This is a genomic window from Pseudoalteromonas aurantia 208 (genome assembly GCF_014858725.1).
GTDB lineage: Bacteria > Pseudomonadota > Gammaproteobacteria > Enterobacterales > Alteromonadaceae > Pseudoalteromonas > Pseudoalteromonas aurantia.
In genome coordinates this window covers 1,672,212-1,729,882 of sequence record NZ_AQGV01000012.1, presented here as the reverse complement: position 1 = coordinate 1,729,882, position 57,671 = coordinate 1,672,212, and the positions used below count along the sequence as shown (strand labels likewise).

Annotated in this window: 36 protein-coding genes and 1 pseudogene (2 of these 37 cut by a window edge); 21 read left to right on the top strand and 16 right to left on the bottom strand. The window is 38.4% G+C overall.

Annotated elements, in window-relative coordinates; translation table 11 throughout:
* Positions 1-788 carry the 5' portion of a TIGR02285 family protein gene (locus PAUR_RS11240; RefSeq protein WP_225738340.1) on the bottom strand. 79 nt of this gene lie to the left of the window's left edge, so 788 of the gene's 867 nt are visible here — the first part of the coding sequence; it begins with the start codon at positions 786-788; the stop codon falls past the left edge of the window.
* Between the two features lie 274 nt (positions 789-1,062).
* Here PAUR_RS11240 and PAUR_RS11235 point away from each other — a divergent pair, with 274 nt between their 5' ends.
* From PAUR_RS11235 to PAUR_RS11215, 5 genes are all read left to right on the top strand, one after another.
* On the top strand, positions 1,063-1,659 hold the full coding sequence (locus PAUR_RS11235) for a hypothetical protein (RefSeq protein ID WP_192507845.1): 597 nt from the start codon (positions 1,063-1,065) through the stop codon (positions 1,657-1,659).
* 23 nt (positions 1,660-1,682) lie between these two features.
* The gene (locus PAUR_RS11230) at positions 1,683-2,642 is read left to right on the top strand and encodes an acetoacetate decarboxylase (RefSeq protein ID WP_192507844.1); all 960 of its coding nucleotides are present in this window, start codon (positions 1,683-1,685) and stop codon (positions 2,640-2,642) included.
* A gap of 34 nt (positions 2,643-2,676) precedes the next feature.
* Positions 2,677-4,920: an NAD(P)-binding protein gene (locus tag PAUR_RS11225; protein ID WP_192507843.1), complete on the top strand. Its 2,244-nt coding sequence runs from the start codon at positions 2,677-2,679 to the stop codon at positions 4,918-4,920.
* Positions 4,921-5,165: 245 nt separating this feature from the next.
* Positions 5,166-7,406 carry a TonB-dependent receptor gene (locus PAUR_RS11220; RefSeq protein ID WP_225738339.1) on the top strand — a complete coding sequence of 747 codons (2,241 nt, stop codon included), beginning with the start codon at positions 5,166-5,168 and terminating at the stop codon, positions 7,404-7,406.
* Between the two features lie 89 nt (positions 7,407-7,495).
* The gene (locus PAUR_RS11215; RefSeq protein ID WP_192507841.1) at positions 7,496-10,168 is read left to right on the top strand and encodes an ATP-binding protein; all 2,673 of its coding nucleotides are present in this window, start codon (positions 7,496-7,498) and stop codon (positions 10,166-10,168) included.
* Positions 10,169-10,496: 328 nt separating this feature from the next.
* On the opposite strand, the gene PAUR_RS11210 is transcribed toward PAUR_RS11215, so the two are convergent.
* The 3 genes from PAUR_RS11210 to PAUR_RS11200 all read right to left on the bottom strand — a co-directional run bounded on the left by PAUR_RS11210 (position 10,497) and on the right by PAUR_RS11200 (position 14,700).
* Positions 10,497-12,845: a hypothetical protein gene (locus tag PAUR_RS11210; RefSeq protein WP_192507840.1), complete on the bottom strand. Its 2,349-nt coding sequence runs from the start codon at positions 12,843-12,845 to the stop codon at positions 10,497-10,499.
* Positions 12,846-13,014: 169 nt separating this feature from the next.
* A complete protein-coding gene (gene astB, locus PAUR_RS11205) occupies positions 13,015-14,364 on the bottom strand; it encodes an N-succinylarginine dihydrolase (RefSeq protein WP_192507839.1) in 1,350 nt (449 codons plus the stop codon).
* A gap of 153 nt (positions 14,365-14,517) precedes the next feature.
* A complete protein-coding gene (locus PAUR_RS11200) occupies positions 14,518-14,700 on the bottom strand; it encodes a hypothetical protein (RefSeq protein ID WP_192507838.1) in 183 nt (60 codons plus the stop codon).
* A 177-nt stretch (positions 14,701-14,877) separates the two neighbouring features.
* Here PAUR_RS11200 and PAUR_RS11195 point away from each other — a divergent pair, with 177 nt between their 5' ends.
* From PAUR_RS11195 to arsJ, 3 genes are read left to right on the top strand one after another with little or no spacing between them, the layout of a single operon-like run.
* A complete protein-coding gene (locus PAUR_RS11195) occupies positions 14,878-15,243 on the top strand; it encodes a metalloregulator ArsR/SmtB family transcription factor (RefSeq protein ID WP_192507837.1) in 366 nt (121 codons plus the stop codon).
* Between the two features lies 1 nt (position 15,244).
* Entirely contained in the window at positions 15,245-16,252 is a 1,008-nt protein-coding gene (locus tag PAUR_RS11190; RefSeq protein WP_192507836.1) for an ArsJ-associated glyceraldehyde-3-phosphate dehydrogenase, read from the top strand.
* A gap of 8 nt (positions 16,253-16,260) precedes the next feature.
* Entirely contained in the window at positions 16,261-17,469 is a 1,209-nt protein-coding gene (arsJ, locus tag PAUR_RS11185; RefSeq protein ID WP_192507835.1) for an organoarsenical effux MFS transporter ArsJ, read from the top strand.
* Between the two features lie 88 nt (positions 17,470-17,557).
* Here the strand turns inward: arsJ and PAUR_RS11180 are convergent, their stop codons facing one another.
* Both PAUR_RS11180 and PAUR_RS11175 read right to left on the bottom strand, forming a co-directional pair.
* Complete coding sequence (locus tag PAUR_RS11180) at positions 17,558-19,540, bottom strand: methyl-accepting chemotaxis protein (protein ID WP_192507834.1); 1,983 nt, start codon at positions 19,538-19,540, stop codon at positions 17,558-17,560.
* A gap of 515 nt (positions 19,541-20,055) precedes the next feature.
* Entirely contained in the window at positions 20,056-20,580 is a 525-nt protein-coding gene (locus PAUR_RS11175) for an NADPH-dependent FMN reductase (protein ID WP_192507833.1), read from the bottom strand.
* Between the two features lie 156 nt (positions 20,581-20,736).
* Between PAUR_RS11175 and PAUR_RS11170 the strand changes: the two genes are divergently transcribed.
* Both PAUR_RS11170 and PAUR_RS11165 read left to right on the top strand, forming a co-directional pair.
* Complete coding sequence (locus tag PAUR_RS11170; RefSeq protein ID WP_192507832.1) at positions 20,737-21,636, top strand: LysR family transcriptional regulator; 900 nt, start codon at positions 20,737-20,739, stop codon at positions 21,634-21,636.
* Positions 21,637-21,962: 326 nt separating this feature from the next.
* Positions 21,963-22,817 (top strand): hypothetical protein, encoded by an 855-nt coding sequence (locus PAUR_RS11165; RefSeq protein WP_192507831.1) that lies wholly within the window; start codon positions 21,963-21,965, stop codon positions 22,815-22,817.
* 658 nt (positions 22,818-23,475) lie between these two features.
* On the opposite strand, the gene PAUR_RS11160 is transcribed toward PAUR_RS11165, so the two are convergent.
* Positions 23,476-23,811 (bottom strand): hypothetical protein, encoded by a 336-nt coding sequence (locus PAUR_RS11160; protein ID WP_192507830.1) that lies wholly within the window; start codon positions 23,809-23,811, stop codon positions 23,476-23,478.
* Positions 23,812-24,001: 190 nt separating this feature from the next.
* Between PAUR_RS11160 and PAUR_RS11155 the strand changes: the two genes are divergently transcribed.
* The 4 genes from PAUR_RS11155 (at position 24,002) to PAUR_RS11140 (ending at position 32,731) form a co-directional block, all read left to right on the top strand.
* Positions 24,002-24,400, top strand: coding sequence for a hypothetical protein (locus tag PAUR_RS11155; RefSeq protein WP_192507829.1), 399 nt, complete (start codon positions 24,002-24,004; stop codon positions 24,398-24,400).
* 72 nt (positions 24,401-24,472) lie between these two features.
* On the top strand, positions 24,473-26,746 hold the full coding sequence (locus PAUR_RS11150; protein WP_192507828.1) for a fibronectin type III domain-containing protein: 2,274 nt from the start codon (positions 24,473-24,475) through the stop codon (positions 26,744-26,746).
* A gap of 373 nt (positions 26,747-27,119) precedes the next feature.
* Positions 27,120-32,213 (top strand): RHS repeat domain-containing protein, encoded by a 5,094-nt coding sequence (locus PAUR_RS11145; protein ID WP_192507827.1) that lies wholly within the window; start codon positions 27,120-27,122, stop codon positions 32,211-32,213.
* Entirely contained in the window at positions 32,213-32,731 is a 519-nt protein-coding gene (locus tag PAUR_RS11140) for a hypothetical protein (RefSeq protein WP_192507826.1), read from the top strand. The genes PAUR_RS11145 and PAUR_RS11140 overlap by 1 nt, the downstream gene beginning before the upstream one ends.
* Positions 32,732-32,843: 112 nt before the next feature.
* On the opposite strand, the pseudogene PAUR_RS23980 reads toward PAUR_RS11140, so the two are convergent.
* Positions 32,844-32,930 (bottom strand): annotated as a pseudogene (locus PAUR_RS23980) (Mobile element protein); the annotation flags it as partial.
* Positions 32,931-33,183: 253 nt separating this feature from the next.
* Between PAUR_RS23980 and PAUR_RS11135 the strand changes: the two are divergent.
* Entirely contained in the window at positions 33,184-33,957 is a 774-nt protein-coding gene (locus PAUR_RS11135; RefSeq protein ID WP_192507825.1) for a hypothetical protein, read from the top strand.
* Between the two features lie 785 nt (positions 33,958-34,742).
* Entirely contained in the window at positions 34,743-35,321 is a 579-nt protein-coding gene (locus tag PAUR_RS11130; RefSeq protein ID WP_192507824.1) for a hypothetical protein, read from the top strand.
* Positions 35,322-35,716: 395 nt separating this feature from the next.
* Here PAUR_RS11130 and PAUR_RS11125 read toward each other — a convergent pair whose 3' ends face one another.
* Positions 35,717-35,914, bottom strand: coding sequence for a hypothetical protein (locus PAUR_RS11125; protein WP_192507823.1), 198 nt, complete (start codon positions 35,912-35,914; stop codon positions 35,717-35,719).
* A 1,208-nt stretch (positions 35,915-37,122) separates the two neighbouring features.
* Here PAUR_RS11125 and PAUR_RS11120 point away from each other — a divergent pair.
* From PAUR_RS11120 to PAUR_RS11105, 4 genes are all read left to right on the top strand, one after another.
* Complete coding sequence (locus tag PAUR_RS11120) at positions 37,123-39,150, top strand: hypothetical protein (RefSeq protein ID WP_192507822.1); 2,028 nt, start codon at positions 37,123-37,125, stop codon at positions 39,148-39,150.
* Between the two features lie 64 nt (positions 39,151-39,214).
* A complete protein-coding gene (locus tag PAUR_RS11115; protein WP_192507821.1) occupies positions 39,215-40,153 on the top strand; it encodes an ADP-ribosyltransferase in 939 nt (312 codons plus the stop codon).
* Between the two features lie 384 nt (positions 40,154-40,537).
* The gene (locus PAUR_RS11110) at positions 40,538-41,380 is read left to right on the top strand and encodes a hypothetical protein (RefSeq protein ID WP_192507820.1); all 843 of its coding nucleotides are present in this window, start codon (positions 40,538-40,540) and stop codon (positions 41,378-41,380) included.
* Positions 41,381-41,791: 411 nt separating this feature from the next.
* Positions 41,792-42,247 (top strand): hypothetical protein, encoded by a 456-nt coding sequence (locus PAUR_RS11105; RefSeq protein WP_192507819.1) that lies wholly within the window; start codon positions 41,792-41,794, stop codon positions 42,245-42,247.
* Positions 42,248-42,417: 170 nt separating this feature from the next.
* On the opposite strand, the gene PAUR_RS11100 is transcribed toward PAUR_RS11105, so the two are convergent.
* The gene (locus tag PAUR_RS11100) at positions 42,418-43,107 is read right to left on the bottom strand and encodes a hypothetical protein (RefSeq protein WP_192507818.1); all 690 of its coding nucleotides are present in this window, start codon (positions 43,105-43,107) and stop codon (positions 42,418-42,420) included.
* Between the two features lie 678 nt (positions 43,108-43,785).
* Between PAUR_RS11100 and PAUR_RS11095 the strand changes: the two genes are divergently transcribed.
* Entirely contained in the window at positions 43,786-45,276 is a 1,491-nt protein-coding gene (locus PAUR_RS11095; protein WP_192507817.1) for a hypothetical protein, read from the top strand.
* Positions 45,277-45,355: 79 nt separating this feature from the next.
* Here the strand turns inward: PAUR_RS11095 and PAUR_RS11090 are convergent, their stop codons facing one another.
* From PAUR_RS11090 to PAUR_RS11065, 6 genes are all read right to left on the bottom strand, one after another.
* Positions 45,356-46,906, bottom strand: coding sequence for an NAD(P)-binding domain-containing protein (locus PAUR_RS11090; RefSeq protein ID WP_192507816.1), 1,551 nt, complete (start codon positions 46,904-46,906; stop codon positions 45,356-45,358).
* A 174-nt stretch (positions 46,907-47,080) separates the two neighbouring features.
* The gene (locus PAUR_RS11085) at positions 47,081-48,091 is read right to left on the bottom strand and encodes a tetratricopeptide repeat protein (RefSeq protein ID WP_192507815.1); all 1,011 of its coding nucleotides are present in this window, start codon (positions 48,089-48,091) and stop codon (positions 47,081-47,083) included.
* A gap of 511 nt (positions 48,092-48,602) precedes the next feature.
* A complete protein-coding gene (locus tag PAUR_RS11080) occupies positions 48,603-49,202 on the bottom strand; it encodes a hypothetical protein (RefSeq protein WP_192507814.1) in 600 nt (199 codons plus the stop codon).
* A 75-nt stretch (positions 49,203-49,277) separates the two neighbouring features.
* Positions 49,278-51,878, bottom strand: a complete 2,601-nt coding sequence (locus PAUR_RS11075; protein WP_192507813.1) for a GEVED domain-containing protein — start codon at positions 51,876-51,878, stop codon at positions 49,278-49,280.
* A 542-nt stretch (positions 51,879-52,420) separates the two neighbouring features.
* Entirely contained in the window at positions 52,421-54,553 is a 2,133-nt protein-coding gene (locus PAUR_RS11070; RefSeq protein ID WP_192507812.1) for a winged helix-turn-helix domain-containing protein, read from the bottom strand.
* A 440-nt stretch (positions 54,554-54,993) separates the two neighbouring features.
* Positions 54,994-57,671, bottom strand: partial view of a TonB-dependent receptor domain-containing protein gene (locus tag PAUR_RS11065; protein ID WP_192507811.1) — the 3' portion only. Its footprint extends 178 nt past the window's final position; 2,678 of the gene's 2,856 nt are visible here — the last part of the coding sequence; its start codon lies off the right edge, out of view; its stop codon occupies positions 54,994-54,996.

Here is a 57,671-nt window from a genome sequence, read left to right as displayed (position 1 = left end):
GCATAGAGGTGTTTCAACGCAATGTTGAGGTGTGATACTAACTGTGCGCCGGCGCTGTTTTTTGTACAACCAACATAGCCATGTGTAATCGCATTGGTTTCTGCAATGATAAGCTGTGCTAACTGATCTTTATCTTTAAGTGTTGTTTGTAAATGGTAGTGTTCACTTGGATATCCAATAATGATATCTAGCCTTTGTTTTAGAAGCATATAAGTTAAGCTTTTTAACGGGTCTTTACCAGGGCGCAAAAGCAATTGTTCGCTCGGCAACTCAGATAAAATAGTATCAATTTTCTTGCCAAAAGATCGATTTAAGGCAACGCCTACTGTGAGCTTATGTTCTTTTAATAAATCAATAAGTGACACTTTTTGACCTGGTTTTAAGTTGAGGGCTTTAATAGTATCTTTTCTGAGTGACATTGATGGTGAGAGGCCAATGGTTGAGTAATGGTCTGTAAATTGGATGAATTGTTGTCTTTTTTTCGTTTTATATAATGACACTATACAACGCGTTTTACTTGGATTTGAAAGCTCGTGAATTGCTCTGCTGGCTGGTAAAACGTCCGATACAAATTGGTAATTTGGCATCGCAGTTTGTAATAAGCTAATAATTTGCTCATCTCGCCCGGCGCCTTGTAGTTCACCGTTAAGTATATAATATGGGGCAAAATCAAGTTTTATCCAGTTGATTGTGTTGGCATTTGTAGTGCATACCCAGCAAAGTATTATAATAGCAATTGTTCGCAATGCTTCATCACTAAACTGTTTGACATAAAATAAGTGTAGCAAAAACAAATTTTTGAATATGAGTAATTTTGTAAACTTGCTGTAATAAAAACCTGGAAAGAAATTTACAAACAAAAAACCACTGCTAAGATTAACTATACCAACCTAATTATATTACGCTGAAAGCACACTTATATGTTTGGTTTTAATGGATTGATAATGATTAACCGTTTATAAGTTTAGTGTGTCAGTTGCTTTGAAGTTATATTTTTCGATAAAATCGGAGGTTGGCGTAACAGATTCTAAATATAAACTCACAAAAAATAGAGTACATAATATGGTTACGCTTATTGTAAGTGACATTTTTGGTCACACCCCAAATCTTAATGCGTTCGCTGAAGAGCTTGATTCTAAAGTTATCATTTGTTCCCCCTATACGAATTTTCAAACCTCAGTTGGTCAGACAGAAAAGCAGGCCTATGATTTATTTATAGCGACAATGGGCCACGATGGCTATGCGTCGAAAGTGAAGGAAGTACTGATCCATGAACAACCAGATTTTATTATTGGATTCAGTGCCGGTGCGGTTGCTGCATGGCGTGCGTTAGCGGCGACCCCATTGAAACGGGTTCAGAAAATGATAGGGTTTTACCCTGGGCAAATTCGGAACTACACAAATTTACGACCTCGATGCCATGTCGATTTGTATTTTCCACATAAAGAAACACATTTTGATATTTCACCAGTGATCTCACAACTCAAAACAGTTTCAGGTGTCCAGTGTATACGAACAAGATACAGTCATGGATTTATGAATGCACTTTCACAAAACTTCAACAAATACGCTTATCTTCACTATACTAATTTGTGCGACCAAGAAGTAGTTGTCGTTCAAGACTCACTTGCAAATCATCAAGTGGAAGTTACATTATAACGAGAGAAAAAGGACATCAGGCAATGACTGAATCACTGTATGGGCGTTATCAACACTTTCCTGGGAACCCGATAGCGAAACCCCCTTGTAGAATGCTAAACGCGATGATGTACGGCTTTTTTATTGAAGGGTCATACGGAAAAATTAATGAGTTCATTAATACAACATTAAATAGTGTCCCTTCCAGTGAATTTTATTTTAAAGCCCTTTCTTCATACTGTTTGCTTACGTTTACTGATATTGAAAATATCGCCTCTAAGGTTGCTCCGTTTAGTAATTACGGTTGGATGCAAGAAACGGATATTATTGTGTGGTTACCTGTTGCACAAGTCACAAAAAACAATCAAAAAGTAACGCATATTTACTGGTACCCAGCCTTTATTGCGGTCAATAATATTAATGCATTGGTTAATGGCAGAGAAACTTGGGGGTACAATAAATATCAATGCCGTTATGAAATGCCAAGCAGCCATCAGCAAGCCAACTATTTCTCAATTAGCCTTGATACATTCCATCCATTTACCCCAGAAACACAAATGGGTTGGCATGAGCTGCTCACTGTTAAACGGGTTGCTGATGATGACACATGGTTTGAGGAATTGGTTGAAATTGGCCATGAAATATCCCAATTATTACATTCTAGTTGTGAAGACGTAAGTATCAGCGCTGATTTGATAAAGCAGTTTTTATCTGGTTTTAAAAACCCACAAATGGATCAGGTTTTATTTAAACAGTTTCCAGATGGGTTCGCGAATGAAGCTGTTTACAAGGCCGTTGTTCACTCACCATCAGCCGTAAAAAAAATTCATAAAGTCGGTTTTTTAAAGGATGAGTATCAAGTAACGATTAATCGTTTAGATGCATTTCCGTTTGACGAAATGTTTGGTATTGCACTTGGAGCGCAACAGGCGATGTTGCCTTATTACGTGTGTATGGATTTTGATCAAGATGGTGCTTATGAAATTGTAACGTCTCGCCAATAAACATTTCAATTACTGCTTACAAGGAAACCTGATTATGACTCAGCAAAAAGTTGCGATTTTGGGTGGAGGGGTGGCTGCCATGACTGCAGCTGTTTATCTAACTGAAAAAGACAATTGGCAAGATAATTATGATATTACGGTATATCAATTAGGATGGCGTTTAGGGGGAAAAGGCGCAAGTGGTAGAAACGCTGATATAGCAGAACGCATTGAAGAACATGGATTACATGTTTGGTTTGGTGCTTATGTAAACTCATTTAAGACCATTGAAACGGTTTACAATAAGCTAAATCGGCCCCCTGAAGTTCCATTAAGCTCTTGGCAAGACGCATTTAAGCCGCATAGTTTTGTCGTGTTACAAGAGTACATAGAGAATGAATGGCAAACTTGGCCTGTGGACTTCCCCGTCATAGATGGCAATCCGGCTGACGGTACCTTAGACCTACACTTTTGGCAATTAGTTGAAATGTTAGTCGCTTGGCTACGTAAGTTTATTGACACTATCGAATTTGAAGTAAAGCAGGCAAATAAGCAAACAAAACTGCAAACAACCAAGCGTCGAGATAGAGGACTCTTACAGCATTTAGCATCACAAATACGTGATGCGTATGATGATGTCGAAGAGGAAGTTGAAGAGTTTTTTGAAAGTGCTCATGATGAATTAAAAGAGATTTGGTCAACCCCTGCAATTTTAGGCCAACAGCTACAGCGATTATTGACATTACGTGCAAATGATAAAGAGTTAGGTGAACCAAAAGACAGGTTAGTTGTGTGGTACTTGGTACGGAAGCTGAAGCGTTGGCTCAATAGTGAAGCAGTTGAAATGTTGGATGACAATGAAAATATTAGACGTGCTTACATTTGTGCAGATCTAGGTATTGCTATGGTAACTGGACTGATTAAAGATAAGGTATTTTCAAAGGGCTTTGGCTCAATAAATCATTTAGATTTTAAACAGTGGCTTAAACAAAATGGTGCGAATGAAAAGTACAGTGTTGAGTCGGCACCTGTTAGAGGGTTTTATGATTTGGTATTTGGCTATGTTGATGGTGATTTTGATAATGGGAATGTAGAAGCTGGCGTAGCATCTTTGGCGATGTTGCGTATCATATTATGCTATCACGGTGGGGTAATGTGGAAAATGCAAGCGGGCATGGGAGATGTCATTTTCTCCCCTATATATGAACTGTTAAAACAGCGAGGGGTGAAGTTTGAATTTTTCAATCAGGTCGCAGCATTGGTACCAGAAACTGACCCAAATGGCAGCCAGTATATTGATGAAATACAAGTAAGTCAGCAAGTCGAGCTGGTCAATGGGCGTTATGAACCATTGGTCGATGTAAAGGGACTACCTTGCTGGCCTTCACAGCCACAATTACATCAAGTAGTACCAGAACAGGCAGCATTAATACGCGAGCATAATATTAACTTGGAATCATTCTGGACCAATTGGCCGCAAATATATGAAGCTGAATTTGGCCACCCAATTCCGACAAAAACCCTGAAACGTGGTATTGACTTTGATCAAGTGGTGTTTGGTATATCTGTAGGGTCGTTAGTGCATTTATGTCCAGAGTTACTGCAACGGGATAGAAAATTAGCTGCTCAAGCTCAGCACGTTAAAACGGTTGCAACGCAGGCCTTTCAAGTTTGGATGAATAAAACGGATGAGCAATTAGGCTTTAATTATACTCCACCAAGTGAAGAACGACCTATTTTGAGTGCCTTTTCACAACCGTTTGATACATGGGCTGCAATGTCGAACTTATTGACGAAAGAAGATTGGCCTGAACCTGGCCCGGTAAATATTGCGTATTTTTGTAGTGCATTTAGCTGTGATACTTATCCACCATCAACGGATCATGAGTTTGATGCGATACAAAAAACACGAGTGAAGCAAAATGCATTAAATAAACTGAAAGAAGAAATGCAGCCTTTATGGCCTAATGCATATATTAATGATGAATTTGATTGGTCTGTATTGTACTCACAAGGCCAGCAGTTAGATGAAGCGAGGTTTGATAGCCAATACTGGCGTGTTAATGTTGACCCTTCAGAGCGGTATGTATTGTCTGTAAGTGGAAGTAGTGAGTATCGACTTGCGACGGATGATACCCTGTTTAAGAATTTGTTTATTACTGGAGATTGGATAAAAACAGGGGTAAATGCAGGTTGTGTTGAGGCTGCTGTCATGGCAGGGATGTTGACAGCAAGAGCGATATCAGGTTATCCAGAGACGATCTCTGGTGAGTTTGGTTTTGAGCCAGATGGTACCTAAATTAGCAATGTTATTGCACAGTTTAGTGTCGCTACACATAGAAAGTTTGTGATTAAGTTAGCCTGTACTTTTATGTTTTTTGAGGAAAGTTAACATGAAAGTACAGGTTTGTACGTTTAACGCACTGCTAACTATATATCAGTAAATTATTATGCTCTGTACCTGTTGATATTTTTGGGATGGTATCACATTTGAACTATACTCATGACCAGCAACCTAATGATTTGCAATATAAGAGTATGGAAATGACTAAATCTCTCGCCTTCAATTTTATCTTTTCTTCAGTCATCGTTGGGATTTATAGCCCAGAAAGTCTTGGCAGTGATGACCGAATAGAAACCATCGAAATTTATGCACAAAAAAGGGCACAAACTATTGATGAAGTTAGTATTGCAGTGTCTCATGTTACAGGTCAAGAAATCACAATACGAGGCGTTAAAGATGCGACTGAATTAGGTCACTTTGTCGCGAACATGAAGATTAGTCAAAATGCAGCAGAAGGAACGCCTCCGGCTGTTAATATACGAGGTGTTGGTTTAATTGATTATAATACGGCCAACACGTCCCCTGTCGCGATGTATATTGATGGCGCATCGGTCGGTTCTGCAAACAACCAGTTAGTCGATCTCTTTGATATTGAGCAAATTGAAGTGCTTAAAGGGCCACAAGGAACGCTATTTGGGCGTAATAGTACTGGAGGCGCAATATTAATTCGCTCGGCTAGGCCAGATGCTGGTAGTTATGGATATATAACTGGCGGCGTAGGAACAGATGATTGGCAAAAGCTGCAAGGTATGTATAACCATGCAGTGGATGAAGAATCAGCAATACGCTTGGCATTTAGCCATACAAAGTACGAGTATACGAGTTATAACTTATTTGAACCATCACCAGAGGCTGGCTTAGAGCAAAACAATGCACGTTTAAGTTATTTAGGGGAGTGGGACTCAGTCAGCGTTTACCTGAAGGCACATTATAGTCATTGGAATGGCATAGTGCAGCCAGTGGGGAGTATTGGTATTTATAGTGATCCAGTGAATCAGGTAAAGTGCTCGGCAAGTTTAGCGAGTCAAGGAAAGTGTGTTGATAGTTTTGGCTTTAATGATGGCAGTGATGACTTTTGGGCGGTAAGCGTTAATAATGATTCTCCTCACAATAGCATCGGTAAAGGGTGGACAGCGGAAGTTGACTGGCAAGTTACAGATACAGCTCAATTAGTATGGGTCAACGCATTTAGTCGACTAGATAGAGAACATGCATTTAATTGCGATGGCTCGCCGGCGAAGCTGTGTGAAGGGAATATGGGTTTAAAGGCTGAGTTGCTAAACAATGAGTTGAGGTATCAAGTACAACTTGATGAAGACTACTTAACCACAGGCTTATTTTTGTTAGAAGAGCGCCTATATCAGGATAACAATAATGATTTAGGAAGAGATTTACGCGGCACTCCCTTTGGTGCTAATTCTGCAAAGTTTTATTATGACAATGATATTAAGTCTAAAGTAACGGCATTGTTTGCACAATACGAGTGGCAATGGTTACCCTCAACTAGGGTCACGGCGGGGTTACGTTACAGTGATGAATCAGTCGAGTACGACTCGGTGTCAAACATTAACGTGGTAGTTGATCAAACAATGACGGAAGGTGTGTTGTTACCATTTTATCATGTTGTTGGTAAAAATGATGATGATGGATTTTCGGGTAAAGTTGCCATTAATTATCAATTAGCTGCCAACAAAATGCTCTATTACAGTTTTGCTAATGGAAACAAAAGTGGGGGGTACAACGGCGGGTATTTATCAAGTCCTGAGCAGGCAAAAGAAGCTGACTATGGCCCAGAGTCATTAAACGCGCATGAGCTAGGTGCTAAAGTCACGTTGCCTGACGTTAACCTTAAACTCAATGGCGCCATTTTTTATTATGATTATCAAGATCAACAAGTTTTTATGAATCAGCCCGCTACTGCACCAGGCGCACCGCCTATTCAGTTACTTGAAAATGTCGCTGCGTCTACTATTTATGGCGCAGAACTAGACCTGGAGTATGATATTAGTAATACCATGGTGATCAAAGTTGGCGTAGGGTACATCCCACACGCAGAGTTTGAAAACTATACAGATCCCCTTGGTGTTACATTGTCAGACAAACGCCTTCCGTTTACGTCGGAAATAAATATCAATGCACAACTAAGTTATGAATATACGATTGGTCATAGTGTATTGACTAGCTCATTAGGTGTTGATTATCAATCAGAGTATTATTTTGACCAAAATCAGAGCGAGTATGCTATGCAGTCAGGTTACGCTCTTTGGCATTTTAACACCTTATATCGATATGAAGATTGGCAAGCTAACTTATGGGCGAAAAACCTCTTTGATCAGGAATACAGCCATTTGAAGTTCGACTTGAGCCAATTTTTAGGCATGTTAGAGGATTTTAAGGGAGAAGGTCGCCGAATTGGGGTGGATTTTACTTATCGATTTTAACGACCTAAGTTGATTTTTAATGAAACTATCATATTTAAAGAAGCGTCTGAGGCCGCTTGTTTATCTTGTTGAGTGAATCAAGGCATAGTATGCACGTATTGATCAAATTGTTTGTGGTACTGAGTTTTATATTATCCTTGCCAAGTTTTGGTGAGTCCTTTTCTTATGACAAACAAAAACAAGATGTAAACTTACATGATCATGCTATGTTATTGTCTTCAAAAGATAATACACGTTTTCCGGATTCATTCGACTCGATTGCAAATTGGTCAAGTGAACTTGAGGCCTTACCATCAACAACTTTGTTTTCAGGGCGTTACTGGTTACTCGTAAAGCTGACGAACAACACAGAGCAAGAAGAGTTAGTGCTTTATCCTTATAATACGGTGGTGTCGAGTATTGAAACTCGTATTTATAATAAAAATGGTGAAGTACAACGTTATTATACTGGCGGGAAAAACCCAAATGAGTTTGCTTTCCATTATGGAAATACCATCCGTTTAAAGCCTGGTGAAACTTACTACCTAGTTACCATGTTTGAAAGTGATTTTTTTTATACCCCGACCAAGTTGGTAATTAAACCTGTCGCTGAGTTTAAACAATTGGTTGTGCAAGAAAACTTAATCATGATCTTGTGCTTTGGTGTTGGCATTGTATTGGGGCTCTATAATTTACTTATTTATATTGGCTCTAAGGACGCCACGCACTTGTATTATGCAATTTTTACGGGTGTCTGGGTATTTGCTTGGAGTCACTTCTTTCACATATCTGATCAGTTATTTGGTTTTTATTCTGCCCACTTACACTGGCTTGGTTTTGCGTTAGCACCTATTGCAAATGTATTGTTTTATAATAATTTACTAAAACTCAAGGAAACTCACCCTAACTTATCGACACTGTCCATTTGGGTTGGCGTTATTTCTGCCATTGGATTGCCATTTTGTATTTTATTTCCGGGTTTTGGCTTCTTATGGGCAACGGTGATGACAGGTACTGCTTTATGTTTAGGCATGTACGCTGGTATTCGATGTGTGTTAGATGGCTTCATTCCAGCACGGTACTTTGTGCTTGCATATATTGCCATGATGGTGCCAAACATGATTGGTAATTTGGGTGTTTTGCCGCCATCAACGTTGAATTTGTATTTGTTAGGTCTTACAGGAATAGCATTAGATGCTATGTTGCTGGCATTTGCAGTGGCAGATAAGTTTAGGTTAACCAGTGAAGAGAACATTGAGTTAAATAAAAATTTAGAGTCAAAAGTCTTAAAGCGTACTTATGAGTTAGAACAACTGGCATCTGAATTACGTGACGCCAGTGAAGCAAAAAGTCGATTTTTGGCAAATATGAGTCATGAGATCCGTACACCCATGACATCCATAATTGGTTATGCTGATGGGATCATGTTAGGCGATATAAAGCCTCATGAGCGAAACCATGCTATTAGTGTTATTTTACAAAACTCGCGACATGTATTGGGCTTAATTAATGACATTCTCGATATGTCGAAGATAGAAGCGAATCGTTTAGAAATTGAATTGATAGAAGCGAACTTATTCCACTCTATAGCACATGTTGAGTCTTTATTAGGTAAGCAAATACGCGATAAAGGGCTAGAGTTTGAGCTTAACTACCACTTTCCTCTTCCGGATTTTGTAGTTATTGACCCGACTAGGTTGAGACAAATATTACTTAATCTGACATCGAATGCGTTAAAGTTCACCACGGTTGGAAAAATTTCAATAGACGTAAGGTGTGAAAACGAGCGGTTACTTATTTGCGTTAAAGACACCGGTATTGGCATGGCGAAAGATGAGCAAAAAGAGCTATTTAGTGCATTTTACCAAGCTGATTCATCAACATCACGTAAATATGGTGGCACAGGGTTAGGGCTCAATATTTCAAAGAGCTTAGCACGCAAACTGGATGGTGACATTGATGTAGAAAGTGAAGTAGGGTCTGGTACTGCATTTACATTGCGATTGGGCTTATTTACGACTGAAAAAACGCAGTGGGTTGATAGCTTTGAACAAGTTAATCAAAGTCGAATTGATATTGAGCAACCATTTCACACGCAAGATGAATTAAATGGAGATGTGTTACTTGCTGAAGATCACGGTGATAATAGTCGGCTTATTAAGCGTATTTTAGAGCGAATGGGTTTAAATGTTACCACTGTTGAAAATGGTCAATTAGCGGTACAAGCAGTTTTAGATGGGGAGTTTGATTTGATTTTAATGGATATTCAAATGCCCGTAATGGATGGAGAGCAAGCACTTAACTTTATTCAAGCAACAGGATGTAGTACGCCAGTGATAGCTCTGACAGCGAATACCATGCGTCATGAAATTGAGCGCTACATGAAACTTGGTTTTACAGATCATTTGTCGAAGCCAATTGATAGAGCTCAATTTAATCAAAAAGTGAGTCATTATTTGAATATTGCTGTGGACGATGAACTTGATTTACCTGATGAAGAGTTTGAAGCATTAAAACAACAGTATATAGCGGGTTTGTACGAGCAAAAAGTGCAATTACAAAATCAACTCAAATATCAAGATATCGATGGCTTATCAAAGTCGATACATGCCATTAAAGGGACCGCGGGCATGTTTGATTGTGAAGAAATTCATATCCTTTCTTCAGATATAGACATTAAGCTAAAAACAGCAGACATGGACGAGATTGAAAGTAAAGTCAGAGAGCTCATTAAAGCGATGGAAGTGGCAATATCACAAGCAGAATGTGATAAAGCAGGCTAAATTATCACGTAGGTTTATTAATATATTAGGGGCTGTTGATCTTTGCTGTTCTATTTTTATTCTCTTTGAGCATGCTTTTATCGCGGCGCTTAATATGTGGCCTAGTAATCTAAGCGAATATTAAGTAACAAAGAGAAAGGGGTGCTCAAAAGAACTGGTAGGCAGGCTTTGATATATCTAGGCTTTCCTACAATTAACTAACTGTCTTATGATTTAGATTAGCGGAGCTTAGTTTGAATTTACAAATAACAAGGGTATATGCTTGCGTGACTGTCGACGTACAAGAGAAGTTGATTTAACGCTGTTATGCGTCGACAGTGAGGTATTATTACAGTGTAATGTACTGAGTTAATTTAATTGGTTCACCATCAACATCTAGTACCGCAGAGATTTCAATTCTACCATGTGTTAAATGACCGATGTCTATCATACTTGGCTGCCATGTTTTGTGTTCATAGGGAGCAAGTGACACATCTTGTTGCCAGAGTTCTTGACTTCTTTTAGGTTGGTCGAACGCCGAAAACTGTACGGTAATTTTCCCCGATGTTTTACCTGAGTATGGGCCGGACAGCTGCAGCGAAAGTTGCTCATCTTTTTCAACTACATCTAGGTATACGCCGTCAAATGCGCTTGCTTGTAGATCTAGCTGACCTTTTAATAGAGAATCCTCCCAACGTAACTCATACGGCAGGTGTTTGGCGTTATTAAACTTGGTTGGTATGTCAAGTTTCATATGGCTTATACCAGAAGCGGCAGTTGCTACGTGTTGCTGCTGCACGCTGACCGTGATGTTGCTTTGTGTTGGGTTGTTAATAGCTAAGTAAGGTTGACCCTGTTCATAATAGGTACTGACTTTAACACCACTGAGTGTCATTAAAGCTTCGTTTGGCAATTGTCTTTTCCAATCAGCCAATAATTTGCGCACTGCAGATGTCACCAAAGTATGTTGAGCTGTATCGGGTAGCTTACTCAGTAGCGGCGTTAACTGAGAGTGGCAATTGATAAGTATGTTGGCAAATTGTTGGCAGGTATTAAATGCTCTCAAAACCAGCGCTGGCTGGTCGTATAACCACGGATCTGGGTTGTTTTGACCTAACTGTGCAACGGTATGTGTGTGTTGCGATATATAAGGAGTTATTTGATGATTCATACCTTGGCCAAGCAAATCAAAACGATATGGGTCAAGCTCAATTGAACTATCAAAATTCACAGTTTGCCGATGCTGTTGTGTCGCAACAGTGACGTGTATTTTGTTGTGAGCAGGAATAATAGACAGTCCTAGCGCTTGTTCTTTCTGAATTGCTTCGACAATACTAGGCTGTAACGCTAAAACTTGAGAACCTTTATTTATAGACGTCAAATCAAGTTTAACAAAAGCACCTTGTGAAATGAGCAAAGGCACTGAAGGCGTATCCACTTGTGCATTCTTACTGACGAGTCCAAGACCTATTTCTCCTCGATTGAGCTGAGATGGCTCAAAATCAATGTGCGCTGCAATGGTATTTTTCTGTGATATGTCAACGAGTGGGCTGGTGAGTGGCTTTGGAAAATCTAACACAGGGTGCTGCGCCTGTGCATTTGGGTTAATTTGTAATTGGTGTAGCTGAGTGCTCTCGTCACTGCGTAACCAGTAAGCACCGCCATTTTGCTCCCACGGGCCACTGACAATTTTAAAGGTAGGGCTGATATTTTCGACAAAAGCTTGAAATTGATGCTCTACAGCTTGCCAATTAGGAAAGGTGGCTTTGAGTAATTTATTAGCCGTTGGTAACGTTTGGTCTGAGTGGGGGTTTTCAGCCATTAAGTTAGCAAGAAACCGCTTGAAATAGAGTTGACGAACCGGATCATTCATTAAAAAGTGTACAATGAAGAAGTTAAGTCCACGCTTTAGAGCTGGATCATCATTAATTTGTTCAATGGTTGGTGAGTTTGCTGCTTTATACTGTTTCAAGCCGGTTTTGATATAATTCATTGGTGCACGGTCAAAAACCATGACGGTTAATTCTTTTGATAGTGGGTCATAGACATGACTGGCAATTGAGTCAGCGAGTCCTTCAGTGATCCAATTTGGTGCCCAAGTGGAATGACCGTTAAGTGCCATATGAAATGCATGCATTGTTTCATGAATGACGATGTAACGTTGATGGTGTTGGCGGTGGCTTGGAAAGTTATAACCTGCGCGGTTATAAAACATGGTTTCACCTCCCGCGGTTTTATGGACGCCGCGTAAGAACCCATCGTCTAACATAGCTTCACGTAATCTAGCGCGTGAGCTACCGTATACCACCGCAATGCGTTGGTTGGCGATATTCGCTGGCTCCATACCAAAAAGTTCAACATAATGCGGGTACGACATCTCAAGCAACTCAAGGTATAAGCGTACTTTATCTTCGGGTAAGTCACTTTTTAACGCGAAATGCTTACTCACCCACCAGTCGTAACCTCGACTATTGCTGATTTTATTGTCGCTGTAAGTACGTGGAATACTTTTTCCCATAAAGGCGATATCAATATGATTCAACTTACTGGTTCTACCTGCGACAGTCACATCTGCGCGCATCGTTTGAGAAGCGACTTGAGTGACTGAGGCAGTGACAGTATCTGGTGTTTTAATTGCATCTGTGTGTGTGCATGCTGTAAGGAGGAGTGTACTGAGTAGAGATAGTTTACGCAGCATAGTGAGGCCTTTTAATTTATGTATATTGTATGCAATTTAAAGTATCATGGCTTTTTCACTAATACAAATTTTAACGTTAGAAGCCGAACTGGGGTAAAATTTTCATTCAAGAAGTTGGAAGGAAGCAAGCTTAAAGCCATAGTGGTACTATGGCTTAATTGTGGTATTTCTAGCGTTGAAACTCATAAACACTACCTAAACTCAATATTTGAGTGAGTTCATCTAGTGCTGTGTAAGTTTCAGTGAGTAGCTGAGGATCAGCCAAATCGCTATCGGTGAGTTGATCTCGATAGTGTTTCTCTACCCACGCATTAAGCAATACAAACTTCTCATCACTCATTAACGTGTCTTGATTCACTTTGCCAAGTTCGTTTTGAGTTAGCGCAACCCGTAATCGTAAGCAAGCTGGGCCACCGCCATTTTGCATACTTTGACGCAAATCGAAAAACTTCACGGTGTTAATAGGGTTATTTGCACTTAGCATGAACTCAATATAGTTGGCGACTTTGCTGTTTTTAATACATTCTTCAGGGGCGACAAGCATCATACTGCCATCAGCAAGGCTGACAAGTTGACTATTAAACAGGTAACTTGTCACGGCATCTTGTACACCAACAGCATGTGTAGGCACCTCAACAATATGTAATTTTTCACCAACATACGCTTGTCTGATGCGTGTGAGCGCGTCTGCTTGATTCAAAAATGCTTGTTCGTGGCAAAATAAAACATTGGCATTACCCACTGCAATAACATCATTATGAAAAACGCCTTGATCGATAACATCTGGATTTTGTTGTATAAAAATACGCTGTTCTTGGGGAATTTGATGTAATCGCGCAACTGCTTCACTGGCTTCAAGCGTTTGCCTAGCAGGGTATTTAGTCGGCCCAGTAATTTGGGTATTTAAGCTGCTGGCACCATACACAAATACTTCTAACCCTTTGCTACCATGGTCATCACATAAGCGCGTGTGATTTGCCGCACCTTCATCACCAAAAAAAGGTTGGTCAGGTAAATGTGTGTGGTGAACAAACGTATTTTCATCGTTGAACATCGCTTTGAGTAAGTTGCTAGTCGTGACAGGCTCTAAAGAGCGATGGAACTTATTATTTAAATTAGCACTGGTAAAGTGTACCTTTTTATCGGCAGTATCTTGTGAAGGTGATACGGTTGCGGCATTTGCTGTCCACATCGCAGAAGCTGAGTAACAAGTTCGTAAAAGCACGGGAGATTCTTTCGCGGCTTTGTTAATAACTTGTGAGTCGGTGCCGTTAAATCCCAAGCGTCGTAATGCATTTATGTCGGGTCGAGCATGAGGCGCAAAAATCCCCTGTTTTAAGCCCATATCGTGCATGGCTTTCATTTTTACTAAGCCCTGTAATGCCGCTTGTTTTGGGTTAGAAATTGCTTCCGCATTGTTTAGTGATGCGACATTTCCATAAGATAGTCCGGCATAGTTATGTGTTGGTCCGACTAAACCATCAAAATTAACTTCAAAGCTTTGGGTTTGCTCACTCATGTTAAATCCTTGTTTATATTATCGTTGATTATTATGCCTATATAGCGGCTGATTTAATATCGAATTTAACGGTAAAGGGTCAAATTATTAGGGGGAAAGTATGCGATTAATACGGAAAAAGCACTTTAATAAAGTGCTTTGCCGAGCTAAAAACTAGCCTTCACAAAAGCGTGGAGACAATGATTCTTCGTAGCAGGCCCGATCCATCGATGGGCCACAGCCTCCCCACCAACTTTTTGGACGACCGCCAGCAACTTTTGGTGTTGCATCCTCACCTAATGCAGCTTTGTTATGAATGAGTGTTTTTATTTGTTTTTTATGTAGAGTTAATTTCATGATAATTCCTTCATTTTATTGCCCAAGATCCCTTGGGTACCTTAAAACTAGAACTTTCTTGCAAAAAGTTCAAAATTTAATCTATTACAAAATGTTTCAGGACAATAAAAAAACTTGTACATATGAAAATTCGAATATATGATATTTCGTATATTAAGGTTTGATGATGAGTGAATAATGGATCCAGTGACATTTTTTAAATGCCTAAGTGATGAAACCAGATTAAAAGCCTTGTTATTAATTCAGCATGAAAAAGAACTATGTGTGTGTGAATTAATGGTGGCATTAGGTGAAAGCCAACCTAAAGTGTCGAGGCACCTTGCTCAGTTACGTAAAGCTAAATTACTGCTAGATAGAAAACATAAGCAGTGGGTTTATTACAGAATCAATGATGCGCTGCCGAACTGGGCGCTAGATACATTAGTACAAACACATGGCGAGAATAAAAGCTATTTTTCAACATCGTTAACGAAACTAAATGAAATGGGCTCAAGGCCTGAGCGCGTTGCATCGTGCTGTAATATTGAGTTAAAAGGGGAATAAAATGTCAGTGAAAGTAGGTATTAATGGATTTGGGCGTATGGGGCGTTTGACCATGCGCGCATTGTATAATAGTGACAATATTGAAATTGTCCAGATCAATGACCCAGCTGGGGACGCGGCAACATTGGCCCATTTGATGAACTTTGATTCAGTACACGGTCGCTGGGAACATGAAGCGTTAGCAGCGCAAAATGATATGATGATTGGTAAACATCGTATTCATGTCACGCATAATACTTTGCTAGAAGATACCGATTGGTCGGGTTGTGACCTGGTTTTAGAAGCATCAGGTAAAATAAAAACAAAAGAAAAACTCACAGGTTATCTCACCCAAGGAGTTAAACATGTTGTGGTAACTGCCCCGGTAAAAGAAGAGGGGGTATTGAATATTGTCATGGGCGTGAATCATGACCAATATGACAAGTCACAATTCCCAATCGTCACGGCTGCATCATGTACAACGAATTGTTTAGCACCCGTTGTCAAAGTATTACAAGATAAAATTGGCATTGTACACGGATCAATGACGACGATTCATGATATTACCAACACTCAAACGATTCTAGATGCACCGCATAAAGACCTACGACGCGCGCGTGCATGTGGAGCAAGCCTTATTCCAACCACAACAGGTTCTGCAACAGCCATTACGCATATATTTCCGGAGTTAAAGGGCAAATTAAATGGCCATGCGATACGTGTTCCACTGGCAAATGCGTCAATCACAGACTGTGTCTTTGAGGTCAGTCGGGCGACGACAAAAGAAGAAATTAATGCTTGGATGGAAGATGCAGCTAATGGCGCGATGCAGGGTATATTAGGATATGAAACTCGGCCTTTGGTCTCTGTAGATTATAAAACTGATCCACGCAGCAGTATTGTTGATGCTCTATCAACCATGGTGATCAATGACACTCAAGTTAAAATGTATTTGTGGTATGACAATGAGTGGGGTTATGCAAACCGCACGGCTGACTTAGTGCGTTATGTTATTGCAGAGAATGGATAAGTATTAGCATGGCACTTTCTTCACTACCACAAGATATAAAGCAATATTTAATAATTACAGGAAATTATTGGGCATTTACTTTAACTGACGGTGCATTACGAATGCTGGTGGTGCTTTATTTTCATCAGCTGGGATATAGCCCGATAAGCATTGCAATGCTATTTTTGTTTTATGAAGTATTTGGGGTGGTGACGAACCTACTTGGTGGTTGGCTTGGCGCTCGACTTGGTTTGAACAAAACCATGAATGTGGGGCTAGGGTTACAAGTGGTTGCTATTGTTATGCTTGCGATAGAACCGCAGTGGCTGTCTGTGGCCTATGTCATGTGCGCACAAGCCTTATCAGGGATTGCCAAAGATCTTAATAAAATGAGTGCAAAAAGTGCCATTAAACTGCTGGTGCCTAAAGACGCAGATAGTATTTTGTATAAATGGGTTGCATTATTAACCGGCTCTAAGAATGCACTCAAAGGGGTTGGCTTCTTTTTGGGCGCCATGTTGTTGAGCTTATTGGGGTTTGCTGGTGCGCTATGGTCTATGGCGGGTATGTTAGGCGTTACTTGGTTTATGAGTATATGCTTGCTAAAGCAAGACTTAGGCAAGAAAAAGCACAAACCGAAGTTTTCTGAAATTTTTTCTAAAAGTCGTTCTATAAATCTGCTTTCAGCGGCAAGGTTGTGTTTGTTTGCCTCTCGGGACGTGTGGTTTGTTGTTGCTTTACCGGTGTATTTGTCTAGCCAATTTGGTTGGGAGCATACTTGGGTAGGGGGCTTTATGGCAACTTGGGTGATTTTATATGGCATCGTACAAGCGAACGCGCCAAAATTGACCGGCAAGCCAAACACGATCCATGACAGTATACAGACTGCAGTTGCATGGGTGGTGCCACTGACGGTGATCCCATTATGCATTGTTGTAGGGCTCAATTTAGATATTACACCTTTGTGGGTGATTGTGGTGGGGTTACTGGTTTTTGGGGCGGTGTTTGCTATTAACTCCTCCTTACACAGCTACTTGATTGTAAAACTGGCAGACAGCGATGGTGTGTCACTGGATGTTGGGTTTTATTATATGGCCAATGCGATGGGCCGGTTGTTCGGCACGGTATTTTCTGGTCTGATTTACCAATTCTATGGTTTGAGTGCCTGTTTGATTGTGTCTGCGGTGCTGCTGGGCTGCACGGTTATCATCACGAAAAAGCTGCAAAAAGTGAATTAAACATTATTGTCTAGCAATGATATTAATCAATGTTTTGATTACCGCGTTAACGTTATGGCTGCGCCATCGCGTTAACGCGTTTGTGATGTTAGTGAGCTAATTTGAAACTTTCAGTGACTTTTTTGAGATCGTTACTGAGCCTATCTAGCTCATAGCTGGCAGAAGAAACTTGGTCTGCGCCGGCTGCATTATCAACAGCAGCTTGTTTAATAGACTCAACGTTGTGTTTAATTTCATCCGTGGTCATGGTCTGTTGGTGTGCGGCTGTAGCTATCATTTCAGCACTTTGCGCTATTTGATTGATTTGCTGCACGCTGTCTTCTAAAAGGGAAGCGCTGTCATTGGCGGCAGAAATTGTCAGCTTGGTGGCTTCAATCGAGAGATGCATTTCTTCAACCGCTTGGTGGGTACCCGATTGTAAACTATTGATCATACCTTCGATGTCGGCAGTCGACTCTTGTGTTTTACGTGCCAGTTGCCTGACTTCGTCGGCGACAACCGCAAAACCTCGACCATGCTCACCAGCACGGGCGGCTTCTATTGCAGCGTTCAATGCGAGTAAGTTCGTTTGTTCGGTCACTGTTTGAATCACTTCTAATACGCGACTAATATTTTGTGCATTGCCTTCTACCCGTTTAATGACTTGCTCTGCGTTATCGATGGCGGTGCTAAGCTGGGTCATTTGTGCAACAGTTGCTTGCAGGTTGTCGTTTGCTGAAGAAGAGGTTTTTTCCGCGCTATGACTTAAATCTGCCACAATACGGGCGTTAGTAGCCACTTCCTCGATTGATTGGTTGGTTTGATCCATGGCGAACGCCACTTGTTCAATATTGGCATGTTGCTCTTGTAAACTTGCATTTGACTGACTGCTGGCAGCGCTGGTTTGGGCGGCTGTACTCGCTAACTGTGAGGTAGACTCGACAATAGTGCCAATCATTTGATTTAATGATTTGTTCATACGTGACATCGCTCCATACACACCTTGCTGTGCTGTTGTGTCAGTAAAGGTTTGACGCAAATCACCTTCTGAAATACGCTCACTAATGGCTTGCATTGTGCTTGGCTCGCCACCTAGTGGGCGTATGATTGATTTTGAAATAACCAGCGTAATGATGACGACGCCACACACCGTGAGTAGCGCAATGAAGCCAATTATCCAATACATTTTATAAACGGGTGCAAATGCTTCAGCTTCATCAATTTCAGCAAGCAAAACCCAATTTAAATTAGCAAAGGTAAAAGGTAAGTAGGCGGATAAAACCGGGTTACCGTTGTAATCAATAATAATTTCAGTATCAGACACGCCGCGTAATCCCTTATTAACAGCAAGGGTGTTAACACCGTTATTTTCTACTGTTCCGGCAAAGCTTGCGATAACTGAATGACCTGTTGGGTCTAAATAGGAATCTGAACGCATCAGTAAGTCATCACCCACAAGATAAGACTCACCCGTTTCTCCCATACCATCACGCGTTTGCATAATGCGGTTAATGGCATCAATTGAAAGCTGTAGTGCAATAATGGCTGTTATTTTGCCATCAATAATAACTGGTAAGCCAATGAATGCGGCTGGATCATTGTTACTTGGGGCATATCGAGAGAAGTCTTGCAGAATAAATTTGCGTTTGGCTAACACATTATTATACAGCACAGCTAACCCTGAATTACGGTATGGCCCTGAAATTAAACTTGTTTGATAATCAGCTTCTTTTGCAACGGTGTAGTCAACGAATCCATTTGGGCTAATAACGAATAAATCGTAATAGCCTTTTTGCTCTATAAATGTTTGAAAAAATGCGTGATGCTCTTGCGCGACGTGTGCTAATGATTGTGCCTTAGTTTGCGCATGTGCAGTTTGCCACTCAGAGACTAAGATTTCTAAATCCGCTTTTCGGGCATCAAAGTAGTCTGTTAACTGAGTATGTTTTATCTGCTTAATAGAAGTGAGCTGGTTGTAAGCTTGCTGCTCTAACGTGGTACTGGCAGTAAAGAGAGAGAACAATGCGATCACCCCGGCTGGTACTAAACCAATTAACATAAAAGACAACAACAATCGGGTTTTGATTAACATATTTACTCCACACATAATTAACAGCGGCGCAAATGTACATGATACTTCGACAAATGAGAATAATTATCACAGTATAATTGTAAAGAAGTGTCAATGAAAAAGGATTAATTAATACTAAATAACTAATCCAAATGAGTGTTATTTGTTCCTTAAATGGCTTTGTTTGGTGCAAATTTGTTGATATTTCTGAGATAATTTATTGTTTTGTGATGGGAAAGGATGAAATGTTAATTTTGTGTTTGTAATGGGTACTTGCTGGATAGGCAGAGGTCATCGGGGAATGCGTATAAATTACGATAAGGTGTGAGTGAGAAATGAGCAGTTAAAAAGAGATGCGGTTTAGTTTGCAAAATAGGAACTTTTGCGACTATATAATAACTCCGATGATATTGATGCGTTATATGTGGCAGAGAAGGTATATGTTAGGTAATGTATCTGTAACAGCGTAAACATCGTAATTGCCCAGACATGTGTATGACCAATTACGATGATGAATATGAACTATGGTAGTAGAGCTAAACGAGTGTTGCTGCGGCCGTGGATAGCTGATCCACTAACGCTTGGTTTGTTATTTTGTTTTCAGTCATGTCAAAGTTGTCATAAAAGCTCGGTACTGATATTGACGCTTTAACATCAAGCGCAAAGTAAGGCGCGGATCCGGTTGCTGCTGCTAGTACACTTTTTGCGCCACCAGGACCGGGTGACGTCGCCAGTAATATAGCGGCTTTATTTTGATACACTTTCATATCAATACGTGAAGTCCAGTCAAAAATGTTTTTGTACGCTGCAGTATAAGAGCCATTATGTTCTGCAAATGAAATGATCACGGCATCCGCTTCACCTATCTTTGTGAAAAACTGTTGTGCTTGTTCAGGAATGCCTGACTCGTTTTCTCGGTCTGAACTGTAAATTGGCATTTCAAAGTCATTCAAGTCTAAAATTTCTACTTCAGCCGCTTTGACCAATGATCCGGTATACGCAGCTAATTGCTTGTTGATTGATTGACGGCTACTACTTGCTGCAAATGCTAATACTTTCATGGTGCTCTCCAAATAATTTTATGTGTAATGAGTATGAGCGCTTTGCAATTCGCTTTAAAAGTAAGATTTAAAGTTGCACCCTTGACTCGATGGAAATAAGTCTATATTAAGTCATAATAGATGTTAATACTTTAAAAATGGACATACTATTTCCATATGAATAACAATAAATTGTTTGACGGCATTCTTATTTTTGTCCAGGTGGTAAAAAGTGGTGGCTTTGGCGCCGCTGCACAAACACTGGGCCATTCCAGCTCTCATGTAAGTAAAGAGGTGATTAAGCTTGAATCGCGTTTAGGTGTGCGATTGTTAAACCGAACCACACGTTCAGTTGCACTTACACCGGAAGGTGAGGCATATTTTCAACAATGTGAGCAGCTGGTAATAGATGCGCAATCGGCACTGAGTTTAGTTACTCAAAATGATGAAATACCCCGTGGTGCATTAAAAATAAGTTGTCCAATTGGTTTTAGCCATGACCATTTAAAACCCGTTATTGCTAAATACATGCAGCAATATCCGAATGTGATCTTGGAGTGGGATGTGAGCGACAAGCGCATTGACGTCATTGGCGATGGTTTCGATTTAGCAGTAAGAGCCGCGCCCACATTAGATGAGTCGAGTTTGATATGTAAACGCATTTATTCATGCCCTACCTATATTGTTGCGTCGAAAAGTTACATCTCAAAGTATGGCAAGCCCTACCACCCCAGAGAGCTGGTAAATCATAATGCCATTTGCTATTCAAATTTGAAGATGCCAGGAAGATGGGAGTTTGAAAAACAGGGGGAAAAACCATTTTCGGTTGATGTGAAGCAGAGAATAAAATGCAACAACGGTCATATGGAATTAGCAATGGTAAAAGCAGGGCTAGGTATTTGCCGTTTGCCAGAGTTTTTTATGGGGGATGTATTAACGAACGACGATATTGAACTATTGTTCACCGATTATACTCATCCGACGGTTAATGTGTATGTGATTTACCCTAGCCGTAAACATCTTTCGCCCAAAGTACGCAGATTTATTGATATGTTAAGTGAAGAATTGAATGCATAAGGTTTTGTTAATTTTATGTAGATGTCAGGAGGTGTTAAGTGTTTTTAAGTAATATGAATAATTTTATATTAATTTTTTAAGCTTTTATTTTAATTGTTTTTTTTATTTTGCGATGCTGTTTTAAGCCGTTTCAATATTCTTTATTATTTGGTGTTTGTTAATTAAATACATGTTTAGGTGATAGGGTTGTCTTAGTATTAACTTTCAAAGTTAAAACAAAGAATAAAAATAATGTGGTATCTATATTTTCTTTTTGTTTGTACTTTAGGGGCGTGTATGTATAATTTGCCGAAATTTATACATACTACTATTTAGGCTCGTAAAAAATGAAAAAGATAAGTGTCTTATTAATTACGCTGTGGTCAGGCTTTTTAGCCGCTGCTGACGTATCCCCTTCACAATTGACGTCAGTGGAAATTGTTGATGATCGCGTGATTTTTTCATTACACACAGCAAAGTCTCATCCCATAGCTAGTTGTGCGGCGAACAGTGCAAGCACCAAAGAGTCGTGGACATTTTCTCTTGGTGCACCCAGTGGTCGTGCTATGTATAGCTTGTTAATGACCGCGGTGGCAAAACAGCAAAAGGTACAGGTAACGACTGCCAACACGTGCTTGCAGCAAATAGAAGTAGCGTCAGGTGTTCGATTGGCAGTGACGCAAGCCCCAGTAAGCAGTGGTGGTAGCGACAGTGGTAAAGTGTATTTATATAAAGGCGATGGTATAACCAAAGTGGGTACTGTGATTGACAGCAATGCAGCTGGCCGTACCGTGGGTGAGTCTGGGGGAATGCCAAATACAGGAGTCATTAGATATGTACCTATAGAAGACCCAACTTTAGTTCGCGATTATGCTTTGACACACTTTGGTGAGTCAGTCGTTGTATTTACAGATTCACAATGCCAAAATGAAGCCTACTATAGTATTCACGATGCGCAAAAGCAAAATGCTTATTACACTGGAGTGAATAGCTTTATGATAGCGAACTCAAATATAAATGGGTTTTTCCAAGCAAACCTGAATTTGAAAATGTCGGATTTTGGTATTACTAAAAAAGGGTATAATATTCAAAATGGGAGTTGTACTTTACTGTGGAGCCATGTGACTAATGCGACGAGTTTTTATAAACTAGAACCTGCTATTCACCCTGTATGTGGTGCGTCATTGTGCCAAATTAAATAAATGAAATGGAGGCTTATTTGAAACTGTTATTAAGCAGCTCGACGCAAATAGTATGGCTCAAGTAAGCTTCCAAGCTGTATTTTTATTAGACACATTAATGAACAAAATGCTTTTTAGCATACCTCGAGTTCAGATAATAAGTGCACCACGTATGGTTAAGTGGTTTTTCTTATAGAGGTAAGACTTGCGTGAGTAGAGTGGGTATTGCATGCAGTGCACGCATTAAAAGTATCAACGTCAACAGTAAGGTATGTTTTTTGAGTTGATTATTTTAAAAACATTCTTAATTAGCAAAGTGCACAGGCAGTGAACAAAGTAAAAAATAAAGGAGTATTGACATTAAATACTGCGCATTTAAAACCCAGCATTGAAATTGGGCATTGAAATTGTGCTTAGTTCAAGGGGTTATACCAAAGAATTTTAGGTGGTCAGAAAAAACAATAAATAATGCTAATCACTATGGGGCATTATTATTCGTGGGTGAAACGAGTAACGCGTCCGGTGTACGATTCGTCAAAGGGTGAAGTAATATTTTAAGGTGAATATATTTTAAGCTAAATTTTTTTAAATTAAATAATATTTTAAAGTGAATAGTCCTCAATAGATAGCCGTTATGGTTCTTATTCCGTTATGTAATTCTGCCATGCAAAAATCGCGATTAATGACTTTTAATCGCGATACCATTTAATCTTTCATATCCTTTTGTATTTAAACAATCTCTCGCAGGAATAAAGGTAACAGGTGTTTGTTCTGACAGCGCACCTAATAAAAGCGCGTATAGTTTTTCTCCTTTAAGAACGCTGATGTCGACCGCCCAAATGTGCTTTTTATCGTCATCAGCACAGGTAGAAGAGCCAGTCACTTTTTCTGGGTATGCTTGTATAAGTGCTAAGTTATTATGTAATTCAATACTTTTAATGGTTGATGCAGCGCTCACGTGTAAGCTAATTGTTGAGAATAAAAAAGAGGCGCATAATAAGCGAGTATATTTCATTAAGTGTAATTTCTTAGATTAATTTTTAGAGTCAATATTATACGGAATATATAGGTTGTGTCGAGTTATTTCAGTAGGTACAATGTGTGGTTTTAATTGTTATGGTAAATTAAATTTTCACTTGGTGAGTGGAATGGTTACTGTACGTTACCGCATGTTTTTATTGTTGAATTATATATTAGGAAATATCATGAAAAAGCTGTTTTTATTATTATTAAGTATAACTTCTTTATTACCGATGACTGCGTATGCATCTGTTGTAGAATGTGCTAATGCTTATATAGATACAATTGCGATTGAAGCTGACCGCCCGGACAAGGCCTCTTTAAGCAAAACATTGCTAATCAGCTTTAAAGATGCAAATGGTAACTTACTTACGTGTGGTATGGGGACTGGTCGGTATGCTTATTTAGAAGCGACCAAGCATCCTGAAGTATTTAATGCGATGATGTCAATTGCATTCATGGCAAAAGCAAACAATTTACCAGTGCGTTATTTTATACTCTCAGACCGTCAAAAATTTTCGGCTAGAGAATTGTCTGTTATTCAACTGCAAAGCTCGATTTCTGGATTTTATGAACTCAAATGATTTTCGCTAGTATAGCCAATAATAAGTAAACATATAATGATAAAAAAATACCTGTTTGTGGGAGCCGCCTTAATGGCTGCTTTTATATCTATAAAATGTGTGGCTAATGATTTATATTTACCCGTTTTAATTGACTATGTTAATGATGATGCTCCACCAATGCACAGTGGTTATGTAGATGTACCTTCAGAAAGCTCAGATGGTAACTATGAGGTCAAGTGGCATGTTGATGGTTACCACAATAATTACATATTAGAAGAAAGTACAGATTCAGGTGCTAGCTGGTCTATTATATATCAAGGGGACAGTACATATTCTACTCAGTCTAAATTGACTTCGGGCACCTATTTTTATCGAGTTAAATCTTGTGAAGCACAAGGTTGCACTAATTTTGTATATTCTCGTCCTATTTTAGTGAATGCATTAGCCCAAGGCCCTAGTAACGTTGTAGCGATTCAACAAGGCAATAATATTAATGTCAGCTGGTCAGAAACCTCTTTTACTAATGCGAAACCGATTAGTGAAACGATGGTGCAACGCTTTCTTAGAGTACTAATGGGACAATCTGCAAACCGTGTTCAGTATGAGGTATATGAAAGTAAAAATGGACAAGAGTATCAGTTTTTACAATCAACCCAGCAAACATCGGTTATGTTAACGGCAGATAGTTCAGCAACTTTCCGCTACATGGTTCGTTTATGTTATTTGGATTTAACAAAATGTTCACGTTATTCACCGCCATCGAATGGTGTGGGGGGGTTAGAGGCGCCTAAGTCTGTAACTGCAACGTCAGATGCAATAGGTATAACCGTTAATTGGTCACCTGTCGATTCAGGTAATATTGATGTACGGTATGTTGTCGAGCGCTCATTAAACAGCGGTAGTTGGGTGGTTGTGTCTCAAACGGGAACTTCTGAGTATGTTGAAATTGCCCCCGTGTATGGCGTACATACATATAGAGTAAAATCTTGCGATGCAACAACTTGCTATGAAGTATCTCATGTAACTCGACCTATAAAAATCGTGGAAAACAATCAATGTACTCAAGCTATGGGTCGTTTATCTGTCTATAGTGATGGGTCTAATTACTACTTAAAACGATTTACTACCGAATGGCAAAGTAAGTTCATTCCAGGTGTCGCATTAATCCCCTATGACTCGCGCCAGTTGATTAAACAGCAGCAGTGGAAAATAACACCGTCAAATACGCAAGCGAGTGGTTACCAGATAAATGCTCTATCAGCTGCTGTATTTAATGGTATTGCAATGACTAAGGTAGATAAGCCGTTAGAATGTAGTGTTAATTTAGTGACAAACGAAACACTGTTATCACTTCATGATGGAACAGCAAAAATTACTTGGGCAGTCAAAACCTCAGTAGCAAATACATATGCGGATAACTTTTTTGAAACATATGCTTCCGATGGTCAAATAACACTTAGTTTCGATAAGCAAGCAGCTAGGTTATTGTGGGCTGCTCCGAAATCTAAAGTATCTACTTATGAACTTGAATATGCAATTTGTAACAGTGCATGTTTAAGTTCTGGTGTAATAGATTGGAAAAAGCTTTCAGATCTGCCAAATACACAAGCATCAATGATTGTAAGGAATAAAGGCCTTCCGCAAAACATGTATGTTTTTAGAATTCGTGGGTGCTTAAATTCACAAACATGTTATGGCTGGAGTAATACTGTAAGGGCTTCAGTAGATGAGTCGAGCCTTGGTGTTGAACTTGACATTTTTTATATCGAAGGGGCTGAAGATTATTATTTAAAAGTACCAATTAGTAACTCTAGCGAATTTCATTATATTAAAGTGACTTATGATGGGCTGATATACCTTACTAAGAACCAATTTATTGCTTTAAGGTTGCTTATGAAGAATGATTTGAGGGCATATTATGGTAATTTCAGTTCTGATGACATTGAAGATGTGGTTATTCGCGATAATTATGATTTAACTGCATTTCAACTTACACGTAAGGGAAGTGACTTTTTAATGGAGTTTATGAATTTAAGTGAAAAGTCGGGAGTTATTTCTTGGAATACATATCCAAATGTTAAGTATTACAAGTTAGAGTATGCACAATGTAAAGGTGATTGTGTGAGTTTAGGCTCAGAACTTTGGAATAGTGAAAAAATCACAAAGAATATAAACTCTTCTAGGGTGGATTATACGATGCCAGAAGATATGAACAAAAAATATTTGTATAGGGTAACTGGATGCTACACAGATGAGAAGTGCCGAGGGTGGAGTAATTATATTAAGGTGGGTAATAGTAAAAAGGAAGTTATATTTATTCATACAGACTTACTTGGAAGCCCTGTTGCTGAAACTCAACTTTAGCTAGTTGTTATTAATAGAAGAATGGAATTTTGAAGGTTTCATTCCTCTCCTCTTTAAGTTAATTAATAAATGTTAAGTTTTTCAGGCATAAAAATGGAAATGATTGATTTATAGCTATTAGCTTTTACGATCTTAGAAAGTTAGGGTGTATTGAAATAAATTATCATTGCCAGAGTTATTTTGTTTGATATGCTGGAAATATCCATATATGTCATTTTAAGTTTAAAAAATAATGCTGTTATTTTTATTTATACTGATTTATTAGGGGTGGTGGTTAAGACGCAGGGAGGGGTGTTTTGAGTGTGTATATTAATATATTAAGAAAAGAATATTTTTTATTAAGCGATCTATGAGTTTTTTGGGGGGTCTAAAAATGCTTAAACTAGGACTGGTTTTATTGTTTTTAACATCACATATAGCTTTCTCTTCAAATGAAAGTTCGGTGCCAGATAATAATTATGAAGAACATATTTCTCAAGTAGAGTCATCGGTGGAAGCGAAGTTGTTCGGGGAGTATTATGATATTAATACAGGTAAGGTTTCATTTAAGCAAACAGATATCGATATAAAAGGTAATAGTAGTCTTGAAGTCGCAATAAGACGAAAATTCTCAAACCAGGGAGGTTATGGAGCAACTAGAGAATTTGGAGATTGGTCATTAGATGTGCCGTATATTCGTATCAATGATTTATGGGCTAGAGGTAGGAAAAACTATTACAATGTGAGTGAAAATTATAATTTTTGCCTTCAAAAATTTGCTACATCATTTATTTCTATTGGCGAAGGGGGGGGGGCTAATCGTCCGGTATCTAGTTTTAATAACTCAGCTTTTTTGTATATACCAGAAGAAGGCGAGTTTTCCATACTTGATACTGAACAAAATATAATTAAAGATTTTTCTGAGTTTGACCAAAATTATAGTTCAAAAACTACGAAAAATGGTCATCATTTTAACTGTTTCACCCCTAGTTCAGGCCCTGGAATAGGTATCAAAGTGAAATCCCCAAATGGTAAGGTTTATTATTTTTCCAAACCAAAAATAATTTTTAATGCATACCACAATCGCCGTTACCTTGACCATAAAAGTGGGACTCGCTGGACTGATGTAAGTGTTTACTTAATGGTTACACGTATAGAAGATGGTTTTGGAAATTATGTTAATTACAACTACGATCAACCTGATACTGGTGAAAATGTTTATAATAGACCTCCAGATGACAATCAGTTGATTTTAAGCTCAATTGCCGCCAAGGATGGTCGAAAAATAACCCTTAAATATGAAACCGTTAGAAAAAAAGGTTCCGTAGGTGATGCAGGGTACAACCTTCGGCAGAGAGTTAAAAGTGTCACAGTAAATGGAAAGGAGTGGAGCTATGAGTATGACTCGTTTACAAGTCACTTTGATAAGTTTTCTCTAGAAAATTTTGACAATTTAAATTTTTACTCTTTAAGTGAGGTTGTAAACCCAAATAAAACTAAATGGAAATTTATAGGATTGACCCCACAGAATGTAATTACATACAATGATAATACTGGGAACTCGGGACATATAGACAAGTCATTTCATCCTATTTTTAAAGCCGCTATTAGCCCAGCAGGCTTTGTTGATACATTAATGGGGGGGTTAAGTAGTGAAACTACAAAAAATAATAAACTAACAGGCATCCCGGACTACACTGCAACTATAATATCTCCATCGGGGGCTGAGGCTAATTACACTTTTCGGTCGACGCATCACGGTATTTCCGGTTCGGAAAAGGCATACTTTCATAAATATTGTAACTTATCTTTATCAACATTGATTGATATCCTTCAGTCATGTAAAGGTTGGAATACACTAGATGAAAGTCGTTTTTTTAGGAATTATAAATATGATGTGTGGTCGCTTATTAAAAAACAAATTGATACCTTAGATGGTAAATACGAATGGACTTATGCATATTCAGAGAATGTCGTACCTGCTTGGGATATTTTTCAAGGGTTTTTACCATCTGCACATCAGTCTATATTAGATATGTATAAAACTAATTATACTGCAGAAGGATTGCCAGGGAGCATTAAAGGAGATGATGTTTATAATTATAAAGTCACAAAAGTTACGAATGAACAAACAGGTCTGAGAGTTGAATATGTTATTAATAGAGACTTTTCTAGTCACATGGATGGGAAGGTAATATTAAAAAACTCTTATAATAAGGAAGGGGAATTAATTAGAAAGGAGGATTATGGTTATAAGCAGCTTAGAAAGGTAGGTAGTAGTGGTCGACGTTTTTCGAATGAATATAATGTGGAATGGCAAACGCCGTTGTTTAGAAAAAGCATTATAAATATATCTTCTGATGGGGTGGAAGATGTGCATAGGTATAATTATAGTGATTTTGATGCGTTAGCTAACCCTGAACTAATAATTAAGACTTCAAATGAAAAGACCATTTATGAGAAAAGGGAATTGATTAATAGTAAGGGAGAGACAGTCAATAAATTTGGTCTGCTGGGCAATAGCTGGCTTAGTCATGAGCGTGATGAGAATTTTGTGTTTTTCAAGGGGTATGATTATAAGTTGGTGAACGAATACCCTTCGCGAGTGCTCGTGAGAAGTAATTATTATAAATATAACTCATTAAATCCGATTTATACGTATGTGGATTATCATGCTGATGGTAATGTTGAAAAAATTGAATATAATAAAAAAAGCACGTTCGGTAATGGTAATTTTTTTGTGAAATATTCAGAATATAGTCGAGGGTTGGCACAAAGTGTAACTGTACGAGAACCTAATTCTGATGATGAAATGCTAGAGTTGAAGGTGGTTGATTATAATGGTTTTATTACCAGTGTTACTGATTTTAACGGAGTGAATAAAAGGTTTGATTACGATGAGATGGGGCGCTTACTGGCAGTTGATTTAACCGATGATAAAAAATATGGATCTAATTTAGATACTCTATATGAATGGAATGATTTATTAAATACCCGAACCATTTCAAAATGCACTCTTGACGATGCTAGAACTGCGTGTACTGACAACGCAACTTTTAGAGTTACAGAGTATTATGATGCTTTATTACGGCTAAAGAGCAAGAAGCTAGAAGACTTGGTTAATACAAACGACGCTAATAGTGTCAGATACCAATACTTTGATTATGACCATAATAACAAGCAAACGTTTGCCTCTCATATAACTAATTCAAGTGCTAAAATCACCAATGGCGTATCTACTAAGTATGATGCATTAGGTCGAGTTAAAAAAGTATCTACAACAGGTATGGGCGATGTCAGGTACGAATATTTAGCAGGTAATAAAATCAAAGTAACTGACGCTCAAGGTAATGCAACCACCACCACTTATCAAGCATTTGGTAGCCCAAGCTATGAGATTGCCACCAAAATAGAATCACCAGAGAATATCACCACAGACATTGATGTAGATATTTTTGGATTGGTTAAATCAATCACTCAATCGGGTGAGCAAGAGACATTTACTGAAACACGAACGTATGACGCCAATAAGCAACTTTGTTTAATACAACGTGCAGATGTGGGTAACACCGTTATGAAGTACGATGCGCTGGGTGGGCTACAGTGGCAAAAGCAAGGTGTAACGAATACTGAGTGTGTAACCGAGAAACCAACAGATAGCACATCATTTATTTATGACAATGTGGGCGATTTATATAAAATTGACTATCCGGGTACGGATATTGATGTTGAATACACACGGGATAATAACGGCAATATTAAAAAGCTAGTTGCGGGCACAGTCACGCATGCTTATAACTACAATAACCAAAACCTACTAGAAGATGAAACCTTAACAGTAGGGAGTGATGGTACATTAACGATAGACTATGACTATAATAACTTAGGGCATAGAAGTGCCATTACGTACCCTGATAATACCAAGGTGCAGTTTAAACCGAATGGGTTTGGTGAACCAACAGAGGCACAAGTGTACGATGCAAGCGACGTTGTACAGCAGTCGTTTGCCATAGATGCAATTTACTATGCACACGGCGCATTGAATACCTTTACTTATGGGAATGGGGTTAAACATACCACCACGGTGAACACAAGTTCATTATTGCCAGAGAGTATTGTTGATTTACAAGGGACGACCAATATTGTCAATTTAGGGTATACCTATGACAATAACTTAAATATTACCTCCATTACCGATACGCAAAACCCGCAATTTAGCATTACCAACATGACGTATGATGGTGTGGATAGGCTAAAAACAGTAACAGGGGTCGCAGGTATAGGTAATAGCGCAATAACCTATGATACGCTCGGCAATATTAAAACCTACAGCAGCAAAGACCGCGACTTAACGTATAAGTATGATACATCACTTAACCGTCTCACATCCGTAACAGGGACGGGTACCGATGGAAAGTATGCAGACATAAAATATGATGCACGGGGTCACATTAAGCATAACGGCAAATTTGACCTGAACTTTAATGCAGCAAACCAGTTAAAGAGCGCCAAAGGCAACACCTATTTCTATGACGGCCACAATCGTCGAGTTAAACAAGTGGATGGTAAAGGCACGAGTTACTCAATGTACAGCCAAGATGGCACATTATTATATCGTGAAAAGGGCAGTTTCATCGGTGAAGGAACGAGTTACATTCACTTAGGTAAAAAGCTGATTGCCAAATATGGTGATGTAACACCGCAAACGGTGGCAGAAAGCCGCCAACACCATAGGCCATTTGGTGAAAGTATTGAAGCGCCAAAAGATGACGTAGGGTATACGGGGCATAAGTTTGATACAGATTTAGGGTTAAGTTATATGCAGGCACGATACTATGATCCAGTCATAGGTCGTTTTATGAGTAATGATCCTGTTGGGTATACTGCTGCAAACCCTGTTATGTCGTTTAACCGATATATGTATGTGAATAATAATCCTTATAAATATAATGATCCAGATGGAGAATTTTTTAACTTAGCATTAGGAGCTATAGGTGCAACTGTAGGTGCAATATCTGGGGGGGTTAGCTCATATGTATCTAGTGGCGGTGATTGGGGAGCAACAGCTACTGGAGCAGGTATTGGTGCAGCGATTGGAGCTACGGCAGGGCTTACAGGTGGCGCAAGTTTAGTTGCCGGAGGCAAAGCAGCCGAGATAAGTGTGAAAACAGCTACAGCAGGGAGAGCTTTAGCTACTATGGGAAATACATCATTGAAAACAGGTGCTGTATCAGCAGCATCAAATGCTGCTGGACAAGTCGTAGGGCATGATGGAGATCTTAGTAAAGTTAGTGGTACTCAAATTGCTGTTGCAGGTGCTGCGGGATTAGCTCCTGGGCTTGTTGGGGGAGCAATTCTAGAAGCTACTGGTACTGCTTCTGTAGCATCAGTATCAGGTATGGCGACCGCTACTGTAGTTTCAGACGCTATAAATACTGTTACTCAAATCGTTGGTAGCGAGATAGCTAAAGATTTGGAAGAAGATTAATGAACAATAACACTACAATAGAAATAGCAAAGAATTCTGTTCCTTTATTATTAGTTATTTATTGCCTTGCAGGTGTATTTCCTCTACTGAAATATACATACTTGAACCAAGAACCATTTATATTTACCTTTAAATATGTGGGACCAGTTATTTTAGCTAGCATGTTATATATTTCGCTTGAAGTTATACGGTCCCAGAAGCTGTTTATTAAAGTAATTTATATTTTTCAGATCTTAATTAAAGCCTTTTTTATCACGATTATGACAACAGGGTATTTGTTACTGGTCAATGATTACTTAAGTGAGTCAAAAGAAGAGTGTTTTATTGGTGAAATTGTCGAAAAATGGAAGAATTCAGAATCATTACTTTACACTGATTACAATTTTAAAGTGAATGACAGTAGTACAAATAAACAATATTCTTTGAATGTGAGTAAAAATGATTACAGTCAGCATAAAGAAGGCCAGTTGTTTAAACAATGTTTAAAAGATGGTATGCTGGGTATTCGTTTTAAGTAGTTTTCAATAAACGTTTTTTGATCCAAAGCCTCGCACTCTCGGGGCTTTTTGTTGTTTTCAGAAAATTTAATAAAAAATAACAATCCCGAATTCAACTTCCAAATGCATCAAGTAGATAAGCACGACGAACACACCGTGAAATACAATGGTAGTATTTGGTATCAGTTAATCTCACTTGCCTTTTTCGTGCTGTAGCCATAATGGAAAGCGCCTATCTTTTAAGCTGAATCTAAAAGATAGGCAGTGAATGAAAAGCAATCAATTTTGGGTGGGTGTCTTGTTAAATTATACTGAGTATATTTTTTATTCCATCGTTATTGTCAACTTTTCAAATGGTTTGAAGTGGGTGTTATTTAAGCTGTTTTTATTATGGTTTTAATTTTAATACTCTAATTTAATTTTAATTAAAATAAGATATAATGCATATTCTTATATAGTATATTGAGGTGTGTGTGAAAGTAATAAGCTTGATTTATGTGTTTTTATTAATTATACCAATGGTAACTAATGCGTCGGGAGTTCAATCTCAGTTACAGTCAATTGAGTTAGTCAATGATAAGGTGGTGTTTTCGTTGCAATCATCAAAGACACATACCACACCGAGTTGTGCGGCCAGTCCTACACAAGCACAATGGACGTTTGCACTCAATGATGTGAATGGTCGAGCTATGTATAGTATGCTAATGACTGCTGTGGCAAAGCAACAACAAGTTGAAGTCACGAGTGCTCAAATTTGTCTGGAACAAATTGAGTTAGTATCAAGTATTCGCTTGGTTGTTAGCCAGCCAACCCCAACCTCAAGTGCAGACAGTCAAACTGGGCAGCTATATTTATATAAAGGTGACGGAGTAACTAAGTTGGGAATTTATGCAGGTCAAAATGCAGCTATTATGTATTTACCAATTGGCTTTCCTGCATTTTTGAAAGGTTACGATGCAAAACCACACGCTTTATACTATTTAGATGAACAATGCCAAGGTGATGCATATCTTCCCGAAAATAGACGTTATGCACCTTATTTAGATCCTATTAATAATCGTTTTGTTAAAGCTGAATCAGAACGGATGAAGAATTACCCAGATAAAAAAGTATATTTTTATAGTTTGGACACAAATGATTGCAGGTATCAAAATTTTACTTCAGCGAATACGCATGGAAGAAATTATTATAAAGCAAATGTGGTGGCGCATCCGTTGTGTGGTTTAAAAGGCTGTATTGTAAAATAGCTTTGAATAATATGGGTGGTTAAAAACCTCTTGCGCAATTGGGTAGGTTAACCACTTTTTATATATTCAGTTTATGTGAGTGATAAGAGAAAATAATGCTTTAATTTATTTGTTATAACGAATGAGGTCAGATTTATTTTAAATAAAAAGCCAGTTTTTTCTGGCTTTTTGTTCACATACTATAAGTGTTATGAACCAACCACTTTTGCATATTGTTATATTTTTTGAATTCTAACGAAGATGGAACAGTCACATGAGTAATAATGGCAGGTGTGTCAGGGGGTGGAATGAACCAAAAAAGAAACCAAAAAAGGACAGTCACAAGTTTCTTGCGTATTTGAATCTGTGATATTCAGTCACAACTAATCTCATTAATAATCCATTTAAGAAGCTGTGCCTTGTGGTATTGATTGCTTTGTTGCTTTTTTATAGTGAACCAAAAAAGGACAGGCACAAATTTCTTGCGTACCCTAATTCAACTTCCAAGTGCACCAAGTAGATAGGCACGACGCACACACGGACGCAAGATGGGACAGGCACAAATATCCTAACTCTCTAAATTCGGTAAAATGGGGCAGGGTAGTTCAGTTCGACCACTTTATGAAAGAAAATAAAATGGGACAGTCAACGAAGTAACAATGTGGGCCTCCCATAGCTTTTTATACATCCAAAGAGTTAGATTACAACTTTACCCTGGGAATTTTTGAGCAAAACCCATTTTTACGCCTTTCACAATAGAGGCTTCATACACGAATAAAAAACAGCATACAATTTAAAGGAATAACATGAAGAAAGCATTACTTGGTACATTACTGTTCACGCTTCAAGGTTGTGTGAATAGTCCATCAACAACAACTGTAAAAACAGCCTTAAAATCAGAACTAGAACCAGAGCTAGCACAGGCTTGTATTGGTAGTACTGCGCTCGATGGTGAATTACGTACGCGCTTTAAACCAATTAAAGATACAGAACTACTTGCGCAAGCGATTGGCGAGCCGCTTAAAGGTAAACTATGTCAAGGAGCCGTTTATCAAAGTACGCAGGAAGTGACCATTTACCGTGCTTGGAACAGTACCAATCCGAATAGTCAGTTTGGTCAATGGTGGTCATTTCAATACCCATCGGGCACCATCGCAGATTATAGAAAAAACTATGAAATTTGCTATCAATGGTCACCACTGGATAAGCTAGTACAGTGCACGCTTAAAATTGGTACAAACGTGGTTGTAGGGAATGGTCAAAGCGAGCAGTGTTCAGAGTATTTAAGCTATCCAGTTTCAGTGAAGCAGCAGGTATTTATTGCCGCATCGGCCGGTGCAGTAGAGAACTGCCAAAGTTTTAACGGTATAATGCGTTGGCAATAATTGTATATACTCAAAGTGTACCTTAATTAACTTGTATCATGATAAGTAAATGATAAGCCTCTTATGTGTTATGCCGTTCGCTGAGTTGTTTCAAAGTGTGGTGAGTTAGGTCAAGGTGCCCATGTAAGGTGTACGAATTTAGCGAGTAAGCCGCGTTATTATTGATTTAATATTGTTGATTTAAGGATAGGTTAATAAAGCTAGCCATTAATAACTTAAGTTAGCTATTAATAAGTTGGTTATTAATGGAAGTAATTATTAATTAAAGCGGTTGTCATTCGATTACCTGCCGGTGATTATTGAAAGTATATAAGTAAAGGTCTAAATAGATAAAAATAACGCTAGACCTTTACAGCGTGGCAGGATCAAATAATTCCTACCGTTCATGCGTGTGATTATGGCTGGCCTTTAGTGCAGCCACTAGTGTCGTTATAACAACGTCTACACGATACTGTAGGTGCTTCACAAAAATCACGTTCTTGTGTAAACCAGTTACCTGCACCGGCAGCAACCTGTGGTGTCATATCATTTGCGATGGCTTTTATGTCGCGAGATAGGTTTTTTACTTTCTTTTTATTTAGTTTTAGTTTCATTTTATATGTCCTTTTTTTAATTGTTCAACTTAGCCTAACATCACTGAATCCAATATAAAAGGTGTTTTTGCATACAATATCCAAAATTTAAAAGCTATTCAATAACAGTAGGTTGTGAATATTTTTGCTTTTTTAGCCAGTTTTACCGATGGAGCTCATAGGGCAGGTAGGTTATTGAGGTTAAAATAAGCGAGGGAAGTAGGTTTAAATGAAGTCGTAAACCTGAACTGAAGATGTACAAGTTTCTAATGGGGTTAGGGCGGATCCGTGGTTGTGCATATAGAGTTTATAGCAGTGAAAAATGTGCAAGAAAAGCTGCCAATTTTAATGGATTCTACATGAAGGGTTCATTGCGTTTTTTGTCATATTTGATTGTCAGTTAATTGAAGAATCGATAACGACTTTCACCTAGTGTCAAATGACTCAAATATAAGTCAAGTTAATCAAGTTTTATTGTTTGCGTTTCATCTGAACCTTCTAGGTGAAATAAATCCCCTTTATATCACTTTTCATTAATTTAGTTGCTATTTAACCTCAGGTTTGGATAAGGGTTTTGGAATAGAAAATGTTTTGTAAACAAACTTACGTACAATCCAATGATGATATTTAGTTCAATATCAAGGCGCTTTTATGCAGTAATAGCGGGCTATTACACATGAAAGCAACGCCGAGAGTGATAAAAATAGCTTTATTGGGCAAATTCGCTTATCCAGAACTGAGGTTATTTAGACAGTGCGCAGCATAAAGGAGATTAGCTCACACTATATTGCTTATATGACCAAGGAAAGGAAGGTCATGTAAGGGGGTTATGTTAAGAATAAGTGGGCAGAGTGCAAAGCAAAGATTGATATCATTACTATGGGCCGTATATAAACTTGGAGTTTATGTGAAAAATAGGCCCATAGGTAACGCTTATAATTTTCAGTAGGGAGAATTTATAGTACCAATTTAACTGTTTAAAACCATAATTCGGCTGAAAAGTTCTTTATTTTTCTTAATTAGTTAAAACTATTACTATCAATGTTTTAACCGATTTATATAGCGGTTTCAGAATAAAAACCAAAGTGAATCACGCATAAAATCAAACCAATAAATTATTTTTAAGATACAAATTTTGACTGAATGTTTAATGCTCAATACGTTATAGCTAAGCACGACATCGTTGCGACACTGAGCGCTTTAACAACAAGATAAAGTTGAGATAATCTATGAAAATAAGAAAATTAATACCTCATTTAGTATTTGCCTTAACGCCTATCGCCTCGTCGGTGGCTTTAGCCAATACTTGCCCAAACGTGAACTCTGAAGACATCACCGCATTTTCTGAAAAGTTTGATGAACTCAAAGGGAAGTTTAAAGAAGTTGCAGCCCAAGAAAAGTTACCCTCTGAACCCATAGGCAGTGACTTAGCTGGGCTAGAAAATACGTCTCCTGGTTTTGCTGAAGTAGCGGGCAGCCTTGCTGAAGTTGGCGGTACTCTGCTGGGTGTTGAAATGGGGTTGGGGGGTTTAGCCGCGGGTATTAGAGACCACAATAATGAAGAAATTATAACGAGTAGCGTCACAATTGGCACGTCGGTAGGTATACCGATTTTAACTCGGATCATTACTGAACTAGCAGGTGAGATGGTTGGAGAAGTCTTTGGTGGGGTTGCTGCAGGTGTGGTTGCCGAAGGCTTTAGTATTTATAGCGGTGTAAAAGCAGAGCAAGCTATCACCAAGGTTAAAGATCAAAACGCGGATTTAAAAAGTGAGTTTGTTAAATATGCAGACCAAGTTGTAAACAAAATGAACAATGTGAGAGGGACGATACTAGGCAACTCTGGTGCCGCATTAAAGCTCGATGCGAAACTCATACCCGATGTACTGTTTAATGTTAATAAAGAAAAAATTGATTATTTGTCTGACAAAATATTCGTTGAAATGCTCAGTGCCAAAGCATACTACCTCAATCAGCAACGTATAACACCCGATACTGAGGGAGGCAGTGATAATGTAGATACGGTTTTATCGTATATTGATCACCAAAGCTACATGATAAATGAAGAGTTTCGGTATATTACCATTAAACCAACACCGGGAATTTACCCGGCTCACGCATTGAAAATCAGCAATAAATACAAAAAACAAGGCAGAAGCTGGACCACCGAAGAGGTGGTATTCGAAAGTAAGATATTCAAACAGTACCTTGAGCCTTTACTCGTTTATAGGAAAAATATCGCAAATCCAGTGGCTGAGCACATAGTTGAACAGGTTATGGATAATAATAAAGCGTTAATAAAAGAGTACAAGGCATTAATACAATCTGAAATGAGCTCAGATGTTTGGCAACAGCAATTAACCAGCCAATACAATACGGCCATTCGTACTCAGTTGGCTTGGTATATTTTTGGTCAAGAATTGATCGCACAAACTGATACCGCTGACTTTGATGTGGCTGAGTCTTTACTGTGGATCTCTCGAATATTCTTCCCAATGATTGACGGGTTTTATGATGGTTCATTGACTAAAAAAGCCATAAAAGACATTGATATGGGACCCATTACTGTGGCACTGGTGAATAAGTTTACCAGCGATAGATTAGATATTAATGATGAAGAAAAAGTAAATCAGATCATTATCAATCAGCTTCATAATGACGAAGACGTGCCCCCAAATATTCAACATGCAGTCCATACTGCACTGCAAAATACGCACAGTAGAGTGAATAAAATGTTGCTAGCAGACAGTGACATAGTCAAACTTTCTTTTGATAAAAAACAAGTGCTTGAGCAGATCCAGCAGCTAGAGAAAAACCATGTTTTTACCAACAGTATCAATAAAAAAATTGAAGACTACTTAGACAATTTTGGTGGCATATTGAATCCAAGAAAGGGCACGGATGAAACGTTTAACCGTGATGCCGTGATGGAAATGTTTGGTAATGTGTTAGTGGATGCAGCAGAGCTACATCAAGGTTACATGTGGAAAGTAAAAGCACAGTTAAGTGACTTGCATGGTACCTTGAAAAGCCATCCTGATGTGTGTAGTGCGAGTCAGGCCTTGTATCAAAGCGCCGAAAGCATTGAGCTCAATTATTACGACTATTACGTGCAAAACCCAAGTTTTTCTCATTATAAGTGGCTGACTTTCAGAATGTTGCCTGATGTTGTTCAAGAAACCAACCAAATCATTAATTACTTAGGTAATTCAGCCAATTTATTGGCAGATAAAGGTCAGTGCTCTAACAAAGCCTAATTCTATCTTAGCTTCACTCAACCAATTCAGCATTTTATTTGATGCTAATTTACAGGACCGACTTATGTTTACCAAAACTAACTTATTTGCTCTTTCGATATTCGCAAGTTCATTGTGCTACGCTGCGCCACCGTTTACAGATGATGGCAGTTTGAAACAGTTTTTTGATTTAAAAGGATCAGAACTCACTTGGAAAACTGTGACCATTGATGGATTTACCGATGAAGTACCCGTTGCACCTCATGCCCAACGGTATTATCAAGATAGACTAAAACACATTACAGACCGAAGTTTTAAAGCGTGGGATATGAAAGAAATAGAACGCAGAAAGCGTATCTCTGAGCTAGACGAGCTAGCAGAGCAAGGCAAATTATCGCCCGGTGAAGCATTTGAGCGGGCTTCACTGCGTGGTGTTGGAAAAGAAGTGCTGACGCGTAATGAAGTACAAGCCATTAAAGAATATACCGATAGTAGTAGCCCCCATATAGAAGATATTTTAGCGGATAAATTAACTGACAGAGTGAATACCTTGGATAATGCGCTAGACCACATCCCAGCGAATAAAGATATTACTTATCGGGGGGCTGCAGCTGAGCCACAGCAATATGGGGAGAACATACAAGTTGGCGACCATATTCAAAGCAGAACGTTTATGTCAACGACAGCAGATCCTGCATATGCAAAATCATACAGTGAGCGAATGGCAAATTCAGGTGATAAAGACGCCATCTTCTTCAGAGTTGATGGAGAAACGGGTAGAGACATCAGTATGTACAGCGTATATACAGGTGATAGCATTGAAGCGGAAGTGTTATATCCTCGCAACAGCGTATTCCAAGTGACTAATATCGAAAAAAGTAATGGAATTACCTACGTGAATTTGCAAGAAAAACCCAGTTATAAAGGGCATGTTAAAGATGTATATTCGGGTAAAACGTATGAAAGAAAACCCCCTGCATTAGATAACCCTGAGATAGAAGGGGCATATTGTATAGGTTTATAATTGTACGAAATAGCTAAAAATAGGGTGGTTTGTTATTGTTTTTCGTTGGAGAGGTTATATTTTCTATTTCATTGACAAGAAGCAATAACAATACCACCTCTTATATTTTTAAGTTGTTATTGAATCTATTTTATCATTTCTAATTTAAGGAAAAGTAAATCAGATTAACCCTTTTTTAATTCGCTATTTAATAATGGTTAATCTGTTTTTGTACTTTAGTGATGTTGATTTTTATTGTGTTTAATGGTGTGTGTTTTTAATTGTTAAACACTTGATTTTCAATGTGAAAAGGTTGGTTTGTTTATTGACAAAAATTAATTTTTTAATATACTGCGACTCCTGCGTAGAGGACTATGCAGTATTTAAGATTTAAAAGGACGATATATGTTTAATAAAGTAATACTTGCTTCGGCATGCTTATTTTCACTTTCAGCAAATGCCACCGTTATCTCAAAAAACTTCTCACCTATTTTAAAAAATAATTACCCTCTTCACATCACAGAGCCAGATAGGGCGTCTTTAGATCAAAAGAATTATTCTCATGGGTATCTTGCGAGTTACGCACAAGGGTATGTTGATATATCAAAGTACTTGCTAACGGTTGATCAGGTTTGTTTTGAAGTAGACACTCAATACTCAGGGTCTGGCTCCACTCCAGGTACGGCGGGTGTAAATGTCTATAACTACTTTATGTATGCTAATGGTAGCCGTAGTACAAATAAACAGAATGGATCAGCATCAAGCCTTGCAAGGCCAACCTTCTCTCATTGTTTTGAACTTGCGGAGGGTTATGCAAATAGTTTCGTTAACGAGGGTAAAATTGCATTTACACCGTATACGACCAATGAAAATGTAGCGATTGCTGATGTTAGGGTGTCGGTGACTGGGTTATCAAAAATCAGTGGCGATATCGTAACAATAGACGCCGCGTCGAATGTGGTAGGCAACGCCGGTGGTGAAGCTGTGATGCACCCTGTAGAAAGTGGGGTCACTTATGCGCTTACTATTATCGATAACACGACGGCACTCAGCAGTGGCGTTGGCTCGTACTCTACGTTAGGCGTTTCATACTTAGATGCAAGTGGAAATAGCACACTAAAAACGCTTGATGGCCATACGCCAGTGTATCTTGAATCAATGAGTGATCTATCATTGTTCTTAATTGGTAGTGATACATCAAGCCAAGGTCAAATGAGTGTGAATATCAAAAAAGTTAATTTTGATTAATGATGTTTTCTTATATTTGATTTTTACACATACCAACGGACAACAATGAGTTGAGCATTTGTTTTAAAGACAGTATTAGATAAAAATAAAGAAAGCCAGCGAGTGCGTGCTGGTTTTCTTTTACTACAGCGCTAGGCTTACAACATCGGTGATAGACATGCTTGTTCCTATATTACACTTATAACTAACAATAGGCGGTATGTTATACCGTACATTATAGACGTTAAGTAATGAAAGTTTAGGAGAAAGTATGAGTGGCGGTTTACTTATTTAAAATCAAGTATTAATAATTAATTCTCTGTGCTTTGAGCATTGTCGCCTCACACTATTTTTGGCAGAGCCGTATTAATATTGACCTAAAACGAATTTGGCTTCGTATTACTGGTTAAATGCAATTTTGGAGAATAAAATATGCTTCATTATTTAATCACCAGTCAAGATTATCATGCTTTCCTTAAAGCTCAGCAGCAAATAGAGGCGTTTGCGCGTACAGAAGACATATCTGCATTGTGTGGCAAAAAGCCGCACCCTTTGCACACTTGGATCACAAAAAGTGTCTTGAATATTGTTAAAGTGGAGTGTTACACCTTACTGTCGGCTTTGGTTGTTGTGTCGGCATTATCATTAACGTTTAATCTATCGCTTAGTGTGTTTTTGCTTCTCACGTTGATTTCCTTATTGTTCTCCATGTGGGTGTCTGGTTTAGCTGGCGCAGAGCTATTGCAACATTACTTGCAGTGCCAAGATGTGACACAAGACAAAGAAAACCTTCTAGCACTTTATATAGAAGTTGAGGAGCCTGAGGTTCCCCAGCTTACGTCTTTTTTATGCGAGTCAAAAGAGGTTGCAGCAGTAAAAATTGATTAGCCTATAGGTAGGCTTTGCAATGAATGGGTATAGGTGAGCACCGAGGCGATTTTGGTTGTTCTAATAGCTGATAGCACGAGATGAAAGTGAAAAGCAGAGGGTATATCCTAGCGTTTAGTAGGGATAACCTCTTCTTACTTTATTTTAAGAGTGATAACTTCTAGCACTTTTTACACTGTTGGCATGTTCATTCGCACGTACCGTTTGCCTTTTTCTCTTTCTAAGTATGCTAATTTCACAGCGGTACTTAGCTCTTCATATAGGGCATTCACAATCGGTTTATTAACGTGTTGCCCAGTGATTGGGAAGCCCCATTCAAATAGCCAAACCAAAACTTGGTTGAGTACGGTGTCGCTTTCTTTATGCGGGTTGATCATACCATAGACTAATTTATTCGAAATCTCCGTTTTTTGTATCGCAGATAGCTCTGACGCAGCATCTGTCCATCCTTTTAAACGCATCAGCGTATCGCTTTTTGCGCTATTCATGGCTTGGCTCATTTGCTTGGTTTGGCGTAAGTCTTCATTTTTACATCTGCCAAGTATATCAAGGTCTCGATTGGGCAGGTCAATTGTTGCCCAGTTTGGATAATTAATAAAGTCGAGCCTGTATGATTCATTCACCGCAACATGGGTTAACTCGTGGACTAAATTTCCAATATTACCGAACTGGTAACGTACCTCATATTGCCGTGTATTGTCTGTTTTGTAACGACACACGGCCGAGCCACTTGTTTGCACGTTTATCCACTCTACGACTAAAGGTGTTACTTCTAAGACTTCACTTATGATGAATTTTAGTGGCCCACTGACGATACTATTTAAGCGACGAAGTTTCGCCAAATCTTGCTCTACACTCATGATTTACCTATATAAAATAGCCATTAACCAAAACCTTAGGATGGTTAAGCTGTATCAAGAAAAATGACATTTGCTGTTTATATATCACAGTAAATATGCAATATCGAGGATGAATGACCACTCTTTATAAGTAACCTCAGCTCTGGATAAGCGAATTTGATCAATAAAGCTATTTTTCTCACTCTCGGCGTTGCTTTCATTTGTAATAGCCCGCTATTACTGCATAAAAGCGCCTTGATATTGAACAAAATATCATCATTGGATTGTACGTAAGTTTGTTTGCAAAACATTTTCTATTCCAAAACCCTTATCCAAACCTGAGGTTAAGTATTTTTACAATGATTCATGGGTATATTAATGAATAAATCAAAATATGGAATTGAATCATGTAGCGCAATGAATAGTTCAAGTCGTGAGATATAAAAATTTAACTTTCATGCGATTATGTACTGTAATCTACGGCAGCAAATGTCAGTAATGAAAAGTTATTGCGATGAAAGTTATTATTACACCAATAATCATAAGCATGATATGTGTTGTATATTAATGCAGATTAGTTGATTGTTTTTTTAATTGTTAACTCCAGATTTATAATTTCTTGTTTTTCATGGTGTTGAATTTTTCAAAATAGTGTCGCATAGTGTTTATGCACAATAATAATCAAACAAAGGAATTGCGATGAATATGAATAGAGGTTTTATTACGTATGCGTTAATGGTTGCAGTCGTCTTTATTATTGCGACTTTTCAGGTTAAGGCTGCTATAAAAATAAAAAAAGAGGTATATCCCGCCAATTATATCATTTTAGATAATGACAATCGGTATACTGCCACACAGTTAACACTAAAAAGAAACGGTAAGGGCATTTTAAAGCAACAGACTCGTTCACGTATTAACTGGGAACAAGCGGCCGATGGCACCGTGATAAAATTTGATCAGCCGATGATCGTGTCTCGCTTTGAAAACGCGCCCAACTCTGTTATTCGGATAGAGCTGACTCAAGTTCAGCTAATACATCAGAATGGCTCTATTTATCAAAGTATTAGGCATCATAATGTGGTTGACGATAGTTCCAATGATGTGATTGAAACATTTACTGAACAGTCGAGTGTCACTTTATTAGAAAAACAAGACTTGGCGGGTTGGCACCTTGATTTGGTAGGCAAAAAATGGACTGTTGATGGGGTTGAACTGCTTACATACCCAGAACAGCCTTATTTTTCTGATTTGGCCTCGGCGAGTGCTCACTTCATCAGTAAAAAACAGGGGGAATTTACGTTTTTTAATGGCGAAAAAGCCCCATTTAAGTGGCGCATTAAAAACAATAAGTTGATTATAAAAGCATATATAAATGGAAAGAAAATAAAGTATACCTTTTGGCAAACCAACCCGGTTGGCAGCGTGGGGATGGAATTTGTTGCCAATGTAAGTCAAGGTAGTGGTGTTAAGTGGCATACACGCCGAGGCATGTTTATTGAGCAACAAGTAGAGGTATTTGATTTAGATTCAATTGTCGGTAGTTGGCATTTAGGTAGTCGCCAATATGATCATTATGCAGATAACATCACAGTCCCCAATATTGTGCATCCAGGCTCTCGCTGGGAGTTAACAGACAACGGGACTTTTTTAAGATTTAAACTGACTCACCCAGAACTCGGCTCGGTAGTCGATTGCCCCGATGATACGTGTTACTTGGCATGTAAATTTACCCATCGTCTTATCGCAAAGGAAGGTAACACATTTTACATGGAAAATGGGGTTATTTCAGAATTTGAACCAATGAGCCCGTTAAAGCTGAATAATGCGTCAGTGAGCGTGGTCGAATTCGACCCTGCTCATGGGGTGGAGCAGTTTTCACATAGCTGGCTTGATCATGCTACGTTGACATTTAATAATGAGCAAGGGAGTGACAAGTTACGATTTATTGCCCAAACACAGCCTGATGGTAAAATCCATTATACGGTGCGTAGTATGCATAGTAATAGCGAGTTAGGCACTTATAGTGTCGCGAATAGCGTACTATCTATCGTCACTGAGCATGTGACAACGCATTTTAAGATGTTGTCTTTTTCCCGCGATCAATTGACAGCATGTAAGTATAGCGAAGCACAAACCTGTGACGACGGCGAAGTAATTAAAATAGACTTACATAACGGAGTGCTTAACTAATGGTGCACTAAAAAGGTATGCTAAAAATATGTGTCGAACTTTACGTAAGGCCTATTTTTAGCATGTCACAATGAATGAATTAAGGAGAGTGATTTTTGGTTGCTCTTTTTGTTGAAAGCTCGACTTGCCATTTATGATGTATTATTTTTCTAAAAATAGTGCAGAGTAAAAATAATCCTCCTCTTGCCCGTCTTCGGGCACAAATTTGTGCAATTGCGCTATCTCGAGTTTTTTTATCTTTTATCGCAAAGTGGGCGCTACTTATTGGTGACAAGCAGGTTGTTACAAAGGCATAGGGGCTTTGAATAAATAGTTTACGATAATCAGGGTTATCTCCCGATAAGTGCGCTATTTGCTTACAGTAAGTGTATGGTTCGACGAGTGTGTCAGAATTTGCTTGGCGGTTGATATAGCGTGACCAAAACTGATTATCGAGATTAATTTGGTTTTGCATCCTAGGTAGACTTGGTAAATATTTCTTTCCGCTGAGTATTTTAAAAGCCCATCGACATTGTAATTCACTGATAAGTGGTAATGTGCCTACACAGGGGCGTACAGAGCCAATAAAAATAAGAGATGGGTCTTGGCAATCAAACACCGATTTATAACATTGGTTTCGCGCCTTATAGGCATACTTTTTAGGGAGGAAAGACAATTGATAGGTGTACCCAGTACATAATATTATTCGATCAAAGTAACGGGTTTCACCGGAATAGAATTTGACAGATTGCCCAATGGAGCTGTGTATCGCATCTTTACAATTTATGTTTGTATCGTACTTAGGTATGGCTGTTGTTTTTTTTAACAGTGATGTATATTGGCATTTATTGATCCATAACTTGAGTGTTGAAGTCGCGGTATTTAGCCACCTCAATAAGGTGTCTGTAGAGTATTGAGACGCTTTTTTTGGCGCACATGCGTGGATTTCTTGATGCAAGGAAATGTTGTCATCTGCTTGTGTTAGATTTGTGGCTGAGAAACTATTATATTGCTTTGGTATAGAACACGTTAATGTATGCACTGATGTCGCTAAAAACTTTAAAGTATCAATAGCCAGCCCTTCATTTCCGTATAATAAAACCTGTTCTTTTGAATACATACGGTGGTTTTTATACTCTTTGATATGACCTAAATGCTCAACCTTACCTTCAAAGTCTCGAAGTTCTCTTGGTCGTGACGGCGTTATCGCATTGGCTCCACCGGATACAACTAAGTTTTTTGCTTTGATGGTGGCAGATTGGGTGGTGACTAACCAGTTATTTCCATTCGTGGTGTGAATCACTGTTTCATTGAACTTGATATGAGGTAATAAATTAAAGTGTCTTGCGTAATCATTAAGATATTTAATAATTTGGCTTTGGTGAAGAAAAGTCTCAGACGTTGGAGAAAGATAAAAATCACTGGCTTCAGTCAAGTAAGCAGGTGAGGGGATGACCGTTGATGCTTCAACCGAGACGACATTAGGGTCTTGGCTATAATTCCATATACCCCCTAAATGGGATCTTTGCTCAAATACAATAACAGACAGTCCGTTTTCTAAAGCATATTTACATGCCATCAAACCAGACCATCCGGCGCCTACGATACACACATCATATAATATAGAATCTGTTTGCTGCATTTTATCCATAAAAAGTAACCACTTTCAGCGACAGTTGAAATAAGCATTGTAAATAAGAATATTACATTTACAAATATTTAACCAATAAATTTCACATATAAATAACATTTATTGCTGTTTTGGGTTCAGGTATGGTGAGGGGCTTACAAACATAACTTATTAAGATTTTGATTTTAAATACTTTTAAAGGGAGTCAACCCAGTTGCATAGTTTTACATGCTTAAACCAAGGCCGATTAAACATAATTTGTGTTGTGGTTGGATCTTCCATGTGTTTAAAGTCAAGCGCTGGAGCTAAATACTTATTAATTAACATTTTTAGCTTTGGACCTTTAATATGTGAATAAGCAATTTTGAGCTGGCGTTGTTCTTTAGCGGTTATGGGCTCGCCTTGTAATTGTAAAAACCGAGTATGTAACCAAAGCAATAGTGCTTGCTTTGCAACACTTGAAAAGCCATTGGTTAAGTTTTTTGTGGGGCTATATAACCGTTGAAAATTAACTAACTCTTGCTGTATTAAGAAAGTAAATAATAAATTCAAGCCAGCGGATATTTGACCTGAGCGTTTATCTAGGTTCTGATACCCAACTAAGGCAAGTCTAAAATGTTGTTCAGCTAAAGCGATGTTACCTTCTTCCAGCGCAATCATGCCTTGATTATTTTCTATTATGGCTAATACATTATCGCGTTGAGTGAGCTTTGCTATTTTTTTTGCTTCATTATAGAGTGCTTTTGCGGTGTCTAGGTCACCTATATGGCGAGCGACAAGCGCTAAACTATTTGTTAATGTTAATTTTTGTCGATCATTTTTGGCATGCTTGTAGGAGCATTCTAAGCTTGTTTGTGCCTCAATAAGGTGGTTATTTTTACGCAACCAGATACCTAAAGCACTGGTGATTGTAGTGATGTTTTCAATAAAGTAAGGGTGTTGATAGTGATAAAAAATAGCTTCTAAAGAGTCAATAAGCATGTCGGGGTTATCTGTTGGTACTGATGCGCGCATGGTAATAATGTGCCATTGTATTTGCTGATTTACTGACAGCGCGTTGATATTAGGTATTGCCTGAAGAATTGTGAGTGAGTGAGCGGGATTTACCGTTAAGTAATCTTTCGCTTCTTTTAGCTTGTCATTGGTGCTTTGTGCGGTTACGTCTTTTAAAAATAACAACAAAATGACAAAGCAAAACATCTTCATTGGCAAGTTCCGTTAGCATATAGGCCGAACTAAAACTATAGAGTGTTGTGGGAGAATATTCAAAGAAGCGTCGGAGCGAAGGCCGAGTATTGAAGTTGTAACTAGATATTTACCCTGTGGCTAATAAGGGAATGCTGTAAATGGCATTCCCACAGATATTATTTATTTTATATACATACAGTTACATGTTGTGCACCCTGGCAGGCATTAGGGTGTCTAGAAACCCCCAGTGTTGGATCTTTACTCCTCTTAATTGTTGCAGTATTTGGGCTTTTAAATGACTGATGTTCTTTTTAAATAGTCGCTTTGCGTTCAAGTCCTAAGTAACGGATAGCGAAGTGTGTTTCTATAGTTTTGGTGTGTGTATTAACCATAGTTGCATAGCATCTGTTGACTTAATTAAACGAGATAAAAGAATTTATTGTTTTAATTTCATCTGGGTTTATTTACTACAACCAAAGCAAACTTAATCAAGTCTGCTTTCTTCAATGTAAGAAAACTCTTTCCCTTTTTAATTTGCAGTTCTAGCATGCATTACATTTCTGTCTTTTTTGCTATCATCGTGCTGTTTTGTCGGGAAAGTATGGCTTCGATTGTAGTGGCTAATGTTTTCCTGGTATTGCTTTAATTGCTCTTCGCTCATTAAACCTTGCAACTGATTTTGATAGTTGCTTGTTAATTGAGAAAATGTATTTCTATACTGCTCAGGGGACGTTTGATATTTATTACTTTCTAAATCCCTGCGTTGTTGAACATGGGCTTTTACTATACTTTGATAGGCTTTTATTTGCTGTTGTGATAGGCCTATATTCTCATAGGGTTCAGGTTGAGCGCGAGCAACGCTGAGGCTTTCATTTGTGCCACTCACTTGTCGCTTTTTATCTTGATATGAATGGCGAACTTGTTGATGATTATGTTGATGAACGACTACTTTTTCACTAGATGTTTGATTGTCATTTATTGTCTTTTTATATTCTTTATTGGTGCTGGTAACTAAAGGAGGGTGATCGATTAATTTAGTGCGGCCATGCTTTGGATAAAAGCTGAAAGTTATTATACCGATAGCCACAATAATGACGGCTGTGGTGAGTACTGCTTGACGAGTCATCATTTATTTCCCGAGTAAGTATAGTGTAAAGAGCTACGACTAGAGCCCTATTAACTGGGCTTTAGTCGTAGAGAGCAATTATTCAATGGTGACCGTATAGTCTTCAATTTCGCCTTCAAACCCACCAGTGGCTGTGGGTGTACGGTATGACATGGCGATACGCATACGTGTTGTTAAACCCATTGCATCCGTTAGGTTCTCTAATCTACCAGAGACGTCATTAGACTTATTAGGGCTTTGATAAGTAACTTCATCATCACTGAACTGTCCATCACTATTTAAATCAACCCAAACAACCCAACGCTCATTTTTATTTCCTGATGCGCTTAAACTGATCTCGTCATTTTGCGAAATAGTTATAGCCGGTTTGTGAGAATAATCACCATAGCCACCATCATCACCACTTAAGTGGGTGGTCATATTAATCTTTACACTATCAATATGCTCCCAGTGAGTATTGTTTTTTTCTGGTTCTGCATAGGTAACAGTGTCACAGTCGGGGGTACAGCCAGTAGAATTATCAATAATTGTGACTGTGTAATCTTCAATTTCCCCATCAAACCCACCGATAGCAGTTGGTGTACGATAGGACATAGCAATACGCATACGCGTGGTAATGCCCACAGCAGCGCTAAGATTGGATAGAGTACCACTCACGTCGTTGGATTTAACGTCACTTTGATAAACAAGTTCATCGTTACTAAATTCGAAGTCATTATTTAAATCAACCCATACTAGCCAATTCTCTTTGCTTTTACCTGATGCACTCATACTAATGCTGTCGCCCTGAGCGATTTCAAAGGGGGCCAATGCCGAATAATCGCCATAACCTGCATCGTCACCACTAGAATGTGCAACATTAGCAAGGCTAATATTATCTATATGCTCCCAATTAGTGTTGTTTTGTGCGGGCACAGCGTAATCTTTTGGTAAATCATCTCCAAGATCAAATATTTTAACATTGTTTGCATAACCCCCATCGCTTCGAATTTCAACGTCTGTGCCAGCATTTCCTAGAGTGGTAACGGCTAAACAATTATCACTTTGGTCAACTAAAACAATTTTATCACCCGATTTAAAATCTGTTGCGTTATAAGGAGCAGAGTCAGGTGTAAGCCACGCATAAGGGGCGCGTAATGCGAAGTCAGGATATCTTTTTCCTTCTTCATTTAACCAGTAAAACCCAACAGTTTTATCGGTCGACGTGTTTTTAATGTTAAGCGTTACTTCACTGGGTCCTCTGGTATAAGCTTTTTCATCGGCACAAAAAATAGGTTGGTCCATATTCGGGAAAGACACATTAATGTCTGCCGTCATAATTGGCCCCGAAGCACTAATATTGGTAATGGCTAAACCACTTTCAGAAAAGTCATAAAATCGCGTGCTAGGGTAGGTTGAAGTTGAAATACCGGCAATGCGGTTTGAATATAAATCACCTTGATTTGCACCTTTACCTTTTTGCAATTCCCATAAGTTGTCGGCTTGAACTAATGCAATGACGGAATGAGCAAATTTATCACAAGTTCCTTTTGTTGCTGCATCTATTGGGTTATCAGGGAAAGAGCACCCTTTTTTAGTTGCGGTAGACCACGAGCCTTCATCTATATGCCAAATTGCTAAACCTGATGTTTCTATGCCAGCATCGAAACTATCGGCATCTTGATAGCGATTTTCAATAAGATAATATTCTTCAGGATTTTTGGGATTGGTAAGTTTATAAATGGTCGGATTATTGGTGGAAGCTGCATGAATTTGAGCGTTTTTAATGCTGTCGCCAGCAGATAGCTCAATCGGTTCAACCCAATTCATTAGCACTTTAGTAAAGGCTGTCGCGTGCGCTGGGCGAGAGTAGTTGTCAGCGACATAATTTGGATTTCTTTTACCGTCAGGGGTGCGATAAGGAATCGAACTTAAATGGTTACCTATACCCATTAGTCCCCAACGGCTTATCCCTTTGTGATTGCCCGAACCATATAAATCAGGGAACCAACTACCGCCGAGTCGGTTTCCAAAACCACTATGAACCAACTCATGAGTGAGTAAGCCAATGGGGGTTAGGCCATCGGTGTTGTCGCTTCTCAATTCTGGAATTAAAGTCAAGCGTTCAACTGTCATGAAGCGAGTTGTATCTGAGGTACAGCGGTCGTTCGTGGGCTCATTTTTAAGTGCCATATTGATGGGCCAAATGTCAGTTGGTAGCCCTTCATCGGTACCTGGGTCGTTCTCAGCATACCCTTGATATACAACAGCAACAGAATCGACAATACAATCACTGTTAGCATCGAATTTTGAGAAGTCAATCAACGCATCAGATGCTGCGATAGAATCTTTACCTAACTGAACGTAGTTAGTATCCCAGTCATTGTTATCGGCATCATTTGTTCCATAAAAATCATGTTTTTGAGGTAGTTGAACCCAATCAAAAGCAGTCCCGATAACATCGAAATTACCGTAACTGACTTCGTCAAAATAAGCGCTTACATCATGCTCACTGTTAAAAAGTTTATTTTCTATTTGAGAAGGTGTTGTTGTTGTTTTTGTGTCGCTAAAATTGGCTAATATAAGTGGTACTTTCATTTTTCCCGCTTCAAGCAGTGTTTCAGCTTGAACTGGGAAAGAAAAAGCCATTATAGCGGAAATGATGGATATGGCAGGTATACCATTGTTAAATTTCTTCATTTTTATATTTATTACCTTTCATATTATTTTAAAGTTTCATTTATCTATCGGTTGTTTCAATTCAAAGGCCTGTTTTCGACCATTCACAATATATAGTGAGTAGGTTTTATTTGTAAATGTGTCGGCCGTCACAGAAAATACATGATTTTTCTATCGTGATATTTCTTAATATTTATTTTTGTAATGATGTTAAGTGTGGTGTTCTTATCTTGTTGCTTTATATAATTAAATTTTTAATTTTCTAAGTCTCATAATTTGGGTGGTGGTTTTTGACTTTTTATTAAAAAGAGATAAAAAGATAATTAATTATAAGTTATTATGTATTTTAATCGGAGGGGTTGTTTTTTCAGTGTGGGTGGTGGGTTTAGGAGCTCTTAATGTAATTATATTTGCATTTGAGTTAAAAGGTAAATGTGGTTGTATTTTGAAAGGTGGGGAGTGTGGTGTTGGAATTATTGTGTTCTATATTGTCTTTATTGCTATATTAACCCAGTACCACATTATATCATGCAAAATTGTAAAGTATTATTTTTTGTTTTGAGTTATTCAATCAATAATAATTTACTGTCGTGATTTGTTGACTCTATTAAATATATAAAACGTTCATCTTCGCTAATTACAAGGGAAGGGTAATTTCCCTTACTATCAATGATATACTCACTTTTTTTGCTGGAAAAGTCATAGTAGTAAATGCTATTTTTGGTAACTGCGATTCTATCCATATAGTAAATTCCCTTTGCAGTCACAACAAAGTCATTGCCAGAGTAGCGGTGATAGACAAAAGTTCGCTTAACTATTTGGGTGTTTTCTCCTGTTGTGGGGTTGAAGTGATAAATATCAAAGCTTGGTTCTTTGCTGTAATAGAAACTACCATCACTGTTTTGGTGAATGGAATTCACTGAGCCTAACTCTGGAATATGATTAACTGGATAACCGCTTACACCAATTTCAATTGCATTAGAGTTATCAAAGCTGGCCAAAAAAATTGATTGGCCATCATAACTAAACCTTCCAGCATAAATATTTTCATTGTCTGGGCAGAGCGGTGTGTCTTTACCTGAGTCGATATCTATTATTCGACAAGTTTTATTTATGGAAAGTAAAGCTGTATTGGTATTCTTTGACCAATGTAGGTTTAATGGTTCACGATACTCTATGGTTTCGTGAAATTCATTTAATTTAAATACTTTACCGTGTTGATATTTCCAGATCTCAATTTGTTGATTAGGTTTTACCGAGGCAAAAATGAGACCTCCATTGGCGATACCTTCAACCGCCGCAATTGATAAGCCGTTGTTGACGACCACTTCCGAAGCACCATCACCACCGACTCTTGGGTTATTAGTTTTAATTATCTGAGCTGTCAATGGGGATAGTCCCCAATCTTCTTGCATTATAAATTGCTCTTTACCAGGGACTTTTAAAGGCCAATATCCCATATGCTGTTGTGCTGATATTTTTGTTATAATTTTCTTTTTTATATCATAACTGGATAAAAAACCTTGCTGGTCAACAAAATATACCTTTAGGCTATCATCACTAAAGCTAATGTTTAATCGCTGTTCTGTATTTGTGACTTGCGTTTTCATTAAGGTTTTTGTACTGAGATGATATAAATATAATTGATAGCCATGTAAATTATCTGCACGCATTATCGCTAACCAGTTTCTATCAGGGGAAACAACAACTGCAAAATCACCAACGGTATTGATTGGTGGAGAGGTAACTTGCTCCGAGCGGTTGGTTGCTAAGTCGTATAAATAGATTTTTAACGGTGCTAAAGCGGTTTTTTTTGCGGTATAAAAAAATTGACTGTTATTGAGCCAACTGATAGCAGGTGTTGAATTAACTGCACTAAGCGGAATGGTTAATTTTTCGTTATGCGCAGTTAAACTATCAGCGTTAAAGTTTGCAATATAGATGCCTTCGGCACCTTTTGCATAACGGATAAACGCGATGTATTTTTTGTTAGGAGAAATACTGACAAAATTATCATGGTTTGCCATAGAACTAAATACTTTAGTCGGCTGCAAAGGGGTTTGGACTTTACTGGCATAGAGCTCCCAAGTAAAAGGTCTACGTGTCCGATTGGCATAAATGATTATATCACCATCTAGGCTGATCGCAGGGTTTTGTTCTTGACCCGCGTGGCTAGTGAGTGCAGTAGCGTGGTTATAGAACTTAGTCTCTTGAGAAAGGAATATAATAATACAAGTTACAATTAAAAATGATGGTAAAATCAATGAACGTAATTTTGTTTTATTTAATTTATTTTTATTATGTGCTCTTTCATCACTTAATTTTGATGCGTTTAAACCTGTACTAGATGATATTGGTTGAATTGTTTCTTGCGTAACGTCAGCGAGTAATCGATAACCATTTTTAGTGCCTGTGACAGTATGAAAAAACTTTGTTTGATCATCGAGTTGAGCAAGTGATTGTCGCAAGCTATAGATATGGTTATTAATCGTATGATTTGATGTCGTGGGGTTTTGCCATAGGTCATTACGTAAACAGTCTCGACTAATGACAATATCTTTGTTTTTTGCAAAGTAGCAGATCACTTTCATAGCCATCGACTTGATTGCAATGGTTTTTCCACAATAACTCAGCTCATCAGTTTTAGGGTGGACAGTAATGTTTTCGAGTTTAAAAGGTTTTTCGATATCAATCATAATTATTACTTGTTAGCTAATACAAATTAATTCTTGGGGTTTTAGATAAATAGCTTATTTTTATTTTAAAGGTAACATGTTTTATCAATAGGATACGTTAATTGATCTTGTTGAGCAAATTTGAATTTTTTGCGTTTGTTATGTTAAAAACTAGGGTTGATGTATATGTGGATGATTAATTATCTGTGAAATTTAGGATTATAAAAATTGAAATGAGCTTGGGTTTTAATGGGTTTTTATGTTTTCAGTGGATTTGTTGTGTTTTTTGGTTGTTAAATAAGCCACTCAAGAGAGTGGCTTAAGGGGGGTATAATTGGTAAATTAAATGATCCTTATTTACTTTACCAACACTATGAAATTAAATTTATTTAAAAAACATATAGTCTGTTAATGATTCGGTTAAAACACTACTTAATCTCACCGTTTCTTTTTAAATCATATTAAAATTCGTATGAAATCCCACCATAAAAGAACCGTCCCATGGAATCATACTGACCTAGGCCTGAGGCTGTTGTAGGGTGATCGTAATATGTTTTATCAAAGACGTTCCTTATGCCGAAATAAAGATTCGTGTTATCTGTTGCTTTATAAGCGATTCTTACGTCATGCTTGAGAGCATCTTCTGTAAAGGGCTTTTCATATAAATCATAAGTGCCGTCAATATCAACTTGAACGCCTTCCGCATAGTTTGTTATCCAATTGATACTGATATCTTCATATCGATAAGTCATCGTTAAGCGACCCCTCAAATTTGAGTTAAAGGTTCCAATACCTCTAAACTCTTCTTCGTCATTATCAATGGAGTCTCTACTTGTTGAATGAATTAGCTTAGTGACATATATAGAGAAATCGATTTCGCCATAGCTTTCTAAGTTACGTAAATAAGAGACTTCGAAATCAACGGCACGTCTGCCCCTTAATGCTTGGTTGACTACAGCATTTAATACAGAATCGATTTGTCCTGTGCTATTACGATTAACCAGTGCGCAATAAATATCAGAATTAATATCGTCAGCTGTTGCACATTTATCGAGAGAGTTTTGTATGCCTGTTGATTGCATTGCATTGGTTAGATCAATATCAAAATAATCTACAGTGAGTGATAAATTATCTATAAAGTTGGGTGTATATACTAACCCTACCGTTAAGGTGTCAGCTTTCTCTGGTTGTAAAGCAATATTACCACCACTAATTGAATTAACACCACCATCAGTCGCTGTTGGAGAATCCCAACTTTCGGGGTCAGTAATACCAAATGCTTTACAATTACTGATTGTTTTCGCTCGGTCACTGTTAGCTGCATTGGCTATTTGTAGTTTATCGCATGGATCTTCTATATTTGCCCTCCAGCCAAGGCTAGCTGCACGAAATTGCTCTACTAGCTGCGGTGCACGTACTGTATGTGCTAGGGTAGAGCGCATAGCTAGGCCATCAATAATGGTCCATGTTGCGCCAAGCTTCCATGTATTATGTTTTCCTGAGTAGGTATAATCAGAGACTCGACCAGCTGCACTTAATACTAACTCCTCAACTAAGAATGTATCACCAAGTACTGGCGCTTCTAATTCAAAATAAAGCTCTTTAATTGTTCTACCTGCATCCCAAGGTAATCGACTTGACCCTGTTATTTTTGAATTTTGCCAAGCTTCATCTGTATTTAACTCTAAAGATTCACGGCGAACTTCAGCCCCCGCGGCAAAAGCTAAGGCGCCATAGGGTAATTCCAACAAATCACCTGATGTAGTAAAGGCAAATGTATGTTGCTCTGACTTTATTTGACTTCCATAAGGCGCAACTCTAACGTAATCAATTGTTTCTTGTGACATGGGGAGTAAAGGGTTAAAAGCAGGGCAGTTGTTACCATTGCATATCTCACCGCTAGCACTTAAGGTTTGATAGCCATTTCGAGGTAGACGGCGTTTGTCTGTTCTATTAAAAAATAAGCTATCATTGTGTGTCACACCACTGGAAGCGTAAGCATCCCAAACCCAACCATTTTCAAACTCCCCTTCTAGCGTGGCTGAGAAAGCAAATAAATCACGCTCAACTGCTGCTTTGCGTGGACCTAACTCGTATAAACCTACAGAGGTTTGAAAGTAGCCATCATCTTGAGCTAGTAAGTTTTGTACATGGCTTGGTAAAACGAGGTTGCTTTGTGCAAAATCATTAATATTTATAAAACGTTGACCATAGTTGAACTCGGGTGAAGAAAGTAAATTTGATTCGACCTTGGTGTAACGAAAATCAGTGGTAAGACTGGTATTGTCGTCTAATTCATAGTTGAAAAGTAAGTAGGCGGTATGGCGTTCAAAAGGGTTGCGCGTCATAGCAAATGTGTCTAGCTCATATCCTTGTGCACTGTCACTGTTTTGTATGTAAAAAGGCCCCACTTTATCGTTACTATTGTACATGTATAGGGCTTCATCGCCTGAAATATCATAATAGTTTGTTCTGTCGTTATCTGCGTCCCAAACTCCCATTAGCTGACCAACGACATTATAATCTGGCCAACCAAGGTTTGTACCTACAATTTTATTTGAGTGGCCATCGCCAGTGCCTGTACTTAGTGGGTTATTGATCCAACGAGTTGTGCCAGAACCAGGACGATTGCTATCTTTTGCTCTCTCCTGATTATAATAATCTAAAGAGAATACAACATTACCTCGCTGATCATCAAAATTATGGCCCGTGGTGATCGTGAAAGTACTTTCTTCACCATCACCAACCGCAGAGCCACCATATTGTCCAGATATTTTAGTGCCTTCATAATTCTTTTTCATCACATAGTTAACTACACCAGCGACTGCATCTGCACCATATGTAGATGCCGCGCCTCCAGTTAGTATGTCAATCCGATCAATTAATTCGGTTGGAATATAACTGGTATCAGTGACCATCTCTCCCGTGTCGTAGGTAGATTGTACTACACGACGTCCATTGATTAACGTTAGTGTTCTTTCGGTCCCTAAATTACGTAAGTTTGCAGCATTTAGACCGGCATTTGAGAATCCATCTTGGTTACTAGAGGCGGTACCTACACCAAAAACGAACTGCGGCAACTCGGTTAATAATTCATTTATGTTTAAATAACCTGAGGCTTTGACTGCTTCAGCATCAA

Coding starts and splice junctions, on each gene's coding strand:
- PAUR_RS11155 (WP_192507829.1), top strand. CDS start 24,002: ATGAAAAAGCTGTTTTTATTATTATTAAGTATAACTTCTTTATTACCG.
- PAUR_RS11235 (WP_192507845.1), top strand. CDS start 1,063: ATGGTTACGCTTATTGTAAGTGACATTTTTGGTCACACCCCAAATCTT.
- PAUR_RS11140 (WP_192507826.1), top strand. CDS start 32,213: ATGAACAATAACACTACAATAGAAATAGCAAAGAATTCTGTTCCTTTA.
- PAUR_RS11190 (WP_192507836.1), top strand. CDS start 15,245: ATGTCAGTGAAAGTAGGTATTAATGGATTTGGGCGTATGGGGCGTTTG.
- PAUR_RS11105 (WP_192507819.1), top strand. CDS start 41,792: ATGCTTCATTATTTAATCACCAGTCAAGATTATCATGCTTTCCTTAAA.
- PAUR_RS11100 (WP_192507818.1), bottom strand. CDS start 43,107: ATGAGTGTAGAGCAAGATTTGGCGAAACTTCGTCGCTTAAATAGTATC.
- PAUR_RS11080 (WP_192507814.1), bottom strand. CDS start 49,202: ATGATGACTCGTCAAGCAGTACTCACCACAGCCGTCATTATTGTGGCT.
- PAUR_RS11130 (WP_192507824.1), top strand. CDS start 34,743: ATGAAGAAAGCATTACTTGGTACATTACTGTTCACGCTTCAAGGTTGT.
- PAUR_RS11215 (WP_192507841.1), top strand. CDS start 7,496: ATGCACGTATTGATCAAATTGTTTGTGGTACTGAGTTTTATATTATCC.
- PAUR_RS11225 (WP_192507843.1), top strand. CDS start 2,677: ATGACTCAGCAAAAAGTTGCGATTTTGGGTGGAGGGGTGGCTGCCATG.
- PAUR_RS11165 (WP_192507831.1), top strand. CDS start 21,963: ATGAAAAAGATAAGTGTCTTATTAATTACGCTGTGGTCAGGCTTTTTA.
- PAUR_RS11085 (WP_192507815.1), bottom strand. CDS start 48,091: ATGAAGATGTTTTGCTTTGTCATTTTGTTGTTATTTTTAAAAGACGTA.
- PAUR_RS11070 (WP_192507812.1), bottom strand. CDS start 54,553: ATGATTGATATCGAAAAACCTTTTAAACTCGAAAACATTACTGTCCAC.
- PAUR_RS11170 (WP_192507832.1), top strand. CDS start 20,737: ATGAATAACAATAAATTGTTTGACGGCATTCTTATTTTTGTCCAGGTG.
- PAUR_RS11195 (WP_192507837.1), top strand. CDS start 14,878: ATGGATCCAGTGACATTTTTTAAATGCCTAAGTGATGAAACCAGATTA.
- PAUR_RS11200 (WP_192507838.1), bottom strand. CDS start 14,700: ATGAAATTAACTCTACATAAAAAACAAATAAAAACACTCATTCATAAC.
- PAUR_RS11175 (WP_192507833.1), bottom strand. CDS start 20,580: ATGAAAGTATTAGCATTTGCAGCAAGTAGTAGCCGTCAATCAATCAAC.
- PAUR_RS11110 (WP_192507820.1), top strand. CDS start 40,538: ATGTTTAATAAAGTAATACTTGCTTCGGCATGCTTATTTTCACTTTCA.
- PAUR_RS11090 (WP_192507816.1), bottom strand. CDS start 46,906: ATGGATAAAATGCAGCAAACAGATTCTATATTATATGATGTGTGTATC.
- PAUR_RS11145 (WP_192507827.1), top strand. CDS start 27,120: ATGCTTAAACTAGGACTGGTTTTATTGTTTTTAACATCACATATAGCT.
- PAUR_RS11120 (WP_192507822.1), top strand. CDS start 37,123: ATGAAAATAAGAAAATTAATACCTCATTTAGTATTTGCCTTAACGCCT.
- PAUR_RS11115 (WP_192507821.1), top strand. CDS start 39,215: ATGTTTACCAAAACTAACTTATTTGCTCTTTCGATATTCGCAAGTTCA.
- PAUR_RS11180 (WP_192507834.1), bottom strand. CDS start 19,540: ATGTTAATCAAAACCCGATTGTTGTTGTCTTTTATGTTAATTGGTTTA.
- astB (WP_192507839.1), bottom strand. CDS start 14,364: ATGAGTGAGCAAACCCAAAGCTTTGAAGTTAATTTTGATGGTTTAGTC.
- PAUR_RS11230 (WP_192507844.1), top strand. CDS start 1,683: ATGACTGAATCACTGTATGGGCGTTATCAACACTTTCCTGGGAACCCG.
- arsJ (WP_192507835.1), top strand. CDS start 16,261: ATGGCACTTTCTTCACTACCACAAGATATAAAGCAATATTTAATAATT.
- PAUR_RS11075 (WP_192507813.1), bottom strand. CDS start 51,878: ATGAAGAAATTTAACAATGGTATACCTGCCATATCCATCATTTCCGCT.
- PAUR_RS11095 (WP_192507817.1), top strand. CDS start 43,786: ATGAATATGAATAGAGGTTTTATTACGTATGCGTTAATGGTTGCAGTC.
- PAUR_RS11125 (WP_192507823.1), bottom strand. CDS start 35,914: ATGAAACTAAAACTAAATAAAAAGAAAGTAAAAAACCTATCTCGCGAC.
- PAUR_RS11220 (WP_225738339.1), top strand. CDS start 5,166: ATGACTAAATCTCTCGCCTTCAATTTTATCTTTTCTTCAGTCATCGTT.
- PAUR_RS11150 (WP_192507828.1), top strand. CDS start 24,473: ATGGCTGCTTTTATATCTATAAAATGTGTGGCTAATGATTTATATTTA.
- PAUR_RS11210 (WP_192507840.1), bottom strand. CDS start 12,845: ATGCTGCGTAAACTATCTCTACTCAGTACACTCCTCCTTACAGCATGC.
- PAUR_RS11160 (WP_192507830.1), bottom strand. CDS start 23,811: ATGAAATATACTCGCTTATTATGCGCCTCTTTTTTATTCTCAACAATT.